Below are 57,671 nucleotides of genomic sequence, written 5' to 3'. Positions count from 1 at the left end.
TTGCTAGAATGGCGTCGTAATCACCGTTTTTGCAGCCACTGCGGCCATCCAACCGAAGCGCATGCCACCGAATATGCCATGGTTTGCCCGGTCTGCCAGTATCGCCAATATCCACGTGTACAACCCTGTGTCATTACCGTCATTACCCGCGGTGAAGATGAAATTCTGCTGGCCAAAAATGCGCGAAACACCACCAATATGTATGGCCTGATTGCCGGTTTTGTTGAGGTGGGAGAAACCTTGGAAGAAGCGGTACGCCGTGAAACCGCGGAAGAAGTCGGTATCCAGCTAAAGAATATTCAGTATCTGGCCAGTCAGCCCTGGCCTTTTCCAAGCAACCTGATGATTGCCTTTAAAGCCGAATATGCCGGTGGTGAACTGCAGTTACAGGAAGAAGAAATCAGCGATGCGCAATTCTTTAAATTTGATCAACTGCCGAATATTCCGTTCAAAGGCAGTATTGCCCATGCCATGATCAAACACGTGACCGAAGGCTCTGCCGTCGCAGACGACAGCAAAGCCTGGCTCTAAAGAGACGCTACTCAGGAACTTAGTGTTTCTTCCAGCGCCTGCATAATCGTGTGCTTGGTCTTAAAATAACGGCTAAACAGACTCGATACCGAGCCCATAATACTGACATGCCCGGTGCGTGGAATGGTGATCAGCTGACTATGATTGCCATGCTTGTTTAGCACATGATCAAAATCAACCGCATTACTCAAATGCACAATCTGGTCATTCTCAGCCACCAGCAAATAGTGACGAATGTGATTACTTTCCACAAAGTAATACGGCATCACATCATGATAAGGAATGGTCTGATCAAATGCATCGGCACAAAGCGGATCATCTTTATAGTCAAAATGATAGGGACCAGCCAAGCCAATCGCAGCCCGAATATTGTCTCGGCAGTTCAGCGCATAAGGCTGCGGATGATACAGCACCGACATGATATTAAACGCACCGGCCGAGTGCCCCATTAGGATAATCTGATCAGTGTTAATCCTTAACTCTGCCTGCTGATCATGCAGATAGTTCAGTGCCAAAGTCAGGTCATCAATATAGACCGGAAAAATATTCTGCGGCGCCAGTTGATAATTAATGACGGCAACATCAAAACCTTGTTGGGCAAAAGCTTCGCCAACAAAGCGATAATCTTTTTTATCACCCCGTGACCAGGCACCACCATGGACAAAAACAATTAACGGCTGCTGGGGACGTGGCTGGGCAGTCCGGTACAAATCCAGCTGATGGCGTTCATTCGCTCCATAAGCCAGATCGTTCTCTACCGTATAGCCCTGTCGTGGAGTCAAACGGTTCAGGGCATAACTGCCAAAATCATACAGGCGGAATTCCTGATATACACTTTTGGCCTGAACCAGACGATATTGCAGCTGCGTTTTAAACTGGAACAACTTAGAGCGCATTCGTTGGCTCGATCTGGTCCGGATCAATGGCGACCGGGGTTTGTACATCCGGCTGTACATTCATCATCGGGCTGGCAAAACCAGAAGATGTGGCCTGTGAGGCTTCAATATTGTCAATTAAGGTCACAATTTTGGTGACATTACCGACCTGCTGTAACACCTGATTTAAATCGGCGATTTCCGCATTATTCAAACGGCCCATCACATACAGCACGCCATCTTCGGTGTGAATTCGCACTTTACTGTCGGAAACCACCGGCGCTTTCATAATCAGGCCACGGGTATTGGCGGTCACGGTGGTGTCCTGCATGATGGTGCTATAACCAATCTGGTTGCCCACGGCAATATAGTTGTGTACGGTTTTAACATCGCTCATGGCGCGGACATTGTCTTCCGCCAACTGCTTCAAATGTGCATCTGGCACCTGACCGGTCAGTAATACATTGCCGTGGAAACTTTCAATATTAACGCGTGACTGTTTAAAACGGGCATCCAGCTTATATAAATTAATTTTTGCTGTACGTTCAATGGAGTTATCAATAAAGACCTGGCCAAGTGAGCGTGCGCCACTTTCCGTTCCTACAGGTGCAGAACCCGTACCACTGGAAATAAAACTTGCACAGCCGGATAAACTTGCCACACACAGCACTGTGATTGCGATACGATTTAACACTCAGCAAGACTCCTCATTACTTATTCATTTCTGTTTTCAAGCATCTTTGCTTCAATTCTCTTCAAAGATTAATGAACTCTGAATCAAAAGTAAAAGCATTTTCAATCCATTGCAGATCATACGTGAAATTGGAAAAATCTTGCTGTACTGTTTTTGCAATTTGTTCAGTAAAATCAAAACAAATCACATCAAATCGACAATAAAAATCCTGTAATTGTGCAGAATTGCTCAAATAGGTCAGCGCAGTTTTAATCAGCTTTTGCTGCTTGGAGATGGAAACCACCTCCACCGCCCGGCCATAATCGCTAAAAGATCGCGCCTTTACCTCCACAAACACCAGCTGCTGATCCTGCCGGGCAATCAGGTCGATTTCACCATAACGGCAATGGTAATTGGCCGCCAGAATCTGATAACCCTGCTGCTCTAATAACATTGCAGCCTGCTGTTCGGCCCACTGGCCTAGACGCGCGCGCTGACTGGCCATTTACAGGATCTGCACCAGCTGTTTCTGCTGCACATAACATTTCGGAATACGCTGAATCTGGTTGTCCTGAATCCGGATTAAACCGGTTCGCCCTTCAAACTCGATGCGGTTTAATTGTGGCTGTTTCAGATAATAATTGGCGATCTGCCAGGCATCTCCACCAAAGGCCACCAGCCGCTGAAAAGAAAAGTGTTCCGCCTTGGCCGCCTGAATCCCGGCCTGTACATCTGCCCATTGGGACTGATATAAAGCCGGCGCATCACAAAACTGCAGGCCTTGCGGTAACTGCTGCTGTGACTCGACGGCATTGGCCAGACTGTATAAGCGCTTTTTGGGCAACCTGTTCTGGCGATTGATCCAGCCATTCGAACCCAGCAATAACACCCCCTGCTGACGTTTCAGCCATCTCGGCGGGCTGTCCACCACCTCCACCGGATAATCCAGCTGCGACACCAGAGACATCAATAACAGCTCATGTTCAGCTTCGGTGCCGGGTTCACGCAGAATATACAGATGATTAATCTGATCTTTCTGGAACAGCTGTTTTAAGGTCTGTGCATCATCTTTTTTTGACAGGCTAAACTGTAGCACCCGTGGATGCTGCTGGATCACCTCGTTTAAGGCCAGTGTACGCACTTTGGGCCGCAGCGCAATTAACTGCTCAACATCGGCACGTGCCAAAGGTCCAATCACCACCCGGGTCTTGGCATTGACATGCTGACGCAGCAAGGGACCAATTTTGCGCTGCTCGGAATTAATCAATTTAACCGGCATCTTCTCACCCGATGCATGATAAGCGTGCATAAAACCCTGCTGAATACTGAAACCGGCTCGCGCCATAGGACCCGATTCAGGTAGAATGACCAGAATCTCGGCCTGGGCGACTGAAAGTCCTGCGCCCAACAGCGCCGTGGTAATGATTGCTTTTTGAAGCTGTCTTTTATTGTTATTAATAATTTGCCTAAACATGGAGAAACCTTATGAGTGCTCAGTTATTTGTTGTAGCCACCCCAATTGGGCACTTAGACGACATGACCTACCGGGCGATTGATGTTCTAAAGTCTGTAAATATTATTGCGGCAGAGGATACTCGGACCTCCGCTCAATTATTAAAGCACTATAATATATCAACTCCGTTAACGGCGTGCCATGAACATAATGAAAGTAACAAAATTGATATATTGGTTCAGCGCCTGCTGAACGGCGAAAATATGGCCCTGATTAGTGATGCCGGTACTCCGCTAATTAGCGACCCCGGTTTTAAACTGGTCCGCGCCGCACAAGAACACAATATCCGGGTGATTCCGGTTCCGGGAGCCTGTGCCGCAATTGCAGCGCTGAGTGCGGTTGGTTTACCGAGTGACCGCTTTAGCTTTGAAGGCTTTTTACCGTCAAAACAGTCACAGCGTATCTTGAGTCTGGAAAAACTTAAAGACCAGACTGCGACCCTGATTTTTTATGAAGCGCCACACCGGATTCTGGACAGCGTTAAAGATATGGCCAATATTTTCGGGGCCGAGCGCCCGGTCGGTTTTGCCCGTGAAATTACCAAAACCTTTGAAACCATCAAGAAGATGACGCTGGGTGAGCTGGTCAGTTTTATTGAAGCCGATCATCATCAGCAAAAAGGTGAAATTGTACTGGTGGTGGGTGGTGCAACCGCGGAAAAAGATCTGGAGCAGGAAAAGCTGGATCAGCTGCTCACCCGACTGCTACAGGATTTATCGGTGAAAGCAGCGTCACAGCTGGCCGCCGATTTAACCGGGATCAAGAAAAAAGTGGCTTATCAGCGTGCGCTGGAACTGAGCCAAAACCGCGATGACTGATTCTGGCTGTTGATTCGCAATAAAAAAGCATCACTCCGGTGATGCTTTTTTCTTATTCGCGTGCAGCCTCATCTGGTGGGACTTCAGTAATTTTTCCCCCACGTGCCAAGAAGGCCGCAATTTCATCTTCTAACGCTTGGCGTTGCTTCTGTTTAGCGGTTACGGTTAAGGTTTCTGCTTCCGCCACATCACCATCGTTTACGGCATCTTCGCTGTCCAGTGCACCTTTTTCAGCCGCTTTTGCCTCATCGTCATCGACGGTGGTATCTTCTACATCATCATAATCGTTCATATCCGTCATTTTAATCTCCCCGCAAATGACCTCAATTGAGTCCTGGTGAACGTTGTCATGCAATTAGGAAGAAATTTATCAATCTCTGCGCCTTTCGCCTAGAGGTAAAGACGAAAAAATCGTGTCTTTTTTAACCAAATTCGTAATCATGTATTAATGAATGTTTAAAAAATAACTATTTCTAGCTAGACCGCATACCGCGTGTCTTTCAGCAGATGCAAACCATTGGCCTGCGCCATAAAAGCATCTTTTAACACCGGCAGCTGTTCAACCTGCTTCAAGCCAAAATTACGTCCCCAGACCAGCGGGAATAACTGGGTGGTTTCCAGCCAGCCTATTGCAGACATGCTGTGCATCATTGCATCATTTTGACCTTTACGACGATGCTCATAACGCTTCAAGGTCTGCTCATGCGCCCAGACCCCACGTGCCCGGTCATGCAGCAGAACATCACACAAGACTGCGGCATCCAGACAGCCAATATTGACGCCCTGCCCGGCCAGTGGATGAATCACATGCGCCGCATCGCCAATCAGTGCCAGTCCCGGCTCAACATAGTGCTGCGCAGCACGGGCTTTTAAAGGGAAACGGGCACGTGGTGTAGCTTCCAGTACTTCACCCAACATATGATGGCTTTCACGGGTCAACAGCTGGGTAAATTCCTGATCGGATAACGCGGCATATTCTTCTGCATAATCCTCTGGTAGCGTCCAGACAATAGATTGCCAATGGCCATCCTGTTCAGGCTTGAGGCTGCTCATTGGCAGGTATGCCAGTGGACCGGTTTCCAGAAAAATCTGACGCGCCACATGCTGATGCGGCTGGACAGTTCGAATAGCACAACTGATGCCTGCCTGCTGATAATCCAGCACATCCAGATCAATAAAGGCCTGTTCGCGGACAAAGGAATTGGCCCCATCTGCGCCAATTAACAGTTTGGTGCTGAGCTTCGTACCATCGGCCAAGAAAATATGCCAGACGCCAATGCCCTGCTCAATCCGGGTGACTTTGACCTGGGTACGATAATCCTGAATCTGCGTCAGCATGGTTTGCTGAATGGCCAGATTTAAAATACTCGGCTCCACCATTGAACCTAGCACCTGATCCACTCCGGGTGTTTTTTCTGCCGGCTGACCAAAATTGATTTCGCCATAGCCATTTTTATTCCAGACCTGCATGCCGGTATAAGGCTGCTGACGCGCCAGTTTATCCCAAACACCCACATTTTTTAGCAAGTGGATAGTGGCCTGACTTAAAGCCAGTACGCGCGGATTGGCCACGCTTAAGGTTTTTTCTGTATCCAGAATTGGCGCGGCATCCAACACTGTGGCCTGTACCCCACCTTGGGCCAGTAATAATGCAGTTAAGCCACCGACCAAACCACCACCCACAATAACGGCATCTAATACGTGTGCTGTCTGGTTCATGCTTTTAGTCCCATGGCATAGTTGGCAACAAGTGGTTTAATTCCCGGAATGGTATCAAAGGCAATCAGACCGGTATTTCTGAGTAGTTTCAGCACCGGATTCTGGTTACTAAAGCCACGCACCACGCTGTCACAGAATTTGATCACGCGCTGCTGATCGGTCAGACGGGATTTTTCATAATCTTGCAGCATGGCGGCATCGCCCAAATCGGCCTGTTGAGCCAGCTGTTCTTTTAAATAACGCACCAACACATAAGCATCGCGCATACACAGGTTAAAGCCCTGTCCGGCCACCGGGTGAATGGTATGTGCCGCATTACCCATCAGTACTACTCGGCCCACTGCCTGTTTTTCTGCCAGCACCTGCGAAAGCGGGAAGCTAAAACGGCGTCCGGTTTTCTGGAATTTTCCAGCCCGATCGCCATAAGTCTGCTGCAAGGCATTAAGGAAATGCTGGTCATTGTCTTCCCCCACCCATTCATGTTCCGTGCCTTTTTTCACCGGCCAGACCACCGAACGACGATATTCACCCGGCAAAGGCAATAACGCCAGCGGACCTAAAGGACTGAAACGCTCAAAACCGACATGATTGTGTGGTTTAGAGGTTTGTACGGTGGTTACAATGGCGACCTGATCATAATCATGTTCATCCACCCCAATGCCTAGGGCTTTACGGCAGAATGAATCGCGGCCATCGGCAGCAATCACCAGTTTGGATTGCAGTTTTAAGACTTCACTTCCACGCTGCGCTTCCAGATAAGCCAGATCTGCATCTTGGTTCAGCGAGGTGACTTTTACCCCATCAATCAGTTCAATTAAAGGCTCTGCGCGCACCTGAGTCAATAACACCCGGCCTAACCAGGCATTTTCAATCACCTGTCCAAAACTTTCGACTTTTTCCTGTTCAGCTTGCAGACGCGCCTTCCCAAAACTGCCCTGCTCGGTAATGTGCACTTCCAGAATCGGGACAGCATGTTCCTGTAAGGCTTCCCATAGGCCCAGTTCCTGATAAATCTGTACGCTACGACGCGACAGCGCACTGTTTCGTGCATCAAAACTGGAGTGATGCGGGGCAAGATTGGCATCATCATAATTCGGGTATTGAATTGCTTCGAGCAGTTTGACCGCAATATTGGATTTGGCCAACATGAGCGCCAAACTCAGCCCCACCATACCGCCGCCCACGATGATGACTTCTTGTTGCATGCTTGAATCCTTATTTGTGGTATCTCAAAAGTTTAGATACATCTTAATCATGATTGATTTTATATTACATCAAGGGATTGGATTTTTATAATGATTCGTGTGGATGGCTGGAATTTCTGAGCTTCAGCGCTTGCGTGTTCTGACCATAAATCCCGTTTAAAAGATGTTATTCCATAAGATGACACTGGAATGGTATGCAATATAACATCTATACAAAGCCCGGAGCGCCAGACTTAAGCTGAGCAAGCGACAGCCCTAACGTAGATAAAATAAATTAAAGAATTCGTATCAGCTGTATGCTATTCATTGTAGAAAATTTAAAACATGAAGAAATTAGAACTTATCTTTTTAGTCGTTTTAATCTTGGTTCTGTTGTGGGGCATACAATGGATGTTTCATGGCTTTCCGGCCGCAAGTTAAGTCTTCTATTATTCAATCTAAAAGCCATACTATAATTTCTTAAAATAATTAGAATGTTAGGATAATAAATGGATCATACTGAACGTTTTATTACAGCATTTTACTACGCTGTCGCCGGGATTTTTTTGGGGCTAGGGTTAGCAATTTTTTCATCCCTCTATCTCAGCCTTACAATAAGCTCAGTTAAAATTGTAATTTTTACAGTCATTTGCTGTTTTGTTTTAGGCTATGTATTTCCTCATAGCGTTGGCAATATTTTTAAATGGGTTTGGCATATTTTCGTGAATTAGTCTGGATGTCTATCTCTATTTAATCCATTAACGCTAATTCAAAATCAAAAAAGCCGATCTTCTGACCGGCTTTTGAGCTGTACGGCTTTTATTTGGTCGCAGCCATCAACGCTTCAATCTCGTCTACAGTTTTCACTACTTTCGCAGTTAAGTTCAGTGGTCCATTTTTGGTCGCGACAATATCATCTTCAATCCTGATGCCAATGCCACGCCATTTTGGATCTACCGTTTCATCATCCGGGGCAATGTATAGACCCGGCTCAACCGTAACCACCATACCGGCTTCATAAGCACGCCATTCGCCATCAACCTTATAAGTTCCGACATCATGCACATCCATGCCCAGCCAGTGGCCTGTACCATGCATATAGAACTGACGATAGCTTTCTGACGCAATAATCTCGTCCAGATCACCCTGCATAATGCCTAAATCAAGCAGGCCCTGCACCAGAATACGTACCGCAACATAATGCGGTTCTTTATAGGAGTTGCCAATCTGTACGGCATTAATTGCTGCAAGCTGAGCATCTAGTACAAGGTTATACAGCGCTTTTTGCTCGGGGCTGAATTTGCCATTCACCGGAAAGGTCCGGGTAATATCTGAAGCATAGAACTGATATTCACAGGCGGCATCAATTAACACCAAATCGCCATCTTTCAGTTCTTTGTCGTTCTCTACATAGTGCAGAATGCAGGCATTTTCACCACCACCGACAATACTGTTATAGGATGGAACACAGCCATTTCGGCCAAATACATAGTTCAGTTCGGCTTCCAGCGCATATTCCATCATACCTGGCTTAACCGTTTGCATGGCCCGGGTATGCGCTTCGGCAGAAATATCTGCCGCAATTTGCATCAGTTCCAGCTCTTTGGTGTCTTTGTGCAAACGCATTTCATCGACCAGACGGTCGAGCTGCACCACCTGCGCTGGTGCCGAGGTACCACGGCGGCTTTCGCCATTGGCAGCTGCAATCCATTTGGCCACCCGCGCATCAAATTCGGCATTCTGTCCAATACGGTAAAAGAGCTGGTCTTTATCCAGCAGTTTTTCCAGAATTTCTTCATCGAGCAGGTCAATGGCATAGGCTTCATCGGCCTCATACTGTTCAATGGCGCCATCAATACCGGCGCGATAGCCATTCCAGATTTCCATCTCCCTGTTACGTTCGCGGCAAAACAGGCTATAGGTATAGCCTTCATCTATAGATTCATAGGTTTCAATGACCGCGACCGCTTCAGGTTCTGCAAAGCCGGTCAAGTAGAAGAAACTGCTGTCCGTTCGATATTTATAGTCAGCATCCCGGTTACGCATGGCCACCGGACTGGTGGCAATAATGGCAATACTGTGTGGGCCCATCAGTTCAGCCAGACGGTCACGACGTTCTTTAAATTCTACCTGGGTCAGTTTCTTCATTAATTTTTCTTCGCAGCCTAAATAAAGGGAGGATGGTATCGCCCGAATCAGCTCGGACGATGTGGGGTAAACATTTCTACAATACTGCCACTTTCTGGCGCAGCCACCTGACGTGACTTGGCATGTACGTTTTGTAACAAAGAACTTTCATCAACCGCTATTTTCTTGCGGCCAACCGACAGGCTCACCGGAATCAGGCGGACAAATTCATATAATTCCTGATAGCTTTCTTCGCCTTCTTCATCATTGTCCGAGTCTTCAAACTCGACTGCTGCCACATCTTGCAGATGTTCAATCAGCTCCAGCTCATCGCTGCGGATATGTCCGGACGCCAGGCCAAAGCCCAGAACTACGCCGGCACACCAGTCGGCCAGCGCCTGTACCCGCTCCTGTAATACGTGTTCGTCATCCGGTAACAGGGGCAGATAATCCAGTTCATCTTCAGATAAAGCATGCGCTACATCTTCCGCTTCGCCGGTTAAAATATCCAGCGCTTCCGGACTAAGTTCGGGCACATTCAGGGTTGCCAGAATCTGTTGCCACTCGGTTTCAGTTGGTGCATTTGTCACACAAACTATACCGGTCAGTAAACCATGTAACTCACTTGGACTTGAAATTTCTTCAATCGTGGAAAAATTGCGGTACCATTCGGACCAACCTGAAATATCGTCTTGCATTCGCTTATCCAATCTCTATACTTCGTATATATTACCTTTGTTTGCAAGACTGTGCGACCACGATATGTTAGAAGAATTACAGCGTCTACAGGCGCATATTGGTGTTTTAAAAACACGACTTGCGCATTATGAGAGTGAAACTCAATCTTTAGCTGAAGCCAAGCAACAGGCTGAAGAGCAGCATCATGCACAAATTGTGCAAAGAAATGGGGTGATTACCCAAAAACAAGAAGAAATTGAGTCTTTAAGTGAACAGCTCAGCACCAGTCAGGCCCAATTTCAGCAGTTGAATCAGGATGCGACCGCATTGGCGGACCGTTATAGCCGTCTGGAAAAAAGCTGCACCGATCTCAAAAACCGCTTTCAGGAATTGCTGGCCGAACGTAACGAGCTACGCGTCATTAAAGAAAAGTTGCAGAATGAACAGCGTCAGACTTTGCAGAATGTGCAATCTTTGCAGCAAGAACGTGAGCGTTTATTGCAGAAGAATGAGCATGCCAAAGCCAAAGTCGAGGCAATTATTCAGCGTCTGGCCATTTTAGGAACTGCACAAGACCAGAATGCCCAGGAAATTCAGCAATTGGCCCATCCAACTGATGTCAGCGAGGAAGCTTAAGCATGAGTGAACAAATTCCTGTAGATTTACGTGTTTTAGGACACAGTTTCAAGCTGGCCACGACTCTTGAAAAACGGGCGGATCTGGAACGTGCAGCAGAATTACTGAATGAAAAATATGATGAATTTCGTCGTAAAGCACCACGTATGGAACCAAGCAAGCTGATTATTATGGTGGCCTTAGAGCTGATGCAGGAAGTGCTGTCGATGAACAAATCCCTGCAGGAATATGCCCATTGTGAACGCTTGCTGGCCACAATTCTGGAAGAAGTCGAAACACTGACCGAATAAGGCTTTGACTTGCATAAAGCCTGTGCAAATGACACTTAAATTTACAGTTCTGTAGGCCGATAGGTTTGCGTCTAAAGCTGAATCCTTTATACTGAGTCTAACTCTGAGGTGTTCGCCAGCAGGTCTATTCCCCTGCCGATACTTAAACTTATGGATTGCGTTCTGTATATTTAGAGTGCATGCCCACCCTGAGTGGGAAGCCCAGCAAGTATACGTCGCGTCCACCTTGAACTCATCGGGTTCAGGGTAACGACACATGCAGCGGCACCGTCGGAGGGTTTAGCTGATTGATCCCCTATTCAGTCCTAAGAACTTCTAAATTTCCTCTTTTTTATAATTATTTATTCTCTCGTTCTAATCTTTTAAAGCTTCAAACTAACCGTTAAGCCCTCTTGTAGATACAACCCATCTTAAAAGAACGCCATCCCGAATTAAATCAGTAAGATCGATTTGATTAACATCTTCACAAGATTGCAGTTCAGCAAAATTTTTAAGCAGACGACTTGACTGTAGAACGGATGCAATTCCGCCCACTATGTTTTGCTTCATAAAGTTTATTATCTGCAATTTTTAGTACTGCAGGGCTTTGTTGCATAAAGATTTTAAAGATAGAGCTTTCCTAAGTTGTTTAAATTTAAGTGACAACTTGGGTATGAGCTCGGCCTAATTCCATAAATTTATTTAATACTGCCACACGTGCATGAATCTCATTCACCTGGCTTTGAAAACTCCGTGCACTGAGTTTATCTCCCAATAATTTGATGCAATGCATCTTGGTTTCTACCAAGCTTCGGCGATGATACCCAGACCACTTTTTCCAAATTGCTCTTCCTAGGCATTTAACCGTTTTCAACAATTCATTTCTTTCTAAAGATCTCAGCTTTTTGTCTTTCCAGGGCTTCGCATTTTTTCTTGGCGGAATCACCGCATGTGCCTGTCGATCTGAAATGACTTTTCTGCAGTGTTTCGTGTCATAAGCACCATCTGTATAGACAGAATCAATCTGCTCATCAAGTGGAATTTGATCAAGTAAATCTTCGAGTACTTGTGAATCACTGACATTGTTTGTCGTGAGCTGAACGGCCCGTATTTGCAGCGTTTCAGCATCTATACCAATGTGAAGTTTACGCCATTGGCGACGATATTCAGGCTGATGTTTCTTACGTTTCCATTCACCTTCACCTAAAAACTTCAAGCCAGTAGAGTCGACGAGTAGGTGGAGACCATCACGACTTTTCTGATAGCTTATCGCAATATCAATATGCTTTTGTCTTCTACAAATAGTCGAATACGAATATCACTGATATTCGGGGCTGCTCAGCCGCAAAGTTTAATGAGGCTCTGAACAAAGCCAGTGACCATGCGTAAAGTGAGTCTAAATAGAGATTTGATCATCAAACAGCATTGAATCGCTATGTCGGAGTAGGTTTGACTTCGACCTTGTTTGCCTTGAGGTTCTGCATACCATTGTGTTTTTGGATCGAACCAAATGGCAATATTCCCACGATTAATGAGAGCTCGGTTATATGCGGGCCAATTGGTTGTGCGGTAGATTTTGTGTGTAGGCTTCTTCATTTGGAAATTATATTGCCGAAGGAGTCCTTAAGAACAGCTTTGTGCAACAAAGCCATGGAAAAATGAAAATGTATAGCTGCAATCAAAATCGTGGGCAGAAATTTAGTTTTATTGCCTTATAAAAAAGAATCACTAATTCCCTCAGCCTAGCCTGCTCTTTTGAAGATGAGGGAATTAGCGAATGATAATTTAAAAAATTATAAAAATTTTACTTTAAATACGATTAATTAAGGATGCTGACTAAACAAATCAAAAATCACTTTTCTTAACCACTGATGACTGGTTTGGTGATGACAAGACGTATGCCAATATTGTCGTACAGGATAAGTTGGAAAATTCAAAGGCGCACTCACTACTTGTAAATTCCCGCGTGCCAATAACACCTCACTTAAATAATAAGGCACTGTCGCAATCATATCGGTTTCTTGCACAATTAAACCGACCCCTAAATAACTTGGGATACTCATTAGAATATTACGTCTTAAACCACGATTGCTTAATTCATTTTCAATATGGTAGTGACCTATACTGGTATCTACATCGACATGCGATTCACGAATATAAGCTTCAACATCTAAACTTTTTTCACAAATACGTGGATGATCTTTACGACTAATCACCACATAATATTGTAAAAATAATTGCTGCTGATAAAAACCCTGCTCTAACTCAGGTAAAAAACCAATCGCAAAATCAATTTCACCATTTGCCATTTGATAACTGGTTTCACGGGTAATAGGACGAATTTTAATCCGCACTGAAGGTGCATATTTTTTTAAAAACTTGGTCAGTTTTGGCAATAAAACCAAATGCGAAACATCGGTCATTGCCAAGGTAAATAATTGATCGGAATGTGTCGGATCAAAATCGACTTTAAAATTATTGACCGTTTCAATTTTATTAATAATTTCACTAATCGGTGAAAAAATCTGTTTCGCCAACTCTGTAGGCAACATTTCATTGCCAACCCTTAAAAATAATGGGTCATTAAAATGCTGACGAATTTTATTTAAACAGTTACTAACCGCAGGCTGACTCATGCCCAATGCATCTGCTGCTGCAGACACATTTTTTAATTTATATACATAGTAAAAAATCTGTAGCAGTTTGCTATCTAACTTAAACATATCCATCTTTCCTTAGAATCAGTTTCACTGCTCAGTTTTCATCCTTATTTAACGCCAAGCTTTTAATTTAGAGCTATGCCCAATGCCCACATTAAAACAATTGGTCGGATCCAATTTTTGATAATGCTGCTTTAAGGCAGGCTTCGCCACATATAAATGCCCAACATTATGCTCTGCAGGATACTCTGCCCCACGTGCATCAAGCAATGACCACATTTGATGTTCCATCGCCAACGGGTCTACGCCTTTTTTAATAATATAGTCCTGATGAAAGACATGACATAAAAAATGACCATAATACAACTTATGTATAATCGCCTGCTCCAACTCTTCGGGCAAGGTTTCAACCCATTGCTGATCATTACGTCTTAACGCAATATCTAAAGCAACAATGTCTTCCACTTCATTTCGATGTGTATCACGATAACGAATTGCAGCACCTGCCACTGCAAAGCGATGCAGAAAAGCCTTGCGGCCTTCATCTTCATTACATAGAAAAAAACCGCCGGAATTGCGCGTGATAAAATAATCCATTAAAAACTGCTGTACTGCCGCAACATCTTGCTGCTCAATGCGCAAAATTAAATGATGTTCATACAAATCACGAAATTGGTTCATGCGTTCTGGTAAATGATTTGGCAGTAGTTTCGTGAACATTTGCAAAACTTTATCCGACAATCCACGCATGCCCCAACGGGTTAGAAAACCATCAACTTTATCTTTCATGGCAAAAGCTGCAGGTACTTTACTGGTGCCAAACTTCTCGATAAACAAGAAGCTGTCTTTGCCATATTCTGCACCAATGTCATAGGCATCTCGATGAATATACTCGCCAGCAATCGGTACACGCGGCAAATCACGTAATAAAAAACGGCGAATCGCGGTTAAATCATCCTGCTGATTGCTGCCGATATAAAACACCTGACTCGGAATTTTCTCAAATGTATCCAAACGCACTGCAAACACACAGACTTTACCTGCCGAACCCGAAGCTTCAAACAAACGGCTCGGGTCGGCATTAAACCGTGCAGGCGTATCGGCATCGACTTGGGCAACATCATGCACGTAACGCTGATCTGAAGCACAACAATGTTCCGAATATTCAATATCTTCAGGGCGATATTGTTGTTGCTCAAGTTTGGTTAAAATTTCTTCTGGCGAGTTCCCTAAATTCACCCCCAAATGATTGATGAGTTGCAACTCGCCCAGTGCATCGACTTGTGCATATAAGGCCAACTCAGTATAGGCAGGGCCACGTCTGACCAACGCACCACCTGAATTATTACATACCCCGCCCAACACTGAAGCGCCAATACAAGATGAACCAATGACTGAGTGTGGCTCACGCTGATGTGGCGCCAATTGTTGTTCCAAAGCATCTAGCGTTGCACCAGGCAAGCAAATCACTTGCTTGGCATCGTTGATGAGCTGAATACCTTTTAAACGTTGGGTGTTGATCAAAATTACAGGACGATCATAGTCATCACCAAAAGGGGTAGAACCACCCGTGAGTCCAGTATTAGCAGCTTGCATAATAATAATGCAATCAGCCGCCACCGCCACTTGTAACACTTGCCACTGCTGCAATAAAGAACCTGGCGTAACCACCGCAAAAACTTGTCCTTCGCCAAAACGTCGCCCTTGACGATATAAACGAGTATCTGATTCATGGGTCAATACATGCGCTTTTCCCACAATATCGACCAAGTTTTTGAGGGTTGCTGCAGCATCAAATTGTGTTGCAGAAGAAATTGTCTGTGGCATAGTGTACAAGTCCTGAAACAAGGTGAAAAATACAATTAAGCGATTCAGCCAAATGCATCGGTTGATGGATTGATCGCTCCTGTTGGCAATTTAGCCTTTCAGTTCACGCTCAAGTTGTACCAAGCAATCTGAGTTAATCGCTTGAATGTTTTTAGCACCCGTTAAGGTCATTGCGACTCGCATTTCTTTATCAATCAATTCGAGTAAATTACTCACACCCGCCCCACCTGCTGCACCTAGTGCATAAATAAAGGCACGTCCGAGCATACAAGTATCCGCACCCATCGCCAACATGCGCACCACATCTAGGCCATTACGAATACCTGAATCCACTAGAATTTTTAGATCTCCTTTTACTGCATCAGCTATTGGCGGTAAAGCACGTGCAGTCGAGAGCACACCATCCAACTGACGACCACCGTGGTTAGACACCACAATTCCATCAGCCCCAAAACGAACAGCATCCTTAGCATCTTCAGGGTCTAAAATGCCTTTAATCACCATCGGGCCATCCCAAAATTCACGAATCCACTCTAGGTCTTTCCATGAAATGGATGGATCAAAGTTATTGCCCAACCAACCAATATAATCTTCCAGTCCAGTCGGCTTGCCCAAGTATTTGGAGATATTGCCCAAATCATGTGGGCGGCCGAGTAAACCCACATCCCACGCCCAGTTTGGATGCATCACTGCTTGCATATAACGGCGCATGGCCGCATTTGGCCCACTCATGCCCGAATGTGCATCACGATAACGTGCACCAGGCACAGGCATATCTACTGTAAAAACCAATGTTGAACAGCCAGCTGCTTTGGCACGTTCCAAAGCATTGCGCATAAAGCCACGGTCACGTAACACATAGAGCTGAAACCACATTGGGCGAGAAATGGCAGGTACCACTTCTTCAATTGGACACACCGACACTGTAGATAATGTAAACGGAATACCCTTTTTGTCTGCTGCTACCGCAGCCTGTACTTCACCACGGCGCGCATACATGCCTGTTAAACCGACTGGCGCCAAAGCCACAGGCATCGACAAAGTTTCATTAAATAACGTGGTTTCTAAACTTAAAGCCGACATGTCATTTAATACACGTTGGCGCAAGGCAATTTGTGAAAGGTCTTCTACATTTCTTTTTAGCGTTTGTTCCGCATACGCACCTCCATCTATATAGTGAAATAAAAATGGCGGTAAACGGCGTTTAGCTGCTTCGCGGTAATCATTCGCAGAAGAAATAATCATGGCGCTATCCTGTTTAATCGACTCGCACGCTGACGACGCGCATCTTCCTCGTCTATCATGCGTACTTGTTGAACTACAAATTCAATATGTCCACACACTGCCGCACGGGCAGCTTCTGGATCCTGACGTTCAATTGCATCCATCACTTGAAAATGCTGATCATGCAACTGATCGAAACGGTGGGCTTCGGTATAAACTTTACGTCGACCCAAAACCACGTTGTATTGCAACAAATCAAATAAGCCGCGCATCATTTGAATAAGCACCAAATTGTGCGATGCCTCGGCAATTGCCAAATGAAACTTGGCATCGGCAATTGCCGCCTGATCATCATCACCCAAAATTTGAAAATGGGCGATTTGCTCATAACAAGCACGGATTTTTTTCAAATCCTCAGCGGTTGCCCGCTGTGCGGCATACCATGCCGTACCACCTTCAAGCACCATTCGTGCTTCCTGCACATCAAAACGATAAGCAGGATCTTCATCAATCAGGTTACTTAAAGGCTGCACAATTTGATATTGCGACCAATTGGTTGGCAGCTGTTGCAAAAAAGTACCCGCTCCAACTTTGCTGACCAGCATGCCCTGACTGGTCAATTGCTGAATAGCCTCACGCAAAGAGGAACGGGAAACCCCGAGTTGTTCACACAACTTTCTTTCGGCAGGCAATCGGTCTCCGACTTGCATCTGATTTTTTTCAACCAGTGTGCGCAGGTCTTGAACAACTTTGTCGGAAACTTTCATGCGGCTATCCTCTTGTGCATGTGGTTATGGAATCATCCATGGGAACACATAAGCTTGTAGAGTGATAATAATACCGATCATTACGGTGAACGTGATACTGTGTTTCACGGTAAAGCGGAATAAATCCGATTCTTTACCGACTAAACCGACTGCGGCACAGGCAATTGCAATCGATTGCGGCGAAATCATTTTTCCTGTAACACCACCACTGGTATTGGCGGCAACAAGTAATACTTCTGGCACACCAATTTGCTGTGCAGTTGTGGCTTGCAAGGCAGCAAATAAGGCATTGGCTGATGTGTCTGAACCAGTCAGGAATACCCCAATCCAGCCTAAAAATGGCGAGAAGAAAGTAAAGGCATTACCTGTATGAGCCAAAGCCAATGCCAAGGTGGCAGACATACCTGAATAATTGGCAATAAAAGCAAAAGCCAGCACCATACCAATGGAATAAATCGGTGTTTTTAATTCATTGATGGTTTCTGCAAAGGTTTTCACCGCTTCACGTGGTTTCATTTTTAAATAAATGATGGTGATGAAAGCCGCAATCATAATTGCAGTACCCGTGGCACTCAGCCAGTCAAACTTGAAGATGGCATCGTAGTCTTTGACGTCTGCCACCACAGGCGGCATTTTTTGTACCAGTTGATGTAAAAATGGCACCTTGATGGAAATGACCCAATCATGCATTGCACCATCTTTAGCAAATAAATCTTTGAACGGTTTGATGCTCCAAATGGTGACCATCACCGTTAAAATTGCAAAGGGTGACCATGCTTTCACAATCTGACCGATGCTGTATTTCTGCTGCTGTTCTGCAACCAAGTTGGCATCTACTTTTGTGTCTGCATCGCTAAAACGGAAAATGTGTTTTGGCTGCCAGAATTTAAACAGTACTGTTAAGCTCACCAACGATGCAATTGCAGCGGTAATATCTGGCAACTCTGGTCCAACAAAGTTAGAGGTCAAGTATTGTGCAATTGCAAAAGCACCACCACCCACCAATACCGCAGGCCAAGTTTCTTTCACACCGCGCCAGCCATCCATAATTGCCATGATCCAGAACAGCACAATAGGCACCATAAATGGCAACTGACGCCCAACCATCTGGCTAATTTCCATGGTTTCTACGCCTGAAACCTGACCCGCCACAATAATTGGAATCCCCATTGCGCCAAACGCAACCGGTGCGGTGTTCACAATCAGACATAAACCCGCAGCGTATAAAGGTTTAAAACCCAAACCTACCAACAAAGCTGCAGTAATTGCCACTGGCGCCCCAAAGCCCGCTGCACCTTCTAAAAATGTCCCAAACGCGAAGCCGACTAATAGCATCTGAAGACGCTGATCTTCTGTAATCGAAAGAATAGATGAGCGAATAATGTTAAATTGCCCTGTTTTTACAGAGATTTTATATAAAAATAATGCGCCAATAATAATCCATGCGATTGGCCACAAACCGTAGAAAAATCCATAGATCAATGAAGCAAAAGCCATTGGTGCAGGCATGCCATAGGCAAATAAAGACACTAATAACGCCAAAATCACCGTAATTGTTCCCGCAACACTTCCCTTTAAGCGAAATACAGCTAGTGCCAAAAAGAAAAAAATAATCGGGATTGATGCAATAAGACTCGAAATCCAAATATTTGCCATTGGATCATAGATCTGTTGCCAATGTTGAAGCATTGTCATCTCCTTGAAATGCTCACTCAAACGTAAACATAGGTCTAAGCGTAGAGGTAAAATTCTAATTTTGGTCTGACCAATATTGAAATGAAAATCAAAATACCCTCAATATTTGCAACAAATAATAGTTTTATACAAATAAATGTCAATATTGGTCTGATTATTTATTTAAATGGTCATACCAATTTAAATTAAGATGATCTATGTTTGCAGCATAAAAAATGCGGTGAAGAAAAATTTAAACTTTGTTTTTTCTGTAGTTTTTAAAAGGAGGGAAAAACCAAATTTATTTCGCACAGCTTTATACAACTTTAGTCCAATACAATGGAATCAGTGTGCTTTCTTCTAAGATGAATTGAACGCTTGATAAAATGAATCGTAGATAAATTCAGCTCAAGTGGCCGCTATTCGGTTTAGAAAACATGTTGGTTAAAGAATATTTTAGACAAAAAAATAACGCCATTGTTGACTGCAACAATGGCATTATCGTGTATTTATAACAGCAGATCATAAGCTTATCTGTGGGCTTAGCCTGTCACCCCACGTTTAGACGTTTTAAACGCGAAATATGCAAATCAATTTGCCCTGCAATTTCAGGTAAAATTTGCTTTAAGAACTGGCTATAGTTCATTGCATCTTCTGCTCTTAATACGCCTGCTTGTACCAATTGTTCCTGCTGTAGCAACATACTTTGTACACGGTTTAAATCAGGTTTTTGCCCTTGGCTTAACCCTGTACTAATTTGCTCAAAGCCTAAATACAACTGATCACGTTGCTGGATTAATTGCTGCATTTCAACTGCAGATACCGCAGCACGCTCTAACATAGCGTTTGTTTCAATTACATTTTCAGATTCATCTGAAAATAGACTTTGCGTTGTTTCTATCTCTGTGGAAGCTGCGTTCGGTTTCACCCATACTGTTTCCGAAACAGTCTTATTCGGCGGTTGAAACATATACACCACGGTAAACAACACCGCGACAGCCAAAACAAAAAAGCCAATACCGAGCCATCGAGTCCCTTTCATGTGCACGCTCCATAGGTAAACCATTCTAAAATGCGCTCATTTCAAATATCGTCTTGAGCGCTTTAGTATGTTTTGCCTGTTATGATCGGCTTAAAAATTACGGCGTCGACCAATCGCTTGGTGCATAACCCAAACGTACTCGCTGTGGGTGATTCCCTACTGGTACACTGCGGACTTTTTCTCCTGTAGCGAAGTCAATCACCGTGACCACATCGGTTTCACTTTCTGAAATCACACAGCTTTTTCCATCTGGACTACGGGTTGCCCAATATGGTTTACCTGCAGGAATCAGTTTGCCAGCTTTTAAACTCTGACGGTCTACAATGGTCGCGTAATCATCCATCGTACCTGCCACACAGAGTTTTTCGCCATCGGCACTAATGGATAAACCATGATGACGTGAATCATTTACCCATTTGCTGCGGTCTTTTGGAATTGTACTGCTGCCCGGTAATTGTCCAATACGGGTGACTTTATCGGTTTTTAAGTCATATTCCACCAAACCATTAAAAAATGAAACCTGTGCATAAAGTTTGCTTTCATCTTTACTTAACACCATAGGACGTACTGAATTGGATAAATCTTTACGTCCAAAGGCATCTAAAGCAGGTCGGAAATCAATTTTTTTCAGAACTTTATAATTGTTGGCATCGGCAATGGTAATAAAGCGCTTACCTTTGGTGAAGTCTTGCCACTGTGCATCCATTGAGGTTTCTACGTTACCAATCGCAGAGTTTAAGATTTTCGTTCCACCTGCAAAGTAAATATTTTCGTGCGGTTTATCCCCTGTTGCAAAACGCCCCAATTCTTTACCTGTATGAATATCTAAGACATGCACCACATTACCTGAAGATGCCGACACAGCAACACGCTGCCCATCTGGTGAAACCGCCATGTGGTCTGCACGGAAACCTTCGACTGGCGTACGCCAATTAATTTTGCCCGTTTTAATGTTGATGGATACCACATCGGCAAAACTTGGACGTGAAGCTACAATGGATTGTCCATCTGGGGTGGAATACATATCATCCACCAACTGGTCATTGCCCTCACCTGCAGTTTGTTGAATGTAGGTATAGGCAATTAGCTTGATTGGATTTAAATGAATTTCCAGCAGCCGCTGTTTGCGGTCCGGAATCATATTCACCACCCCAATCTTGCCAAAATCACCGGAAGGACGAATCACTGTGACCGTTCCATCCCAGTTATTGCCCACAAAGAAAACCTGTTTGGAATTGGCCGGTGCAGGCATTTCTGTAGAGGCTGCCTGAGCAACGCTAGCGCTGAGTGCCGTGACAGCACAAACGGCCGGCAGCAGATATTTACGCAGGGTATTTTTATAGTCCATGTTATTGTTTTCCTAACCATGTGTTCATTTTTAATTTGTTCTTGTCATACTCACGTATCAACACTGCATCAGCATAAAGACAACAGGCCCTAGAAATCTATCCGCTTGCTGTAAAATCCGACGGAAGCCCATTTGATCTTGCAGATCGAGCATCAATAAGCTCCGGTTTTTGCAATACATCTTATTAGTGAAAATCTGTAACGGTCCTGCTCCCTTTGCAAGTTGTGCAGAAAGGATTAAACTGCGGGCACCACTTGTTTTTATGCTCCGCTCTGTGACCCACGACCTGATCCAGCTCCGTAAACAGCTGCGCAAACAACGCCGCCAGTTAAACCGCTTTCAGCAGCGTCAGGCTGAACAGCAGGTATTGCAGCGGTTACGTGCATGGCCAGCGTATCGGCAGGCTCAGAAAATTGGCGTGTATTTGCACGCCTTTGGTGAAATTCATACCACTAAAATCATTGAACTCTGTTTTGCCCAAGGTAAACAGGTGTATTTACCAATGATCTGTAATATGAATGACCGGCTGGTCTGGGTGCGTATTCAGCAGGGTCAATATCGCCATAAACGCTTTGCTCACCATCGTTTGGGTATGCAGGAACCGATGGCCAGTCGTGGCCGGCATGTCTCCGAACTTGATCTGCTCTTGATGCCTTTACTGGCCTGTGACCGACGCGGAACCCGGATTGGAATGGGCGGCGGCTATTATGATAAAACGCTGGCCAGCGCCCCGACCACACCGCTGCGGGTCGGCCTGTGTCATGATTTCCAGATTGTGGATATTCCTTTGGCGCGTGAGGCCTGGGATCAGCCGCTAGATGCCCTGATCAGTCCACATTTCCAGTATTCTTTTCAGCGCAAGTTTGCGATTTATAATCATTAACAATAAATTAAAATCATCAACTTAGCTAAATTTCCAACAATTTATAGACTTCGGCCCTTGTAATTTTTAAATTACCCATCACTATAAAAAACATGGCAACACCGTTGTCACTCATTAGGAGTGCCCATGTCTGAAATTATTATGAATGAACAAACCTTAGAGCCTCAGGTTCCAAGTGTATTACCGCTTTTAGCGCTACGTGACGTGGTGGTTTATCCGCACATGCAAATTGCGCTATTTGTAGGTCGTGAAAAATCGATCAATGCAGTTGATGTGGCTCGTAACAGTGACAATCTAGTATTTGTAGTTGCGCAAAAAGATTCGCTTACAGAAGAAATTGATCACGACAATTTATATCAATACGGTACTGTCGCGAAGATTGTGCAAGTTGTGAATCACGAAAATGATGAGAACTGCATCAAAGTCCTGATTGAAGGTCTACATCGCTCGAAGCTGGTCGAAATTATCGAAGAAGAGGACCATCTAAAAGCAGAACATCAGTTAAGCCCAATGACGGTTGCGGTAGACAGTGAGGTTCAGGCCACACGTGTGCTCGAATTGCGTGCCCTGTTTGCACAATATGCCGAAGCAAAATTACGTAATGCGCGTGAACTGATTGCTGCGGTCAACAAAATTGATGACCTGCTGCAATTGCTGTTTTTTGTGGCGACCCGCGTTCCACTGAATATCGAAGTGAAACAGAAATTCCTGGAACACGACGAGTTTGAAGCACATTTACAGGAACTCATGACCTATTTGCTGCAACAGTCTGAAGAACAGCAGATTGAGCAAACCCTGCATGATTCTGTCAAACGCCAGATGGAAAAAAACCAGCGCGAATACTTCCTGAATGAAAAAATGAAAGTCATTCAGCGCGAACTTTCCGATATGAATGGCGGTGCGGAAGATGACGTTGCGGAAATTGAAAAACGTTTGGCCGAAGCTGATTTACCAGAACACGTGCGTAAAAAAGCCGAATCTGAACTGCGCAAGTTAAAAGCCATGCAACCGGCGTCGAGTGAAGCGGCGGTGGTCCGTAACTATCTTGAAGTAATTCTGGATACGCCGTGGAACAAGGCCAGCAAAGTCAGCATCAACCTGAATAAAGCGCAGGAAATTCTGGATGCCGATCACTATGGTCTGGACGAAGTCAAAGAGCGCATTGTGGAATATCTGGCAGTTCAATCACGCGTGAAAAAACTGCGTGGCCCGATTCTGTGTCTGGTGGGTCCTCCGGGTGTTGGTAAAACCTCTTTAGGTGAATCAATTGCCAAAGCCACTGGCCGTGAATTTGTGCGCATGGCGCTAGGCGGGGTCCGTGATGAAGCGGAAATCCGTGGTCACCGTCGTACCTATATTGGTGCAATGCCGGGTAAAATTGTGCAGTCTTTAACCAAAGTTGGCGTCAAGAACCCGCTGTTCCTGCTCGACGAAATTGACAAGATGGCGCAAGACTACCGTGGCGATCCTGCCTCGGCGATGCTGGAAGTACTCGATCCATCACAAAACAACAAGTTCAATGATCACTATTTAGATCTGGACCTGGACCTGTCTGAAGTGATGTTTATCTGTACCGCCAACAGCATGAATATTCCTGAAGCACTTCTGGATCGTATGGAAGTGATTCGTCTTCCGGGTTATACCGAAGAAGAAAAAGTGAATATCGCCGATCGTTACCTGGTGCCAAAAGCCATCAAGAATAACGGTTTACGTGGCAAAGAACTGACCGTACATGAAGAAGCGATTCGTGACATTGTACGTCGTTATACCCGTGAAGCCGGTGTGCGTAGCCTGGAACGTGAAGTCTCTAAAATTGCACGTAAAGTGGTCAAAGAAGCGGTCAGCAAAAAAGCCAAAAACCTGCAGGTTGAGGTCAACGCGGGCAACTTGCCAGACTACTTGGGTCCACACAAATTCGACTTCGGCATGGCGGAAGAAGAAGCAGAAGTGGGTCGCGTGAATGGCTTGGCCTGGACCTCTGTGGGCGGTGAATTACTGACCATTGAAGTGGCGACCATGAAAGGCAAAGGTACTTTCATTACCACCGGTTCACTCGGTGATGTCATGCAGGAGTCGATTAAAGCAGCCATGACAGTAGTGCGTACCCGTGCCGACTCTTTAGGCATTGAGTCTTCAGTCTTTGCTGAAACCGATGTACACGTGCATTTACCTGAAGGTGCAACACCAAAAGATGGTCCATCGGCAGGTCTGGCGCTGACTACCGCGCTGGTGTCGGCCTTTACCGGTATTCCAATCCGTCCGGATATTGCCATGACCGGTGAAACCAGCTTGCGTGGTCGTGCTATGCGCATTGGTGGCTTGAAAGAGAAACTGTTAGCCGCACACCGTGGTGGTATTAAACTGGTGTTTATTCCACAGGAAAACGTCCGTGACCTGGCGGAAATTCCGGATAACGTCAAAGACGGTCTGGAAATTAAAGCAGTGAAATCCATTGATGAGATTTTACCGCTGGCATTAACCTCAATGCCAAAACCACTGGTGAAAGCGCCGATTGTAAAACCGGTAGAAGAAGGTAAGGCTGCACGTCACTAAGTGGTGCCTTCATATCTTCTCCACAAAAGAGAGCTTCGGCTCTCTTTTGTTGTTTTCGGGTGATGAAATGTTCCACTTGAAAAATTTCCGTTCATCTCCATCTATAATAATACAGAGCATATTGCTGTAAGTTTCTTTCTTTATTCCTGCTCATCGTATGGCCATTCAAACTCCAGATGAATGGCCTGTTTGACCGCAGTCCTACTCTATTTCAGGGCTGCGTTTTTTATGGCCGCTTATGGCGTTGCCCCGAGCAGTTGATGAATCAGCCCATCAATCACCTGGCCCATTTTGGTGACATTTAAAGTATCCAGCGTATCCTTTTCGGTATGATAATTCGGATTACGATAATGTGAAGTATCGGTAATCAGCAGTGCTGGAATATCATGCTGCCAATAACTGCGATGATCCGAAAACCCGGCTGCACTGACAAACGCCGGCATCACCAGCCGTTCACACTGCAATTTATCTAACAGGCGCATCTGCTGACAGTATTGCTCACCCAGCGCATTGGACTGAAAATTACTGATCGCGGCAATATAATTGCCATGACTTGGATAAATCCATTTTAACCCCATCGGATACTGCTGGATTAAACGCGAATCATAGTAGCCAATCATTTCCAGCACATAGACTGCCTGAATATGCTCTTTTTCGGCCAGAATAGATTTGGCATGTACCTGACTGCCCATAAACTCGGTCTGATAATACGGTGCTTCTTGCAGGGTATAAAAAACAAACTCGACATTATGCGGCAGCTTGGTTTTTTCCTGGCTTAAAATACGCGCTATTTCAATTAATCCGGCCACACCGGAAGCATTGTCATCAGCGCCCTTCTGGTTGCCATGCACATCATAATGCGCACCTAAAATCACCCGATCTGAACGGCCCACCTTTAAATGACAGACCACATTGCGATAACTTTTTCCATTCACCGGATAAGTCTGGTACTGGCATGGAATACCGAATAAACGCATCTGCTCTTTAATCCAGGCCGAAACCCGGTTCAATTCTTCAATATTTTTATGATTACGGTACACGCCCGGCGGCCCGATAATCTGCTGCAAATAGACTTTCAAGTTTTGTGGATCGGCCGGTTCATATAATGAAATGGCGGCGGATAGCGGCTGCATCCAGCCCAGCAGCAAAGTACAACCCAATATCCCTAAACCGTTTTTAATCTGTTGAAATAACCACATTTATTATTGTTCCATACAAAAGCAGGTTTTATTGTCCTGTGGCTCATTAAAGCAACAGCAGCATACAGATTACAATTTCAAATTGTGTCTTTTCTCCTGCACAAACGGCTTTCAAGGTTATAATTACTTTTCATTTTCTTGCCTGTTTTATTATGAAAATCCGTATTCTGACCATTGGTCAAAAAATGCCGGCTTGGGTACTGACTGGTTTTGAAGATTATTTCAAACGTATACAGCCTTTTGTACAGACCCAGATTATTGAATTGCCGATGGCCAAACGTGGCAAAAATGATTCAGAAGCCGATATTTTAAAATACCGGCAGATTGAAGGTGATAGCATCTTAAATGCTCTGAAAGCCAATGAAACCCTGATTGCACTGGAAGTGGGTGGGCGTGAATTCAGCACCGAAAAACTGGCTGAAACCATGAAAGGCTGGATGCTGGAAGGCAATGATATTGCCCTGGCCATTGGCGGCCCGGATGGTCATTCGGAAGCAGTGCGTAAAGCTGCAGCATGGCACTGGTCTTTATCTAAACTGACCCTGCCACATCCACTGGTGCGAGTGATGCTGATTGAACAGCTGTACCGGGCCATGAGCATTAACCATAATCATCCTTATCATCGGGCGGGTTAAGAAAACCCTACCCATTGTTTCGTATTTAGAACATTCTGTTGAACCCGACCCGGTTTAATAAAGCATGTCGCTTTGACATGATAGGACCAGAATCGTGACATAGGCTTTCATTATGAATTTACAGACCCTTCCCGGCTTATTTATATCGCATGGTTCGCCTATGCTCGCGCTCAATCCCGAACAGGTCGGGCCGGCACTTGCCCGTTTAAGCACCAATCTGCCGAAACCGCAGGCGATTGTGGTGATGTCTGCGCATTGGGAAAGTCGCAGTCTTGAAGTCAACACCGGTATTCGTCCAGAAACCTGGCATGATTTCCGCGGCTTCCCGGAAGAGCTGTACCAGATTCGCTATCCGGCGCCAGGACAACCTGAGCTGGCCGAAGAGGTATTACAGCTGCTGGCCAATGCCGGTTTTAATGCGCATGCCAACAGCACCCGCCCGCGCGATCATGGGGTATGGATGCCTTTGCTGCATATGTATCCTGAAGCCGATATTCCGGTAATTGAAGTGTCGTTGCCGATGCATCTGCAAGCTGCAGATCTGTACAAGATTGGCCAGACCTTGGCGGTGTTACGTGAACGCCAAATTCTGCTGATTGGTTCAGGTAGTATTACCCACAATTTAAGAGAGCTATCTTGGGACAACCAGCACAGCGCGGTGCCGGAATGGGCTTCGACCTTCCGTAATTATGTGGTCAGCAAACTGGCACATCAGGACTATGATGCGGTACTGGACTGGCCGACCATTCCGTATGTCAATCGCAACCATCCCACTATCGAACATCTGGCACCCCTGTTTTTTAGCATGGGCACCGGTCATCGTTTTAGTATTGTGCATAGCAGTTTTACCATGGGTGCACTGGGTATGGATATTTACCGTTTTGACTAAAATCTAGCGCGACCAAACATAACTTTTTATTATTTATTAACAAAAAATTATTTATGGATACATTTTGCAACCGGAAAGGGGCAAATGTATCCATTTTTTTAAATAGCAAATCGGTTATATTCTGATAAATTTCCGATAAGTGCTTTATTTATAAAATGAAACTCAAATATTTAGCTATTTTACTTTTCCCTTTAAGCTTGGCCGCTTGCCAGAGTAGTGATCTGCAACGTGCGGGAGATATTGCAGTGTCTGTATTACAACAACAAAATGCCGATAAGATTGTCAGCGCTTACCAATGGTCTTTAGATACCGGCACAGCCAAACCCTTGACCCTGAATTTTAATGACAATGGCCGTTTAAGTATTGGCACCAGCTGTAACCAGATGGGCGGTAACTGGCAGATTAACAACAACCAGTTGCAGGTCGGTATGTTAATCAGTACCGAAATGGCCTGTGAAGCCAGCGCCATGCAGCAGGAACGTTTTGCTGCTGCCCTGTTCCAAAAACCTGTCAGCGTGCAGCTGGACATGAAAGATACACAGCAACCGAGCTTGATCTTGACCGCTGCAGATGGCCAGCAACATACTTTTCAGGGAAAAATGACGCCGGAAACCAAATACCAGTCGGCCGGTGAAACCATCTTCCTGGAAATTTCCCCGGAAACCAAAGCCTGTACCGGCGTTGCTCCACAAACCTGCTTGCAGGTACGCGAAGTCAAATACAATGAACAGGGTCTGAAAACCCAAGTTGATCAGGACTGGACTTTATTCTATGACCAAATTGAAGGCTTTCAGCACAATCCGAATGAACGCCAGATTATTCGGGTCAAGCGTTATGAACTGAAAAACCCGGCGGCTGATCAATCCAAATATGCCTATGTACACGATATGACGGTTGAAACTGGCCGGATCAATTAACAGCAGATCTTTAAAAAATAACCCATAAAAAAACCGAGGTCAGTGCCTCGGTTTTTTCAGCTTATACGCAGTTAAAACTTAGTATACGCCTTGAGCCAGCATTGCATCAGCAACTTTTACGAAGCCTGCAATGTTCGCGCCGTCTACGTAGTTAACAGTACCATCTTCCTGAGTACCGTATTTCACGCAGTTGCGGTGAATTTCTTTCATGATTGCGTGTAAACGCTCATCTACTTCTTCAAACGTCCAGCCCAAACGTAATGCGTTTTGAGACATTTCCAGACCAGAAGTCGCTACACCACCAGCATTTGATGCTTTACCTGGTGCATACAGAATTTTCGCCTCAACGAATTTCTCAACTGCGTCTAAAGTAGACGGCATGTTGGCACCTTCAGCCACACAGATTGCACCGTTAGCCAGTAATACCTCAGCATCTTCACCGTTTAACTCGTTTTGAGTTGCACATGGCAGCGCGATGTCACACTTGATACCCCAAGGACGTTTGCCTTCCAAGTATTCAAAACCGTGTTTAGACGCAAATTCAGAGATACGGCCACGTTTGATGTTTTTCAGATCCATCACTTCTTTCAGCAATTCGTCTGTGAAACCATCTTTTACATACACAGTACCGTTAGAGTCAGACAGTGAAACCACTTTCGCGCCCAGGAACATGGCTTTTTCAGCAGCGTATTGCGCGACGTTACCTGAACCAGAGATTGCTACGACTTTGTCTTTGAAGCTGTCGCCACGAGTTTTCAGCATTTCCTCAGCGAAATAAACTGTACCGTAACCTGTTGCTTCTGGACGTGCCAAAGAACCACCAAATGTTAAGCCTTTGCCCGTGAACACACATGAAGTGTCATTGCTCAGCTTTTTCATCATACCGGCCATATAGCCAACTTCACGGCCACCTACACCAATATCACCCGCCGGGATATCTGTGTCTGAACCTAAATGACGATAAAGCTCGATCATTAACGCCTGGCAGAAACGCATGATTTCGCCTTCAGATTTACCTTTAGGGTCAAAGTCTGAACCGCCTTTACCGCCGCCCATTGGCAAAGTAGTTAAGGCATTTTTGAAAGTCTGTTCAAAACCTAAGAATTTCAGGATAGACAAGTTCACTGACGGGTGAAAACGCATACCACCTTTGTATGGACCAATTGCCGAGTTGTATTGAACACGGAACGCACGGTTCACATGAGTTTGACCCTGATCATCTACCCAGGAAACGCGGAACTGGATCGCACGTTCTGGCTCGACTAAACGCTCTAACAGACCATGTGCAGCGTATTGAGGATTCTTTTCAATGAATGGCCACAGGCTGGTCATCACCTCTTCTACTGCTTGTAGAAATTCTGGTTGATAGGCATCACGTGTTTTAACGTAATCTAGGAAATCGTTAAGGCTGTTATATTTCAACGCTTAATCCTCAGCAGAATGTTGGATCAAAATTGGGCAAAATTTCAATCAATGATTTATTTTGGCGCAAAATATTAAATATCTTTTGTTAACAATCTACAATAGTTTTTTTCAAAAAACTTTATTTAATCCATATTTTCAATAAATTAGATTGATCAAAATTGAAAAATTATTCCATTTTTTGTAAGCAAATATGTATTTAAAATTGACCATTTTGCCCAAAAATAAAGCAGATTATGGTCCAACTTTGTACACAAGCTTAATGCTTGAAAACATGCTAGAATCTGCGGCTCAGGTTTATTGTTCGCTTTCTCTGCGCCCTTCGCAGCCGTGGTTTTTACATGAATTCGCAAATTGCTCTCATCCAGAATATTGATGCCCTGCTTCCTCAAACCCAATGCGGTTTATGTGGACATCGGGATGGATGTTTACCCTATGCAAAGTCGATTGCCGAAGGTGAAGCCGCCAATAAATGTGTACCGGGCGGTCAACCGGTTGCCGATGCGCTGGCCAAACTGCTGGGCAGAGAACGCTTAACCGCCGAAGCCAGTGTCTGGCCCATTCAGTCCGATGGCCGTCCGCAGCGTATGAAAGCGGTGATTCGTGAAGATGAATGTATTGGCTGTACCAAATGTATTAATGCCTGCCCGGTCGATGCCATTTTAGGTTCCGGCAAACTGATGCACAGCATTCTGACCGACCTGTGTACCGGCTGTGAACTGTGTATTCCACCCTGCCCGGTGGACTGTATTGATCTGGTCGAAGATGTCAAACCCGTACCCACAGACGCGGAGCGGATGAGCGAGCAGAATGATTTACGCCAGCGTTATTATGCGCACATTCAGCGTGAAGAACTGCGCCGCCTGCACCGCAAAGGGCCGGTAGTGCGTGCTGAAATTGATACCGCGCTGTTTGCCCAGTTCTCGCAGCAGACCGATGTCGTACCGGAAATCCAGATGGTTGAAAAAGCCGATCATCCGGCTGTCACCCACGATGCCAAAACCACCATTGAGCTGGCCAAGCTCAGAACCCAGATCAAAAAATTAGAAAAACAGCTGAGTGTGCGTGAAGATGCCAACAAGCGCGCGCAACTGGTGCAGCTTCAGCAACAATTACAGCACTTACAGGGAGAGGCCTAATTCATGAGCAGCGCAGTCAAACCGGTAAAAAACTTGACCCGAAAGCAAGTCTATACCTTTTTTGAGCGCTTGCGTGAACAGCGGCCGCATCCAACCACCGAACTGAATTTCTCCTCACCGTTTGAATTGCTGGTGGCAGTGACCTTATCGGCGCAGGCCACCGATGTTAGCGTGAACAAAGCCACAGACAAATTATTTCCAGTAGCGAATACTCCGGAAGCGATTTATGCACTGGGGGTTGAGGGGCTAAAGGACTATATCAAGACCATTGGCCTGTATAACTCCAAAGCGGAAAATGTGATTAAGGCCTGTAAAATCCTGATTGAAAAGCACAACAGCCAGGTACCGGAAAATCGGGCCGATCTGGAAGCTTTGCCAGGTGTGGGGCGTAAAACAGCCAATGTGGTGCTGAACACAGCGTTTGGTCAACCGACCATGGCAGTCGACACGCATATTTTCCGTGTCGGCAACCGGACCGGTTTAGCCGTGGGTAAAAATGTGCTGGAAGTGGAGCACCGTCTGGTGAAAGTGATTCCCAAAGAATTTATCGTTGATGCACATCACTGGCTAATTCTGCATGGCCGCTATTGCTGTATTGCCCGCAAGCCTAAATGCTATGAATGTGTAGTGGCCGATGTCTGTAACTGGCCAGACCGGTTTGAGTTTGGAGCTGCGCGCCAGATTGCAGTCAAAAATATTGAAGCTGAATCCTGAATTCAGCTTTTTTTATACTTGAAGATGACCTGCGCTGCATATTCGAGGTAGATCATTCAATAATGCTGACCTAAGCCGGGCGACTAAAAGCCGCTTAGTCTTGTGCGTCTTTATCTTGCGCTTTTTTCTGCTGCTCTAATTGCGCCTGCAATTTAGGATGCAATTGACGCTGCTGTGGCTGGTTGGCATTTGCAGCACGTTCTTCCTGACGCACTTTTAGCAGCATTTTATAGCTGATATAAAACAGACCCACCAACATGGCCAGGAACAGCACCATTAAAATTAACATACCAATTTTCACCGAGGCAGTTTCCTTATACGCACGCAAATAAAAAAGGAGCCCTACTATGACCGAGGACTCCCTTAAAGTCAAAACAATCAGCGGGTGATTATTTTGCCTGATCTAAAATTGCGAACAGATCCGCTTGTACATCTTCAATTGGACGTAGACCGTTAAGTTTGTCATACGTCGGTGCATTTTCACCTGTCGCTGCGCGGCCTTGGTAGAAACCAACCAGTTGCTCAGTTTCAGTGTGGTAAGACGCTAAACGCTTACGAATGGTTTCTTCCTGGTCATCTGGACGTTGTACCAGATCTTCACCCGTTTCATCATCTTTACCTTCCACTTTTGGCGGATTGTAAACGATGTGATAAACACGACCAGAAGCCGGGTGCTGACGGCGACCAGACAGACGCTGTACGATTTCTTCGTCCGGTACATCAATTTCAATCACGTGATCAATGTTGATGCCTTCTTTTTCCAGCGCTTCCGCTTGTGGAATGGTACGCGGGAAACCATCAAAAATGCAGCCATTGGCACAATCAGGTTGAGCAATACGCTCTTTCACTAAACCGATGATCAATTCATCTGAAACCAGACCACCGCTTTCCATTACGTTTTTAGCCTGTAGACCTAATTCAGTACCTTCACGAATCGCAGCACGGAGCATATCACCGGTTGAAATTTGTGGGATATTGTAGCGCTTACAGATCAACTGAGCTTGTGTACCTTTACCTGCTCCAGGTGGTCCGAGTAAGATAATGCGCATAAAAAAACATCCTCATTTTTAACAATGTACATGACACTTTGTTCATGACGAACTCAGGTTCGACATGCTGTCCAGCATCCAATTATAAGAAAGCGACAAACAAATGTATTAAACCAGCAATAAAACCGGTTACCCCTCCCAATACAATCAAGATCCATTCATCTTCCTGAAAGGCAGGACGCAATAAATTTTGAAACTCTCTTGGTGTAAGTTCAAGAATACGTTCTCTAAACATTTGATAGATTTTCTGTGCACGGCTCGCATTAAAGGCTGGGTCGCATACAGGCACCATCGTAATTTCAATTGAGCGATCGATCAAGTCTGTCTTGAGTTTTGCGTATTCTTTTGGCCCTAAAGACAATTGTAAAGAGGTTCTGACCAGTGGGGTTTCCATAATTTCATTAATATGGCGTTTGACAATCCGACGGGTCTTGTCTTTTTTACTGCCATACATCATTTCGGTCATAATGGATTTTAAAGTAATTAAATCTTCGGTGACCACACTGGCAAATACATCAGACACCTCTTCCTGGCGCTTCATAAAGGCACCCTGAACATTATAGGTGCCAATGCGCGGAATAACAGGTTTAATCCACGGAAATTTGCGACTCTGTGTTCGCGTAAAAAATTGTGGATACTTCACATAATGTGGTTCAATCGGGTTGAATACCATCCAGATCGCAATCCAGTTGGTTAAAAAGCCCCAGATGGCGGCCCAGAATGGTACCGTCCAGTGCCATGGCACAATAAACCAGACAATCATCTGGAATATACCAAAGAACATCCCGATTAACGCACTGATATGCCAGATAAAGTTAATTTCTTTCTGGCCCACTTTCAGGAACATGCGCACCATTAAACGGCGGTCACCTTCCATCTGGCGTACCACCATTTCGCGCATATCGACCAGTGACTCGACATTCAAAGTCAGTTCAGTGACCAGTTCACGCAGCACCGCAGGCAGCTGTTTATGTGCCTGGGCATAAATGCGGCGCTTAATTGAATAGGGCAGGTTTTCCCACAGCACAGCATTGCGGTCGATCATCACCTCATCAATTAAATGCTCCAGCTCAAAACCGACCTGCTCGCCAATAATCCGTGCCATATCTTCCGGGTCCATGGCATCCAGAAATTCGCGCAATGAGCCCAGTTTAGACAAGGTATTGTCGGTAATAATGCCTGAAATACGCCCGGCTTTTCTCGGCACAATCCCCTGCCAGCCCACCGGCAATGGCCCCAAATGAAAGCCCCAGAAATTAATGGGATAGAACACCATTTTCAGTGCCATCCACACGTGGGCCCAGGTCACAAAAGCGGTGACAGGGATAATGCTGAGCACAGCCCAAAAATCCGGGCGATTCAAAAAGGTTTGCCACAACTGATTGATGTACTCAAGCATGCATATTTTCCATATTTATTTCTAATTACCGGATTCTAAAAGCATTTAACTCTCTATTCTGGCTATAAACCCACACTTAAAGTATAGGAAAATTGTAGTTTTGGCTCGGTTTCTGCAATCACCCGACCGGCCCGATCTTCCAGTTTTTCACCTGCACCAATCCCCACACTAAAGGTACTGATCCGTTCACGGTTCAGCAAGACATAAGCAAGATCTACACCAGCGCCCAGACGTGCTTTCTCTTTCTGGTCGACCACTTTGGATTCAAGATGACCCGCATAAGCTCCGATATAATAACCATTTTTATCTTTACCGGTGAAATGATATGGCAAGCGAAAGCCAATTTGTCCACCCGGTTCATGATCCCCATTTAAAAATGCCCCGGCTTTGGCATAGGCAATGCCGTAGGGATTGACCCATTCTGCATTTAAATGAAGTAATTTTTGTGTAATTCCTGCCCCGATATTCCAGGTTTTTGTATCTTCCCCGGTCAATTTTGCCTGTGGGAAAAAAGAAGATTCTTCGGCATAGGCCACATTGCACAGCGCAATACATGCCACTAAGGAATATACTTTTTTCATTATTTTCACCAAGTTCCTTAATTCTAATTGTAAAACAATCCTGTTTTATTTTTTTGACTGTAGCAGATTTACCCAGATTCTTATATACAGCAGCCGATCTTTTTATTGTCGCAAAAGTCAAAAACCTAAATCACATTATTTGTGTCGAATCGGTCATGCAGGCATACGCAAAGCGCTGTGTTATCGGCTAGAATAACAGCCCTATTCTCATCTCCTTGATCTGTTTAAGCCGATTGCATATGAAACAGCACTTTCCTTTAAAAAATGTTCAGCAAGAAAAGCGCATTTTTCGCAATCGGGTATTCATCTCTATCGGGCTGGTCAGTTTCTTTTTACTGCTGCTGGTGGTGCGTTATGCCTATCTGCAAATCAGTAGCTTTGATGAGTTTGCCACCGCATCTGACAAAAACCGGATTCGCCTGCAACCCTTAGCGCCTGCGCGCGGTTATATCTATGACCGTAATGGGGTGTTGCTGGCCGATAACTATCCGGTCTTTACCGCGACCTTAAGCCGGGCCGATGTCGAAGATATTGATGCCACCATCGAACGGCTGACCCCGATTCTGGAACTGACTGAAGAAGATATTGAACGCTTCCAGAGCCGGATTAAAACCGCACGTAAAACCGAACGGGTCTCCATTAAACTGAATCTGAATGAAACCGATATTGCCCGTTTCAGTGAAGTGAAATTCCAGTTTCCCGGGGTGAATATTGAAACCCAGATGACCCGTTACTATCCACATGGTGAGCTGTTTGCGCATGTGATTGGTTATGTGGGCCGGATCAATGACAAAGAGCTGAAAGAGATTGATAAAGATGCCTACGCCGGCACCAACCTGATTGGTAAAATTGGCGTAGAAAAATCATATGAGCATTTACTGCACGGCGTACCGGGCAATGAATCGGTCGAGGCCGATGCACACGGTAATGTGCTGCGCCACTTGGGCCGTAAAGACCCAGTTCGCGGTAATGATCTCTACTTGTCCTTAGATTATGGCTTACAAGTGGTGGCCTCTGAACAGCTGGCCGGCCGTCGTGGTGCGATTGTCGCGCTTGATCCACGTACCGGGGAAATTCTGGCGCTGGTGTCAAGCCCCAGCTTTAACCCGAACCTCTTTGTCACCGGCATCAGCCATACCAACTATGCCGCCCTGCGCGACAATATTGACCAGCCGCTATATAACCGTGCCGTACAAGGAGTCTATCCGCCCGGCTCGACCATTAAGCCAATGTTTGGTTTAGGCGGGATTCATTATGGTCTGGTCGACTGGAGTACCGCGATTCAGGATTATGGCTATTTCACTTTACCGGGCGATAGCCACCGTTTCCGTGACCATAAAAAATCGGGGCATGGCATTGTCAATATGCACACTGCTCAGGTGGTGTCCTGTGATACCTATTTCTATGTATTGTCCTACCGGATGGGCATTGAAAAGATGAATGACTGGATGCGCCAGTTTGGTTTTAGTGAGCGCACCGGCGTCGATTTACCAAGTGAAAGCACTGGTTTATACCCGAGTCCGGAATGGAAGATGCGTACCCGCAATGCCAAATGGATGCGCGGCGAAACCATTTCGGTCAGTATTGGTCAGGGTGCTTTTACCGCGACACCATTACAACTGGCCATGGCCACGGCCATTACCGCCAACCAGGGCTTTAAAGTCACGCCACACGTGCTGCGTGAAAGCCGCGGTGCGCGTCCATTTAAGGTGCATAATGGTACCAATGGCCGCATTGAATTTAACGGGACCGACGAAGACTGGATTAAAATGCGCGATGCCATGGTGGATGTCATTCAATCAGGCACCGGTAAAGGCATTAAAGGCGGCCTGCAATATTCAATTGCCGGAAAAACCGGGACCGCGCAGGTCAAAAGTATTGCGCAGGGCAAACGCTATAATGAAGCGCTGCTCACCGACCGTCAGCTTGACCACGGTTTATTTGTCGGCTTCGCTCCGGCAGAAAAACCTGAAATTGCCATTGCGGTGATTCTGGAAAATGGCCGTGGTGGGAGTGCTGCCACGGCCCTGGCCCGTCCAATTCTGGATTACTGGCTACTCAACAAAGACAAGAATCCGATTCGTCCATCTGCGGCCCAAATTAGTGGTGGCCTGATGACCGCCGGTTTAAAGCCAAGTGAACTGCCAAGTGCCGAAGGTGCTCGTAGCACCACCACTCCGGCTCAGGATACTGCTGCATCTGCGCCAGCAACACCGGCCGCTGCCCCATCTGCCACAATAGAGAGTGACTAAACCATGAAAAACCAGCTACGAATTATTGGTGGAGACTGGAAACGTCGCCAGTTGGCCTTTGCCAGTATTGACGGTTTACGCCCGACGCCGGACCGGGTGCGTGAAACCCTGTTTAACTGGCTGATGTGGGATGTGCAAAATGCCAAAGTGCTGGACCTGTGTGCCGGCTCGGGGGCGCTTTCCTTTGAAGCGCTATCACGTGGTGCTGCACAGGTCACCATGATTGAACCGGACCGCACTCAAGCCCAGTTCCTGACCCAGAACCTAGAACTGTTAAAAGTCACCAAAGCCCGGGCCCAGTTAAAAATCAGTACTGCACAGCAGGCGCTGGCCAGCCTGAAAGACAGCTATGATCTGGTGTTTCTTGATCCGCCTTATAACCTGGATTTATGGGAACAGCTGGCACAATTGGCTGATCCATTAATTCAGGATAAAGGCTTGATTTATGTCGAGGCCGACCGTGATCTAAACCAGCTAAAACTGCCGGCCTCCTGGCAGCAAATCAAGGAAACCAAAGCCGGTACAGTCCGCGCTGGACTGTATCAGAAATCACTATAATGCTTGAATGAACGGTTATAAAAAAAGGATTCCAGATGGAATCCTTTTTGATTTATACGCCAGGTCGTAATGGACGCTGCACCCCAGAAGTCGGCGGCAAAGCCGTGACGGGTTTGGCCTTAGCTGGATTACTCGCCTGTGGTTTTTTCGCTGGCGGCTTGTTGGCCACCGGACGATTTGGCTTTACTGGTTTGCTTTGTGCAGGTTTACTCTGTGTCGGTTTATGTGCAGGACGGTTGGCCTGACCCGGTTTTTGCCCATGCGGACGTTGAGCATGTGGACGATTCACTGGCTTAACCGATGGACGCTGCTGAAGATACACCGGACGGCGTTCATGTTCCCAACGCGACACGGTATATGGATAGTTTGAATAGCCTCGATCATAACCGGTATAGACGCTATGTCGTGGACCATTCTCATACGGCGTGACCACACCCGGTAAGTGCCACCGCCACCAGCGACACAAAAGCCAGCTTTTTCATGCAATTTACCCCCTGTTCAGATGGCTGCATTTTCAGCAATTAGCATGAATTTACTGGCAATTTTTTGTTGCGTTCCTGTATGTACAAGTTCACATTTCATGCATATCTTGGCTATTTTTCTGGTGGATAAAAGAAAAGACTGGCCAAGTTTCTGTCCAGTTAAAGTTTTATCTGCCCTGCCCAATCTAATATTTAAATATAGATATAGAAATAACTTAAGATAGATGGGCTTTTGACTCGATATTCAAGCAGTGCAAATGTTAAATGCTCACAAGAAAAAAGACAGCCATAGCCATCTTTTTAGAATCAGGGAAAAATAGAGATATTGCTTAGGCTATTTAGTTTTTAAACAGGCCCTGTTTTTCAATAAACTCAATAATCTGCTCCAAACCATCTTTGGTTTTCATATTGGAAAATAAAAATGGTTTATCACCACGCATGCGCTTGGCATCCTGATCCATTACTTCCAGACTGGCGCCGACCATCGGGGCTAAATCGGTTTTGTTAATAATCAGCAAATCAGATTTGGTAATGCCCGGCCCACCTTTACGTGGAATTTTTTCACCACCGGCCACATCAATCACATATAAAGTCAGATCGGATAATTCCGGACTAAAGGTTGCCGCCAAGTTATCGCCACCACTTTCAATAATGATCAATTCCAAGCCATCGAACTTTTCACACAAGTCGTCAATCGCTGCCAGGTTAATCGAAGCATCTTCACGGATGGCAGTGTGTGGACAGCCACCTGTTTCGACACCGACAATCCGGTCTGGGCTCATGGCTTCGTTGCGGGTAAGAAAGTTGGAGTCTTCCTTGGTATAAATGTCATTGGTGACCACCGCCATGTTATAGCGCTGGCGCAAGGCCTGACATAAATTGAGAGTAAGTGCTGTTTTACCTGAACCGACTGGACCACCGATGCCGACACGTAATGGAGAACGTTCTGTCATGTTGATTTTCCTTTTATTTTCCCTCTCCCAACTCTCTCCCATAGGGAGAGGGGGAATCTTGTGTTCCCTCTCCTCTTAGGAGATGAGCAGCAATACTGCGCTAAGGTGAGGTGATTTCCCTCTCCCAGAGAGAGGAAATATTGATTAAATTTTTACGCCCTCTCAATCCCCCTTTAAAAAGGAAGACGTTAAGAACGGAATAAGCGTGAATACTGGGTTTCATGCGCCATACTCAGCATGGCGTAATTGGGTAAGGCGCTACTGAGCTGCTCATCTTCCAGCATTAATGCTTTTTCGATGGCTGCTGGAACCTGCTCATGTAAATGCCATAAAATCCGTTGTCCACTCATCTGCCCGAGCGGAACGGTTTTCACAGCTGCCAGCACCTGATTTTCCAGCACAGTAAAGGTATAAGCGGTTAATACATCTGCTTCGTTTAAACCCAACTGGCCGCAGAGCTGGGCATAAACCGGCACAAAACCCAGCTGTTTTTTCACCATCACTGGCATTTTCAGCACATCTTTAATCCATGCATTGAGGGAAAATGCCAGCTGTTGTGACTCCGCTAAAAGTTCACGACTTTCCCGACTGGCACGATAAATCTGCGCCCAATAATCAAACTGTGCGTCATCATCATAAAATTGCATCAGCCGTTTTAAGACCGGTAGTTCAAAACGTACCAGTAGCATCTCCAAGACTTCTTCAAAGTAAGCAATGCTACTGTGTTCATCGTGAATTAAGCCTTGCTCAATGGCACTTTCCACACCTTGCGAGTAGCAATATGCTCCGACTGGCAATGCTGTCGATGACAGTGTCAGCAGTTTCAGTAGTTGTGCTGCATTAGTGATGGGCATGCGCGTGAATCGCTTTGATTGGGCTTAAGCGGTGGTCGTGTGCATGTTGTGCGTATGCGCCACTTTCCGGTTCAAACGGATGTTCAACTTCATTCACGGCGAGTCCTAAACCGACCACCATTTCTGCTAAAACGTGGTCAGGCTCAAAATAGAGTGCACTTGGTGTCAGCATCAGTGGTACATGGCGATTGCCTAAGTGGTAAGCCGCTTTGAGTAAATCAAAATCGGTTTCTGCCACCACTTGCATCAGGCGTTCAGGTTTAGCATCGACTCTTAAAATGTCGCCGTGTTCTGTGGCAATAAATGAGCCGCTACGCAAAATTCCTGTGCGTGGTAGGTCTACACCAATATCTGTTCCGTTTTTGAGTGTTGCACGAAATCGGCTCTTTTGGCGGGTGTCGAAGCTGAGTTCAACGGTTTCAAAAGTGCTTCCCTCTGAAATGTGTTCTATTCGCTGAGTGTAGATTTTCATGCTATTCCTTTTGTCACGAAGATGTTTTGCTTTGATTTATGTTTTTCAATTTCAAAGCAAAATATCTGTAAATTTACGCATCAAAAGTAAGCAGTTTTTATGCCAATTATGAGTTTTCTTGGTGCATTTAATTTTTCTTTTCAACATCAAGCTGATGATGATTGGGAACTGTCAATTTATAAGTATTTGAGATTCTTTGAACTCTATAATAAGGAATATTTTCTGCTTCACATATCATTTCCAATTTTTTTTCATCGGCTACCGAGATTTTTAAACCTCCGATAACACTACAAATTAAGTCATCGTATGGGAGCTTCTGAATAGATTCACTTGTATTTGGTCTGATGACTCTAAATTCTTTTTCATAACTCCACTCAGCTGCTTTAGATGTATAAATTTCAATTATTTTACCATTTGGATCTAACCTAGTTTCTCGATCAATTACTAGCATTTCATCCATATAGCTAACAGGAATCGGGAAAAAATTTAAATAGTTCAAACTCGGGTTAAGTAAATCGGTTTTTCTAAACTTAAATTCTGTTAAAAAACCTTTATGAAAGTCTGCATAATGAGACCACATTAGAATATTTAACGGATTATGATTCAAACAACATATCCCCATTAAACTATTAATATCCGCAAAATATGTTAGATCATTAATTGCTTGATTTTCTTTCTCTATACTTTCTTTTTCATAATGCATCGCTTCTTCATTCGAAATTTTTTGTTTGAAAAGCTCTAAAAATTTCTTTTGAATTTCCTCTACAGAATAATGGTAACTTTCATCAACTGCGTAAACACAATCAAAAGGGTCATTAAATTTATCGGGCTTAGTAAAGCTGATTGTTCCTTTCGTTAAAAGCTCTAATCGACTATCTGTTATAGGCTGGTGTTTATATAAATAAATATAGTCTTCATCTTGATATACAAAAGGATATTCAGAAATATTCAGCAAATTAACTCTCTCTTCTTTTTAAGTCCTAGATAAATTCGCTTGTATACCTTTTATACAGTTAATTCAAGAGTTAGCACCCTCATCCTCTTGCGGAATTATATTCCTCATCCCAAAGGGAGAAAGAACATAGCAGCAATTAAATTAATAACTTCTTTCCCTCTCCTTTTAGGAGAGGGTCAGGGAGAGGTCAATTAAAATAAAAAATACCGCTGTGCCATCGGCAACACTTCCGCAGGTTCACACGTCAGTAATTTCCCATCCGCCCGAACCTCATAAATTTCAGGATCAACTTCCATCACAGGGCAGTAAGTATTCAGCTTCATATCTTTCTTCTGAATATCCCGTGTGCCTTTACATGGGCTAATCAACTTTTTCAGCCCTAGCTTTTCATGCACACTCGCATCAATCGCCACTTGCGACAAAAACGTAATACAGGTGTTATGCACACCACGGGCATTGGCACCAAACATCGGACGATAATGCACTGGCTGCGGTGTTGGAATTGACGCATTAATATCGCCCATTGGCGCTGCCGCAATCATCCCGCCTTTAATAATCATCGATGGTTTTACACCAAAAAATGCGGGCTTCCACAACACTAAATCGGCCAGTTTACCGACTTCCACCGAGCCAATTTCATGACTTAAACCATGGGTAATCGCAGGGTTAATCGTATATTTGGCGATATAACGCTTCACACGATGATTGTCATGCGTGGCATTGTCACCCTCTAAAGGTCCACGCTGCACTTTCATTTTATGTGCGGTTTGCCATGTGCGTATCACCACTTCTCCAACACGCCCCATCGCTTGCGAATCCGATGACATCATGGCAATTGCGCCTAAGTCTTGCAAAATATCTTCCGCAGCAATGGTTTCACGGCGAATACGACTTTCCGCAAACGCCACATCTTCCGAAATTGCAGGATCTAAATGGTGACAGACCATCAACATATCCAGATGTTCATCAATGGTGTTGATGGTATAAGGACGGGTTGGATTGGTCGACGATGGCAACACATTTGGCTGACCAATGGCTCTTAAAATATCAGGCGCATGTCCACCACCGGCACCTTCGGTATGATAAGTGTGAATGGTACGGTTTTTAAATGCCGCCAACGTTTCTTCCAAGAAACCACTTTCATTTAAAGTGTCGGTATGAATTGCGACTTGCACGTCAAATTCATCTGCCACAGTCAAACAGTTATCAATCGCTGCAGGTGTCGAGCCCCAATCTTCATGCAGTTTTAAACCCACTACACCTGCACGAATTTGCTCGGCAATCGGTTCAGGCTGACTGAGGTTACCTTTACCCAATAAACCAATATTCATGGGTAAATCGTCAATGGCTTGCAGCATGGTGGAAATATGCCAAGGACCCGGAGTCACCGTCGTTGCCGATGTGCCTGCTGCAGGACCTGTACCGCCACCAATCATGGTGGTGACGCCTGACATGAGTGCAGTTTCCACTTGTTGTGGGCAAATCCAATGAATATGGGTATCCACACCACCTGCTGTTAAAATTTGTCCTTCACCTGCAATCACTTCAGTAGCAGCACCAAGTGGAATGGTAATATCCGGCTGAATATCAGGGTTGCCGGCTTTACCAATTTTCCAGATACGGCCGTTCTTTAAACCGACATCAGCTTTAACAATGCCCCACCAATCTACAATTAAAGCATTGGTAATGACGGTATCGGCAACGTCATCAGCCAAAAGTTGTGACTGCCCCATTCCATCACGAATGACTTTACCACCACCAAATTTAACTTCTTCACCATAAGTGGTGAGGTCTTGTTCCACTTCAATAAACAGTTCGGTATCGGCCAAACGAACCCGATCGCCTACCGTTGGACCAAACATTTCCGCATAGGCACGGCGTGACATTTTCATTTTAATTTTTCCTTAATCCAATGGACCCATGACACGACCGGCAAAGCCATAGACTTCGCGTTTACCGGCTAAAGCCACCAGTTCAATATCCCGGCTTTGACCCGGCTCAAAACGTACCGCTGTGCCTGCGGCAATATTTAAACGAAAACCTCGTGCCGCTTCACGGTCAAACTGCAAGGCATCATTGGCCTCATAAAAATGAAAATGTGAACCGACCTGAATCGGACGGTCACCGGCATTTGCCACGGTCATTTTTAAGGTCTGACGCCCCACATTCATTTCAATATCTAAATCAGGGGTAATCACTTCTCCAGGTATCATGTTTGACTCCTAGACAATCGGTTGATGCACAGTGACGAGTTTTGAGCCATCTGGAAAAGTCGCTTCAACCTGAACTTCGGCAATCATTTCCGGTATACCTTCCATCACATCTTCACGTTTTAATAACGTGGTACCGTAATGCATCAGCTCACTCACGCTCATACCATCACGCGCGCCTTCTAACAACGCGGCAGAAATATAAGCAATCGCCTCGGGATAGTTCAGTTTTAGCCCACGTGCTTTACGACGTTCGGCCACCAAGCCCGCAGTAAAAATCAGCATTTTGTCTTTTTCAGTGGGATTGAGTTCCATATCTCGTTCCTAAATTTGTTCTAAAGGATGTAATGCAAAATGTGTGCTCAAAAAATTAAATTCCCTCTCCTTTCAGGAGAGGGTTAGGGAGAGGTAATAAACCCAATGTATTAGCCCTCCCTCTAACTCCCTCCCATAGGGAGGGAGAATGGTCTTTATGTCCGCCAAATCCTCGGAAACTCTTCATCTAAATCAAACCAGTCACGGCGCAGCTTGGCACGTATCGCAGCAAAGGCATCATGACACTGGCGTACGTCATCACCCAGATAACGTGCTGTCACCACATCATCCAGCAGGGTTAACGTCACCTTAATATCCATGCGCATAATCAGCTCACGGATTTGATCAATCTGCTGATCTAAATAGAATTTTGAGCGGAATTTTTCTGGCGGCACTGCCCAGAAGCTAGCCATGACTGCATGACCGTTCACTCCCAAACAGGAGCTGAGCCAGCGGTCATTGCCACTAAAACTCAAACGGTCAGTGACCAGTAATTTATTGTTCCGGTACAGCTGAAATCGATTTTGATAACTGCCCTCGATAAATGTTTCATGGCGCGCCTGACGGCCCAGTACCAACATATCCCAACCAATAAAACTGGCGGCATCCTCCAAAATAACTCTGGTTTCAGAATTGGCATGTGCACCATTAAAGAGCATGGTTTCTTGTGGTAGCCATTCAAAAATAGAGGCATCTTTAACTGTAATATCAATATGTTGGAAAGCCTGTTTTTGATTGGTCTTGTACCATTTTCCTGCACCCGGCGTGGTCACCAAGGCATGTGCGGCCTGCTCTGCCGACATCTGAAAGGTTAAATGATCACCCCCGGCAATGCCTGCCGGTGGATGCACAATAATGGCGTGGCACACTCCGGTTTTTTCTGGCCACAGCATTTTTTGCACCCGAACAGGACCATGATGTTTACGATGCTCCAATACGGTGCGATTTTCTGCGCCTTTAAAGCCAAGTTCGAGCTGTGCAAACCAATATTGCACCGCAGGCTTCACTTCTGTTGCCACCAGCTGATTCATTTTGCTCAATTCGTATCTTTGTTAAGTCTATGCCCTGGCATTAAGCAATAACTGCACCAATTTCTATCGGCGCAGATTTCGCTTTGGCTGGCTGCCATTTCTTGCTATGGTGCATCTGCATAGGGAATGAGGATGTGAGCAATATGCAAATTCGTGATCAAATTGTTTTAGTGACTGGCGGCGCACGCGGTTTAGGCCTGGCCATTACCCGAACCTTATTGGCGGAAGGGGCGCGTGTAGTGGTAAATTATTTAAACAGTGCCGCTGCTGCCGAGCAGCTGGTGCAACAGTATCCAGAGCAGGTCTTTGCCTATCAGGCCGATGTCACTGACAAAGCCCAGGTGCAGGCTCTCTTTGCCGCAGCCAAGGCGCGTTTTGGTCAGGCCATTCATAGTGTCATCAACAATGCCTTAATCAACTTTGAGTTTAATGGTGATGCCCGTCCCAAAGTTGAAGACCTGACGCCGGCCATCATGCAGCAACAGTTTGATGGTGCAGTTGTGGCTGCCCTCAATACCACCCAAGCAGCGCTTGAGGATATGAAAACTGCCGGATTTGGCCGTATTGTGAATATTGGTACCAACCTCGTGCAGAATCCGGTGGTGCCTTATCATGACTACACCACCGCCAAAGCCGCACTGTTGGCCTTTACCCGTACTGCAGCGCATGATCTGGGCCAATATGGTATTAACGTGAATATGTTGTCTGGCGGTCTGCTCCAAACCACCGATGCCAGCAAAGCCACGCCAGATGCGGTATTTGATTTAATTGCTGCCTCGACGCCACTACGCCGCGTTACCACCCCAGAAGAATTTGCCGCAGCTATTATGATGTTCCTGTCACCGTATTCGCGTGCAGTCACCGGGCAAAACCTGATTGTTGATGGCGGTCTGGTCAAAGGTTAACTGCAGTTTTGTGTGACTTTTATCACAATAAACTAATTTTTAAGCAGTTAAACCGGTTTGTCATGCTAGAGGTGGGCTGAATTCGCTAGACTATGGTCCATCCTCTCTTCACTATTTTGCTAACATGAAACCCCTGTTTGCTTTGGCCTGCTGTACCCTGCTGAGCGCCTGTATGTTCGGTAACTCCCAAGAATTAAAACGCGCTGAACAATTGCTGGCGCAATTTGAATGCCACAATATTGAAACAACGCTGATGACCCATAGTGCTATTAACAGCTATCACGAACATGCACTGGTTGCCGCCCGGCAAAAAGCCAGTCGTTATGTCGAGCAATATCGGGAAGGTGAACAGCAATCCAGCCTGGCGGTGGATGAAATTGTGCAGCAGCAATATCATCTTTATACTGCTGCCTGCCAATCATTGGGCGGAATTTTTCCCAAAGCAGAACAGCCTTAAATCAAAATCAGATATTTAGAAGTTTGATCACACAAAACAGCCGATCAATCAGAGAGAAGCTTCAACCTCTCGCATCTTGATGTACTGCTAATTTCGATATTGAAAGCATATAAATAAAAAGACAGGGTCGATGCCCTGTCTTCTGTTTTTTTAACAATGAGTGACTATTCAGCCGGTTCTGCATAGTAACGAGTATCGACACTAAACTGTTCCGGGAATTTGGCGGCAATGCTGGCATAAAACGCCATGATTTCTGCCATGTCTTTTTCCATATCTCCCGATGGATAGACAATTTTACCTACCCCACATTTTTTCTGGGCGTAGTCCATATAGGCCAGTGCAATCGGCACGCCAGCCGTTACCGCCACATGATAAAAACCGGTTTTCCACTGTTCCTGTTTGGCGCGTGTACCTTCTGGCGTAACCAGCATCACCAGCTTGGGATGCTGCTTGAACAAATCGCTCATCAGCTGCACCATGCTTGGACGCTGCTCACCGGCTGCCTTCGGACGACGGTCAATGCCAATTCCTCCCATCGCACGGACAAAGGGCCCGAACGGGAATTTCATATAACTGTCTTTAATGGTCAGGCGAACATTCACACCCAAGGCTTTAAGCGCCAAACGCGCATATAGTGCATCCCAGTTACTGGTATGCGGCGCGGCAATCATTACACACTGGTCCAAATCCAGCGGCCAGTGATTGTCAATTTCCCAGCCCATCAACCCCAAGCTCTGTTCTGCCAACTTCTCAAACACAAGCACAATCCACACAATAAAAATTGCGCGAAGTTTAACAACTCAACAGATTTAAAAAAGAGCAAATTGCTGAATATTTAAGCAATTAATATATAAATGTATAAAATTAGCCAAACCGTCAATCGCCATTCCTGCCAATCTTTCATTTTTTTCGTGGATAAACCGGATGCGAAGAACTGAAAATAAATACTCACAGAAACCCAACAGGGCAATTTTTACAATCAGGCTATGCTGACCCTATCTGTCCTGTCAGGAGATTGATCGGTGAAAATAAAAATTCTGAGCCTTGCCTTCACGGCGCTGTTACTGGCCGCCTGTGATAACAATAAAACCCCTGAAACCGCCCGCGATGCAGAAACCACCTCGCCTGCCGCAGCCACTGACATGAGCGCCAATGATACAGCCGCCACCGCACTGGACTGGCCGGGAGAATATAAAGGGGTCTTGCCGTGTAGCGACTGCCAGGGCATTGAAACCGAGCTTGAGCTAAAAATGGATAAAACCTATGAGCTGAGTGAAGAATTCCTGGGCCGTGCCAATGGTCAGGAGTCCAAAATTACCGGTACGTTTGAATTTGACCCGAATGATCCTGCCGTTATTATTCTGGATCAGGCTGCCAATAACCGTAAATTCTTTGTCGGTGAAAACTTTATTGAAGCGCGTGATGTCAATAATGGCGACAATATTGGTGCCAGCCAGAATTATCGTCTGCAAAAAGATCTGCAATAAAGCACAAGATCTAGCACTGCTAAAAGTCACCGCTTTGGTGACTTTTCTTGTTTCAAAACGGTTTTTTGCCCGCGATAAAATTTGCTACAAAACAGCGGCTCAATTTAGCCCTCTGCTCTAGGCGAATATGCCCGAAAAGTTTATGTTTAATACCTTATCCAAAGATTGATCTGTTGCCATGTTATCTCGTCCTCTTCTTGCAATTAGCACCTTGTCTTTGTGTTTAAGTGGTTGCGGTGGGCAAGCTGAAAAAAGCAGTACCATGAGCAATGCCCAGGCCCAAACTGAAACCCAACCGCAAGACAGCCTAATGCCTGCTGCTGAAACAGCAGCACCACAGCCGGAGCCGCTGGCCGGTCACTACAAAACCATCCTTGACTGTGATGATTGCCAGCAGCGTATTCTTGAGTTAAAGATTCATCCGGATCAGAGCTACAGCCTGCAAGATACCCGTATCTATGCTCGCCGTCAGCGTAGCCAGAATACACAAGGTCAGGTCAGCTATACCAATGAACAGACTGCCCAATTAATCAGTACTGATCAACAGATTCAACAATTGCAGCCCACAGCAAACGGGCTGGAACTTGTAGATGCCTCATCCAAACAGCCAGCACTAAAACTGGAACGTGTTGCGACCATTGAAGTCAGCAATGCGCTGAAACATGCCGACATTCAGGCCGAACATATTGATAGCTTAAGCTTTCGCGATATTACCGATACCGTCAAAGCGCATGACTACTATATGCGTATTCATAACCAGTCAGATCAGCCGCTAAAACTGAAAGTCAGCGATATTATTCTGGTCGATCAAAACTATCAGGAATATAACGCGCTGGTTGATGAAAGCTTTTTAGAACCTATTCCGGCCCAGCAAACCCGCTACAATAAAATCAGCTTTAATTATCCGGACAATGCGGTGGCGGACTATATTAAGGTGAAATAGCTTTTCTTTTTTCTTTCATTTTCTATTCTGCCGTTTCTTTTTATCTTGCTGTACTGATCTTCTTTTTTCTTTCTTATTTATTCTTTTTATTCAAGCATAAAAAACCCTGCAGATGCAGGGTTTTTTGTAAACCGTCTAACGATTAGCCGTTGAACTGGTTCATTGTGTTTTTCGCATCATCACCCGCTTTAAGCGCGTTGTCACCAGCGAAGATTTCTTTGTGGTCGTCACCGATGTCAGAACCCGCCATTGCTTGGTGTTTCACGCAAGCGATACCGCCACGGATTTCTTTACGTTGAACGCCAGCAACATAAGCCAACATACCTTCATCACCGAAGTAACCTTGTGCAAGTTCATGTGTAGAAAGTGCAGCAGTGTGGTAAGTCGGAAGCGTGATCAAGTGGTGGAATACACCTGCTTCACGTGCAGCGTCAGCTTGGAATGTACGGATTTTTTCGTCAGCATCAGCAGCTAATTCAGTGTTGTCGTACTCAGCGCTCATCAATTTAGCACGGTCGTATGCAGACACGTCTTTGCCTTCAGCAACCCAACGGTCGTACGCTTGTTGACGGAAGTTTAAAGTCCAGTTGAACGAAGGCGAGTTGTTGTAAACAAGTTTCGCATTTGGAATCACTTCACGTACACGGTTTACCATGTGAGCGATTTCTTTTACGTTTGGAGTCGGAGTTTCGATCCAAAGTAAGTCAGCACCGTTTTGAAGGCTTGTGATACAGTCAAGTACAACGCGGTCAATTTGAGTGCCTTCGCGGAATTGGTATAAACCAGATGGAAGACGTGTTGGACGGTGAAGTTTACCATCACGTTTGATTAGGATTTCGTCTTCTTGCGCGTCAGCGATATCAATTTCTTGAGTGTCTAAGTAGCTGATGTATTGAGAAGCAATGTCGCCTGGCTCTTTAGATACAGGGATCTTTTGAGTCAAGTCAGCGCCTTCAGAGTCAGTACGTGCAACGATAATACCATCGTCAACACCCATTTCTAAGAATGCATAGCGAAGTGCGTGGATTTTCGCGATGAAGTCTTCGTGTGGAACTGTTACTTTACCCGCTTGGTGACCACATTGTTTCGCATCAGATACTTGGTTTTCAATTTGAAGCGCACAAGCACCCGCTTCGATCATTTTTTTCGCAAGTAAGTAAGTTGCTTCTTCGTTACCGAAACCAGCATCGATGTCCGCAATAATTGGCACAACGTGAGTTTCAAAGTTGTCGATTTGAGATGTAATTTCTGCAACTTTTTCAGCGTCGCCCGCTTCTTTCGCTTTGTTTAACGCACGGAATAAGTCGTTAAGCTCTTTCGCGTCAGCTTGACGTAAGAATGTGTAGATTTCTTCGATCAATGCAGGAACAGATGTTTTTTCGTGCATAGATTGGTCAGGAAGTGGACCGAACTCTGAACGAAGTGCTGCAACCATCCAACCAGAAAGGTAGATATAGCGACGTTCAGTTGTACCGAAGTATTTTTTGTTCGCAATCATTTTTTGTTGTGCGATGAAACCGTGCCAGCAACCCAATGATTGAGTATATTTGCTAGAATCAGCATCATAAGCAGCCATATCACGACGCATAATCGCAGCTGTGTATTTCGCGATGTCTAAACCAGTTTTGAAACGGTTTTGAAGTTGCATACGCGCAGCATCTTCAGGAGAGATGTCTGCCCAAGTGTTGCCGAATTTTGCTTTCAATTCGCGGATTGCATCAATCGCTGTTTGATATGTAGTCATGATATTTTCCTGTATTAATTTTAGGATTTTCTCCAACGAAATGACTAAAATCATACCTCTGGATGTGTTCAGATTTAGAGCACTTCGTCGTGTTGAGTACAGATTAGAGTGAGTTAGAAAATTAATCCAATATCCTCAAAGAATCTTCACTATTTATTTAAAAAATATGTAGATCAAAGTCGTATCCGAAAATTTATATTACAAAACAAATATTTGATTTTTATTAAATAAATTTTATTTTACAATTCAAATAACCGATTAAAAAACACACCATTTGCTTTTTTTATATTCATTATACTTAAGTCGGGTACGGCTTTTTCCGTACAAAATCAAGGCAATATCCGGCTTATTTTTAGCCTGGTAGAGCCAACCTGACAGTGAATAGAAGAAGACCATGTTTGTGTTGAGTCGCTCAACTCAAGCATTTCTGCAGGTGGATGCGATGAGGTTTGAATCAACCCGACACGCGCTGATTTAAGCCGCTTAAACCCCGCGCGAATTGGGCCGAAAAACCCGGTAAATATGCAGGAATTGATCCGATCAGGGAACAGGCTTTTTCGGTAATTGTTCTACCCAAGCCTTCAGGCTTATGGCATAATCCAAATAATTTCTTGGGTTTATTTTCGGTATTTTTTTTATGAATCTGGAGCGGGTCGATCTCAACCTACTAATTTACCTGGACGTATTACTTCGCGAAAAAAATGTCACTCGAGCAGCTGAACAATTGGGCGTTACCCAACCCGCCATGAGTAACATTTTACGTCGTCTACGTAACTTATTTAATGATCCCCTGCTCATCCGTTCATCTGAAGGGATGACCCCGACCGAACGCGCACTTGAATTACAACCGCGTATTCGTGATGCCCTGTCCGATTTATCCATGATTCTGGAACCCCGTACCGAGTTCCGCCCGTATACCTCTAATCGCGTATTCCGGATTATGACTTCAGACTATGCCGAAGCCACTCTGGTGCCGCGTCTGGTCAAAGCCTTGCGTTCTGAAGCGCCAAATGTGGTGCTCGACTTTCTGACCCCAAGTGATGTCTCCTATCGTGACATGGAACAAGGCAAGGTAGACCTAGCCATCAACCGCTTTAATGAAATTCCGCAAAGTTTCCACCAGGTACTGGTCTGGCGTGACAGTTTTTCCTGTCTACTCAATCAGAAACACCCGGCGGCCAGTAACCTGAACCTCAAAAGCTATTTAGATGCACAGCATATCTGGGTCTCTAAAACCGGTATGGGCGTTGGCTTTGGCGTTAATCCGGAAAAACAGGCCGGATTAGGCTGGATTGATCAGGCACTGGAGCGGATTGGTCAAAAACGCAAGATTTCAGTCTTTACCCGTCATTATCAGATGCCGGCACTCTTGGCATCCAATGTGGATCTGGTGGCCACCTTACCGACCCGAATTGCCCGTTTACAGGCCAAAAGCCAGAATCTGCTGATTAAAGACCCGCCGTTTTATATTCCGGAATTTGAATTGAAAATGGCCTGGTGTCCGTTACTGCATCATCATCCGGCGCATCGCTGGTTACGTCAGCTGATTCTGTATGTAGCCCGTCAAATGATTGAAGAAGAAAACCGTGAGTTTTTAATGAATAACTCACAATTTTCTCAATTTTGACAAAAAACGCTCATAAATCTCTCTTTTTAAAGCTTATACTAAGATGAACATGAGTAGTGCCCGGTGCACTACTCGATGTTTTTGACGTTAAAAATATTCAGAATAAAAATCCGCAGGTGGATTCGTGAGCCTCTTCCAGAACATTGTTATTATTTTCATACTGATTGCAGGAGCAGGTTTTTTATCACTGACCGAGATCGCCCTGGCCGGTGCGCGTAAGGTCAAATTAAAAATTCTGGCTGAAGCCGGAGATGAACGTGCGCAAAAAGTGCTGGATTTACAGGAAAACTCGGCAGACTTTTTTGCCGCCTCGCAAATTGGCTTGAATGCGATTGCCATTTTAGGCGGTATTTTAGGTGAAGGTGCTTTTCGCCCGTATTTCTACGATTTTGTCACCCGCTTCTATACCGGACCGTGGGCCGAAACCCTCAGCTTCGCGCTGTCTTTTACCTTAGTCACCTCTTTATTTATTCTGTTCGCCGACCTGATGCCGAAACGCCTGGCCATGATTGCACCAGAGAAAATTTCTATTTCCGTGATCAATCCAGTACAGGTATTTATTACCGTCTGCAAACCGCTGGCCTGGTTTATTAATGCCATCGCCAATATGCTGTTCCGGCTATTTAAGGTCAATACCATCCGCGATGACAATATTACCTTTGATGATATTTCCGCAGTGATGGATGCCGGCGCCCAAGCGGGTGTGTTGCAAAAACAGGAACACCACTTTATTGAAAACGTGTTTGAACTTGAAGAACGTAATGTCCCTTCCAGTATGACCACACGTGAAAATGTGGTGTTCTTTACCCTGACTGAAGCTGAAGACAGTATTCGTCAAAAACTGGCGCAATATCCTTATTCCAAATTTCTGGTCTGCAATGAAAATATCGACCAGGTAATTGGCTATGTCGATGCCAAAGACATTCTGGTCCGTATTCTCAACAACCAGAAAATCAATCAGCTAAATGAATCCACAATTCGTAATGTGTTGATGATTCCCGACACCCTGACGTTATCTGAACTTCTGGACCGCTTCCGTTCGAGCAAAGAAAAGTTTGCAGTGGTCATTAACGAATATGCACTTGTCGTGGGTGTGATTACCCTGTCTGACATCATGATTACCGTAATGGGTGACTGGGTAACCCCTATTGAAGAAGAACAGCAGATTATTAAACGTGATAATAATTCATGGCTGATTGATGGCAGTACTCCAATTGAAGACATGAAACATGCGCTTGAAATTGAAGAGATGCCCGATGAAGAAAACTATGAAACCTTAGCCGGTTTTATGATGTATCAACTGCGCAAGATTCCGCGTCCAGCCGATACCGTGTTATATGGCGGTTATAAATTTGAAGTGGTCGATGTCGATCATTTTAAAATTGACCAGCTGTTGGTGACACGTTTACTGGAAAATAACCAACCGCCGGAACAGGAATAATCTATCTTTCTCTAATCAAGAGCGATAAAAAAACCTTCTAGACTCTAGAAGGTTTTTTTCATGCAGCAATTCACTTAAAACTGACGCAGCAATTCATCCAGCACCGCCTGATAGTGAATGGCAATATCATCTTCCAGAATTTTATAGGCGCTGTCGAACTGCACCATTGGCCAGCCTTCTTTCCAGAACGGGAAAATATTGTGCAGGTCATGAGTCACAATCGCATCTTCACGGACAATGGCTTGTGCAATTTGTGCCAGCACCTGGGCGGTTTCTGCGCCATCAATGGCCAGATAATCAATCTGACGGGCTTTTAAAATACGAATCCGGTCTTTTTTATAGCGGATTTTTTTGGCTTGTGCTTCATTCAAGCTCAATACCAGCGTCACCGCTTCAACAAATTTTTCCTCAAAAGATTGATGCAATGCCACCAAGGCCTGTTTATGCGCTTCCTGACGTCCCACTTTTCCGCCTTTGCGGATAATCTCTTTGGCTTCGCTATTGAGCACATCATTCTTCATACTCTGAAGGATGTCTATAATTTCAATATCGCTTAAAGATTCAGGAGACTGGTCAATCATGAAATAGCCTTGGGCAAAAAGTAAAACGCTATTTTCGCATAATTTCGCTTAAAGCTCGACAGATTCCGTAGCAATTATGACAGGAATAAGGGGGCCAATTTTAATGGTCATCAAAACTCAAATGTACACCCACAACACGAATTAATGCAGATAATGGCTAAGGCTCTGCTCCAGCTCGGTTTGTAAATGCAGCGGCGCTACAATTTTGACATAGGGAATCCAGTAGCGCACCAGCGGATAAAGCTGAATATGATGGCGAATCTGGCAGGAAATCAGCAGGCTGCCACACGGCTTTTCTTCCAGGATCTGCTGCTTTGGAAACAGCCGGCGCTGTTTAAAATACAGCGCGGCATCTGCCGCAACCGATAAATGTACTTCCTGCTGTTCATGACCAAACCAGATACCTTCTTCATCTTCCAGCTGTTGCAGAATAGCCGGATCATGCTCAAACGGGTCCAGTTCATAGCTGAGTTCAATCTGCTCAATCAGGCTCAGGCGATACACTTTTAAGGTATCCGAATGCACCGCAGCCAGATACCAGTTACCATGATGATGAATCAGGCGATAAGGCTGCACCCGACGGGACTTGTTTTTATAGACAAAGCCAATGTACTGACGCTGCTGAATGGCTTGGGTCAGGGTTTTAAAATGTTCGGCATATTGGCTACTGTCTTCATAATCATAACCTTTGGCGGAAAACACCAGATTGGCACGATGATCCATCAGCTCACGTAGGAACGAAATATCCAGCGAGGGATAAAGATCGCTAATGCCCGACAACTGGGCAAAGTTCTGGATATCCTGAAGTTTAAACCGTCCCAAATAGGAAGCATCAAGATAGTATTTTTTGCTGCTTTTGTCCTGCAATAAAGGTAGATAGGCATTCAGCCGATCAAAGTCACGTTCAATGGTGCGGGTGCTGACTTTAAATTCCTGGGCCAGTTCCGGAATACTCAGCTGATGCCCTACATTGAGTTTGGTTAAAATACTGACCAGCCGTTCAGCCAGTCGTTCATGTGTTGAAGTAACACACTTCATGATACCCTCATGGTGCTGTTTTAAGGCACTGTTTTTTCTATCAATTAAACAACCGTAAATTAAAATTTATTAAATAAAAATCATATAAATAATTAGACCAAAACTTTAAATACATTTACGTTAAAAGTAAATCAAAATACGTATCACAAGGCTGCATTCAGCTTAGACTTAAGGCTTATTCTGATCCAGGCGATCCACATAACGCTCTAAATGCAGCATGGCACTATACACCCGGTGGATATCTGCCAGACCTATTTTTTGACGGATAATAGCCCGATGAATGCGCCTTAAAGCACGTATATTCTGGGTGGTGGTATATGCTGTAGATGAAATTCTCATGATTCTGCCCTCTGTCTCTTCATTGAAATATCCAGTTTATTTTTATGATGTCTGTTTCGGATGTGGGCTAATGTACAACACAGTTTCGACAGGTTGTGTCAAATACATCACATATATTTTAATTTTTAGTAAAGCTTGTACAGTTTAAGTAATAAACATCAATGTACTAACTTGAGATGAGCATAAAAAAGACCGGCAATAGCCGGTCTTTTTTAGGTGCAGAATTAAATAATTTCTACCACAACCTTGCCAATATGATCACCGGTATCCATGGCCGCATGCGCTTCCTGGATCTGATCAAATTTAAAGGTTTTAAAAATCATCGGCAGACATTCACCTTTGCTCAATAATGGCCACACTGTGTCTTGCAAGCCTTGGGCAATTTCGGCTTTTTCTGCGGTGTTACGCGCACGCATGGTTGAACCGGTAATGGTCAGGCGCTTCATCATAATCGGGCCAAGTTTCACATCTTTGGCTTTGGCACCGCCCAAGAACGCGATATAAACCAGACGACCATCACGGCGTAACAGGTTCAGGTTACGTTCCAGATAAGGTGCACCAACGATATCTAAAATAACATCGACGCCGCCGTTGTCGGTCTGTTCATTAATCACCTGCTCAAAATCTTGCGTCTTGTAGTTAATGGCGGTGGTCAGGTGTGAAATAGCTGCAACTTTTTCATCTGAACCCACAGTGGCAAAGGTTTTCATGCCCAGCGCATTGCATAACATTAGCGCTGTGGTACCAATACCGCTGCTGCCTCCATGTACCAGTACTGTTTCGCCAGCCTTGGCTTGTCCCATCTGGAACACATTGGCCCATACGGTAAAGAAGGTTTCTGGAATAGCCGCAGCTTGTACAAAACTCAAGCCTTCAGGAATGGTCAGGGTCTGGCTTTCCGGAACCACGCAGTATTCTGCATAGCCACCGCCATTGGTCAGGCCACAAACTTTATCGCCGACTTTAAATTTACTGACCTCTTCGCCTACCGCTACCACTTCACCTGCCACTTCCAGCCCCGGCACAGGCGTCACCCCTTTCGGCATTGGATAAAGGCCTTGGCGCTGCAAGATATCCGGGCGGTTTAAACCAAAGGCATGAACCTTAACCAGCACATCATTGGCTGCCGGTGTCGGAATAACCACACTTTCATAGGCCAGTTTTTCCGGGCCGCCTGGTTCTGTAATAATGACCTGCTGCATCGTCGCTTGTGACATGGATTTTCCTTAATTGTTCAGTGCAAGTTTTCTGTGCTCTATTTGAACATAGATAAATGACGGAATGAAGCCAAGCCGGACTTATGTATAATGAGATGTATATTTCGCAGATTGATAACTCAGGTGAGCCATGACCCAAGTCATCGACTATAACGAAAATAATTACAGTGAATTTGAATGGTTTGATGGCTTTGCCGTGATCCGCTTTTATGCAGACTGGTGTGCACCCTGCGTACAGAATTTTCCGGTGTTTGCCGAACTGGCCGGCTATTATGCCCACCATCAGCCAGAGATTAAATTTGGCACGATCAATGTCGATCAATCCCCCATTCTCACCCTGCGTTATCATGTTTATGGATTACCTTCGACCCTGATTTTCAAGCAGGGACAGATCATCCACAGAATTGCTGGCGTCAAAAGTCTGACAGAGATGAAATCTATTCTGGCCTTAATCCTCAATGATTCTTATGAATGATTATCCATATAAAACTAAATCCAACAAAATATTTCCTTTAGCTCGCTATCTAAAATAACCTGAATCGCGGATAAGAAATTGACTTGAAAAATAAGAGGACTAGAGCCATCAGTTGAGTTATCACACCAAACTCACAACTCTAGTCCTGATGTTCAATAGTACCGAATTATTCTGCGTAATTGATGATTTTTTTCTTAAATTTGAATCAACTTATTGGGAGTTTCTCAAACAAAACTGTGGTTCCTTAAGAATCAGAACTGCTCAACTCACAATTTCAGAAATCTGCTTTATTGCCATTTGGTACAAATGCTCTCATTTCAATAATTTCAAAGCCTTTTTCACCTGGTTAAAAGAAGATAAAAGCCATTTATTTAAGTACTTGCCTTGCTA

Annotated in this window: 57 protein-coding genes, 1 other RNA gene and 2 pseudogenes (1 of these 60 running past the window's edge); 22 read left to right on the top strand and 38 right to left on the bottom strand. The window is 45.1% G+C overall.

The window, feature by feature from the left end:
- Nucleotides 1-531, top strand: the 3' portion of a protein-coding gene (gene nudC / locus FTU50_RS07875; RefSeq protein WP_075167710.1) for an NAD(+) diphosphatase. 237 nt of this gene lie to the left of the window's left edge; 531 of the gene's 768 nt are visible here — the last part of the coding sequence; the start codon falls outside the window, past its left edge; its stop codon occupies nucleotides 529-531.
- A gap of 11 nt (nucleotides 532-542) precedes the next feature.
- Here the strand turns inward: nudC and FTU50_RS07870 are convergent, their stop codons facing one another.
- From FTU50_RS07870 to FTU50_RS07855, 4 genes are all read right to left on the bottom strand, one after another.
- Nucleotides 543-1,427: an alpha/beta hydrolase gene (locus FTU50_RS07870; protein WP_180046516.1), complete on the bottom strand. Its 885-nt coding sequence runs from the start codon at nucleotides 1,425-1,427 to the stop codon at nucleotides 543-545.
- Entirely contained in the window at nucleotides 1,417-2,100 is a 684-nt protein-coding gene (locus tag FTU50_RS07865; protein ID WP_163141546.1) for a BON domain-containing protein, read from the bottom strand. Before FTU50_RS07865 ends, FTU50_RS07870 begins: the two co-directional genes overlap by 11 nt.
- Nucleotides 2,101-2,161: 61 nt before the next feature.
- Entirely contained in the window at nucleotides 2,162-2,584 is a 423-nt protein-coding gene (locus tag FTU50_RS07860) for a YraN family protein (RefSeq protein WP_075167708.1), read from the bottom strand.
- On the bottom strand, nucleotides 2,585-3,553 hold the full coding sequence (locus FTU50_RS07855) for a penicillin-binding protein activator (protein ID WP_180046517.1): 969 nt from the start codon (nucleotides 3,551-3,553) through the stop codon (nucleotides 2,585-2,587). It abuts the gene before it with no gap.
- Nucleotides 3,554-3,564: 11 nt separating this feature from the next.
- Here FTU50_RS07855 and rsmI point away from each other — a divergent pair, with 11 nt between their 5' ends.
- A complete protein-coding gene (gene rsmI, locus FTU50_RS07850; protein WP_168384607.1) occupies nucleotides 3,565-4,410 on the top strand; it encodes a 16S rRNA (cytidine(1402)-2'-O)-methyltransferase in 846 nt (281 codons plus the stop codon).
- A gap of 52 nt (nucleotides 4,411-4,462) precedes the next feature.
- Here rsmI and FTU50_RS07845 read toward each other — a convergent pair whose 3' ends face one another.
- The 5 genes from FTU50_RS07845 to FTU50_RS07825 form a co-directional block, all read right to left on the bottom strand.
- Nucleotides 4,463-4,711 (bottom strand): hypothetical protein, encoded by a 249-nt coding sequence (locus FTU50_RS07845; RefSeq protein ID WP_016659239.1) that lies wholly within the window; start codon nucleotides 4,709-4,711, stop codon nucleotides 4,463-4,465.
- A gap of 176 nt (nucleotides 4,712-4,887) precedes the next feature.
- Nucleotides 4,888-6,129, bottom strand: a complete 1,242-nt coding sequence (locus tag FTU50_RS07840; RefSeq protein ID WP_180046519.1) for an FAD-dependent monooxygenase — start codon at nucleotides 6,127-6,129, stop codon at nucleotides 4,888-4,890.
- The gene (ubiH, locus tag FTU50_RS07835) at nucleotides 6,126-7,334 is read right to left on the bottom strand and encodes a 2-octaprenyl-6-methoxyphenyl hydroxylase (RefSeq protein WP_180046521.1); all 1,209 of its coding nucleotides are present in this window, start codon (nucleotides 7,332-7,334) and stop codon (nucleotides 6,126-6,128) included. The genes FTU50_RS07840 and ubiH overlap by 4 nt, the downstream gene beginning before the upstream one ends.
- A 798-nt stretch (nucleotides 7,335-8,132) precedes the next feature.
- Nucleotides 8,133-9,461: a Xaa-Pro aminopeptidase gene (gene pepP, locus FTU50_RS07830; protein WP_177155879.1), complete on the bottom strand. Its 1,329-nt coding sequence runs from the start codon at nucleotides 9,459-9,461 to the stop codon at nucleotides 8,133-8,135.
- A gap of 47 nt (nucleotides 9,462-9,508) precedes the next feature.
- Nucleotides 9,509-10,138, bottom strand: a complete 630-nt coding sequence (locus tag FTU50_RS07825) for a UPF0149 family protein (RefSeq protein WP_168390703.1) — start codon at nucleotides 10,136-10,138, stop codon at nucleotides 9,509-9,511.
- Nucleotides 10,139-10,202: 64 nt separating this feature from the next.
- On the opposite strand from FTU50_RS07825, the gene FTU50_RS07820 reads away from it, so the two are divergent.
- From FTU50_RS07820 to ssrS, 3 genes are all read left to right on the top strand, one after another.
- Nucleotides 10,203-10,754, top strand: coding sequence for a hypothetical protein (locus FTU50_RS07820; RefSeq protein WP_005179239.1), 552 nt, complete (start codon nucleotides 10,203-10,205; stop codon nucleotides 10,752-10,754).
- Between the two features lie 2 nt (nucleotides 10,755-10,756).
- Complete coding sequence (locus FTU50_RS07815; protein WP_005179243.1) at nucleotides 10,757-11,044, top strand: cell division protein ZapA; 288 nt, start codon at nucleotides 10,757-10,759, stop codon at nucleotides 11,042-11,044.
- 97 nt (nucleotides 11,045-11,141) lie between these two features.
- Nucleotides 11,142-11,325: non-coding RNA, 6S RNA (ssrS, locus tag FTU50_RS07810), on the top strand.
- Nucleotides 11,326-11,678: 353 nt separating this feature from the next.
- On the opposite strand, the pseudogene FTU50_RS07805 reads toward ssrS, so the two are convergent.
- From FTU50_RS07805 to FTU50_RS07770, 8 genes and pseudogenes are all read right to left on the bottom strand, one after another.
- A pseudogene (locus tag FTU50_RS07805) lies at nucleotides 11,679-12,619 on the bottom strand (IS5 family transposase).
- A 227-nt stretch (nucleotides 12,620-12,846) separates the two neighbouring features.
- The gene (locus FTU50_RS07800; RefSeq protein WP_004970549.1) at nucleotides 12,847-13,746 is read right to left on the bottom strand and encodes a LysR family transcriptional regulator; all 900 of its coding nucleotides are present in this window, start codon (nucleotides 13,744-13,746) and stop codon (nucleotides 12,847-12,849) included.
- 48 nt (nucleotides 13,747-13,794) lie between these two features.
- Nucleotides 13,795-15,510, bottom strand: a complete 1,716-nt coding sequence (gene dld / locus FTU50_RS07795; protein WP_179996991.1) for a D-lactate dehydrogenase — start codon at nucleotides 15,508-15,510, stop codon at nucleotides 13,795-13,797.
- Nucleotides 15,511-15,600: 90 nt separating this feature from the next.
- Entirely contained in the window at nucleotides 15,601-16,755 is a 1,155-nt protein-coding gene (lldD, locus tag FTU50_RS07790) for an FMN-dependent L-lactate dehydrogenase LldD (RefSeq protein ID WP_016659249.1), read from the bottom strand.
- Nucleotides 16,752-17,501 (bottom strand): transcriptional regulator LldR, encoded by a 750-nt coding sequence (gene lldR / locus FTU50_RS07785; protein WP_005179260.1) that lies wholly within the window; start codon nucleotides 17,499-17,501, stop codon nucleotides 16,752-16,754. Before lldR ends, lldD begins: the two co-directional genes overlap by 4 nt.
- 24 nt (nucleotides 17,502-17,525) lie before the next feature.
- A complete protein-coding gene (gene lldP, locus FTU50_RS07780; RefSeq protein WP_171499828.1) occupies nucleotides 17,526-19,196 on the bottom strand; it encodes an L-lactate permease in 1,671 nt (556 codons plus the stop codon).
- Nucleotides 19,197-19,725: 529 nt separating this feature from the next.
- Nucleotides 19,726-20,217 (bottom strand): hypothetical protein, encoded by a 492-nt coding sequence (locus tag FTU50_RS07775; RefSeq protein WP_228278776.1) that lies wholly within the window; start codon nucleotides 20,215-20,217, stop codon nucleotides 19,726-19,728.
- A 97-nt stretch (nucleotides 20,218-20,314) separates the two neighbouring features.
- On the bottom strand, nucleotides 20,315-21,565 hold the full coding sequence (locus FTU50_RS07770; RefSeq protein WP_180046523.1) for a YncE family protein: 1,251 nt from the start codon (nucleotides 21,563-21,565) through the stop codon (nucleotides 20,315-20,317).
- Between the two features lie 274 nt (nucleotides 21,566-21,839).
- Here FTU50_RS07770 and FTU50_RS07765 point away from each other — a divergent pair, with 274 nt between their 5' ends.
- The gene (locus FTU50_RS07765) at nucleotides 21,840-22,448 is read left to right on the top strand and encodes a 5-formyltetrahydrofolate cyclo-ligase (RefSeq protein ID WP_168397566.1); all 609 of its coding nucleotides are present in this window, start codon (nucleotides 21,840-21,842) and stop codon (nucleotides 22,446-22,448) included.
- 126 nt (nucleotides 22,449-22,574) lie between these two features.
- The gene (lon, locus tag FTU50_RS07760) at nucleotides 22,575-25,001 is read left to right on the top strand and encodes an endopeptidase La (protein WP_016659256.1); all 2,427 of its coding nucleotides are present in this window, start codon (nucleotides 22,575-22,577) and stop codon (nucleotides 24,999-25,001) included.
- 236 nt (nucleotides 25,002-25,237) lie between these two features.
- On the opposite strand, the gene FTU50_RS07755 is transcribed toward lon, so the two are convergent.
- Nucleotides 25,238-26,200: a M28 family peptidase gene (locus FTU50_RS07755; RefSeq protein ID WP_005179272.1), complete on the bottom strand. Its 963-nt coding sequence runs from the start codon at nucleotides 26,198-26,200 to the stop codon at nucleotides 25,238-25,240.
- 152 nt (nucleotides 26,201-26,352) lie between these two features.
- Between FTU50_RS07755 and rlmH the strand changes: the two genes are divergently transcribed.
- The 3 genes from rlmH to FTU50_RS07740 all read left to right on the top strand — a co-directional run bounded on the left by rlmH (nucleotide 26,353) and on the right by FTU50_RS07740 (nucleotide 28,641).
- Nucleotides 26,353-26,835, top strand: coding sequence for a 23S rRNA (pseudouridine(1915)-N(3))-methyltransferase RlmH (gene rlmH, locus FTU50_RS07750; protein ID WP_005179274.1), 483 nt, complete (start codon nucleotides 26,353-26,355; stop codon nucleotides 26,833-26,835).
- Between the two features lie 112 nt (nucleotides 26,836-26,947).
- Nucleotides 26,948-27,724, top strand: coding sequence for a dioxygenase (locus FTU50_RS07745; RefSeq protein WP_168395342.1), 777 nt, complete (start codon nucleotides 26,948-26,950; stop codon nucleotides 27,722-27,724).
- Between the two features lie 155 nt (nucleotides 27,725-27,879).
- Nucleotides 27,880-28,641 (top strand): META and DUF4377 domain-containing protein, encoded by a 762-nt coding sequence (locus FTU50_RS07740; protein WP_087662516.1) that lies wholly within the window; start codon nucleotides 27,880-27,882, stop codon nucleotides 28,639-28,641.
- A 78-nt stretch (nucleotides 28,642-28,719) separates the two neighbouring features.
- Here FTU50_RS07740 and gdhA read toward each other — a convergent pair whose 3' ends face one another.
- Nucleotides 28,720-30,063, bottom strand: a complete 1,344-nt coding sequence (gdhA, locus tag FTU50_RS07735) for an NADP-specific glutamate dehydrogenase (protein ID WP_016659259.1) — start codon at nucleotides 30,061-30,063, stop codon at nucleotides 28,720-28,722.
- Nucleotides 30,064-30,404: 341 nt separating this feature from the next.
- Between gdhA and FTU50_RS07730 the strand changes: the two genes are divergently transcribed.
- Entirely contained in the window at nucleotides 30,405-31,202 is a 798-nt protein-coding gene (locus tag FTU50_RS07730; RefSeq protein WP_168406697.1) for an RnfABCDGE type electron transport complex subunit B, read from the top strand.
- Between the two features lie 3 nt (nucleotides 31,203-31,205).
- Nucleotides 31,206-31,916 carry an endonuclease III gene (nth, locus tag FTU50_RS07725; RefSeq protein ID WP_180046527.1) on the top strand — a complete coding sequence of 237 codons (711 nt, stop codon included), beginning with the start codon at nucleotides 31,206-31,208 and terminating at the stop codon, nucleotides 31,914-31,916.
- A gap of 94 nt (nucleotides 31,917-32,010) precedes the next feature.
- Here the strand turns inward: nth and FTU50_RS07720 are convergent, their stop codons facing one another.
- From FTU50_RS07720 to FTU50_RS07705, 4 genes are all read right to left on the bottom strand, one after another.
- The gene (locus FTU50_RS07720) at nucleotides 32,011-32,217 is read right to left on the bottom strand and encodes a hypothetical protein (RefSeq protein ID WP_005179286.1); all 207 of its coding nucleotides are present in this window, start codon (nucleotides 32,215-32,217) and stop codon (nucleotides 32,011-32,013) included.
- An 88-nt stretch (nucleotides 32,218-32,305) separates the two neighbouring features.
- Nucleotides 32,306-32,965 (bottom strand): adenylate kinase, encoded by a 660-nt coding sequence (gene adk / locus FTU50_RS07715; RefSeq protein ID WP_005179287.1) that lies wholly within the window; start codon nucleotides 32,963-32,965, stop codon nucleotides 32,306-32,308.
- Between the two features lie 82 nt (nucleotides 32,966-33,047).
- Nucleotides 33,048-34,364: a hypothetical protein gene (locus tag FTU50_RS07710; protein WP_005179289.1), complete on the bottom strand. Its 1,317-nt coding sequence runs from the start codon at nucleotides 34,362-34,364 to the stop codon at nucleotides 33,048-33,050.
- A 62-nt stretch (nucleotides 34,365-34,426) separates the two neighbouring features.
- Nucleotides 34,427-34,945 (bottom strand): hypothetical protein, encoded by a 519-nt coding sequence (locus FTU50_RS07705; protein ID WP_171432164.1) that lies wholly within the window; start codon nucleotides 34,943-34,945, stop codon nucleotides 34,427-34,429.
- A gap of 239 nt (nucleotides 34,946-35,184) precedes the next feature.
- Here FTU50_RS07705 and mrdA point away from each other — a divergent pair, with 239 nt between their 5' ends.
- Both mrdA and rsmD read left to right on the top strand, forming a co-directional pair.
- Nucleotides 35,185-37,197 carry a penicillin-binding protein 2 gene (gene mrdA / locus FTU50_RS07700; RefSeq protein ID WP_104470010.1) on the top strand — a complete coding sequence of 671 codons (2,013 nt, stop codon included), beginning with the start codon at nucleotides 35,185-35,187 and terminating at the stop codon, nucleotides 37,195-37,197.
- A 3-nt stretch (nucleotides 37,198-37,200) separates the two neighbouring features.
- The gene (rsmD, locus tag FTU50_RS07695) at nucleotides 37,201-37,755 is read left to right on the top strand and encodes a 16S rRNA (guanine(966)-N(2))-methyltransferase RsmD (protein WP_160241127.1); all 555 of its coding nucleotides are present in this window, start codon (nucleotides 37,201-37,203) and stop codon (nucleotides 37,753-37,755) included.
- A 52-nt stretch (nucleotides 37,756-37,807) separates the two neighbouring features.
- On the opposite strand, the gene FTU50_RS07690 is transcribed toward rsmD, so the two are convergent.
- The 9 genes from FTU50_RS07690 to FTU50_RS07650 form a co-directional block, all read right to left on the bottom strand.
- Nucleotides 37,808-38,221, bottom strand: a complete 414-nt coding sequence (locus FTU50_RS07690; protein WP_257222820.1) for a hypothetical protein — start codon at nucleotides 38,219-38,221, stop codon at nucleotides 37,808-37,810.
- A 354-nt stretch (nucleotides 38,222-38,575) separates the two neighbouring features.
- Complete coding sequence (gene ureG / locus FTU50_RS07685; protein ID WP_005179298.1) at nucleotides 38,576-39,190, bottom strand: urease accessory protein UreG; 615 nt, start codon at nucleotides 39,188-39,190, stop codon at nucleotides 38,576-38,578.
- Nucleotides 39,191-39,378: 188 nt separating this feature from the next.
- Nucleotides 39,379-40,044: an urease accessory protein UreF gene (locus tag FTU50_RS07680; protein WP_180046529.1), complete on the bottom strand. Its 666-nt coding sequence runs from the start codon at nucleotides 40,042-40,044 to the stop codon at nucleotides 39,379-39,381.
- Nucleotides 40,031-40,516 (bottom strand): urease accessory protein UreE, encoded by a 486-nt coding sequence (ureE, locus tag FTU50_RS07675; protein WP_180046531.1) that lies wholly within the window; start codon nucleotides 40,514-40,516, stop codon nucleotides 40,031-40,033. The genes FTU50_RS07680 and ureE overlap by 14 nt, the downstream gene beginning before the upstream one ends.
- A gap of 127 nt (nucleotides 40,517-40,643) precedes the next feature.
- Entirely contained in the window at nucleotides 40,644-41,471 is an 828-nt protein-coding gene (locus FTU50_RS07670; protein WP_168370108.1) for a DUF2971 domain-containing protein, read from the bottom strand.
- Between the two features lie 191 nt (nucleotides 41,472-41,662).
- The gene (gene ureC, locus FTU50_RS07665; protein WP_168384311.1) at nucleotides 41,663-43,363 is read right to left on the bottom strand and encodes an urease subunit alpha; all 1,701 of its coding nucleotides are present in this window, start codon (nucleotides 43,361-43,363) and stop codon (nucleotides 41,663-41,665) included.
- Nucleotides 43,364-43,375: 12 nt separating this feature from the next.
- Nucleotides 43,376-43,684, bottom strand: coding sequence for an urease subunit beta (locus FTU50_RS07660; protein WP_127800928.1), 309 nt, complete (start codon nucleotides 43,682-43,684; stop codon nucleotides 43,376-43,378).
- 9 nt (nucleotides 43,685-43,693) lie between these two features.
- Entirely contained in the window at nucleotides 43,694-43,996 is a 303-nt protein-coding gene (ureA, locus tag FTU50_RS07655) for an urease subunit gamma (protein WP_005179314.1), read from the bottom strand.
- A 155-nt stretch (nucleotides 43,997-44,151) separates the two neighbouring features.
- Nucleotides 44,152-45,027, bottom strand: coding sequence for an urease accessory protein UreD (locus FTU50_RS07650; RefSeq protein ID WP_168407401.1), 876 nt, complete (start codon nucleotides 45,025-45,027; stop codon nucleotides 44,152-44,154).
- Between the two features lie 143 nt (nucleotides 45,028-45,170).
- On the opposite strand from FTU50_RS07650, the gene FTU50_RS07645 reads away from it, so the two are divergent.
- Together FTU50_RS07645 and FTU50_RS07640 are read left to right on the top strand one after the other, a co-directional pair.
- A complete protein-coding gene (locus FTU50_RS07645) occupies nucleotides 45,171-45,932 on the top strand; it encodes a 3-oxoacyl-ACP reductase (protein ID WP_016659275.1) in 762 nt (253 codons plus the stop codon).
- A gap of 124 nt (nucleotides 45,933-46,056) precedes the next feature.
- On the top strand, nucleotides 46,057-46,389 hold the full coding sequence (locus FTU50_RS07640; RefSeq protein WP_127800581.1) for a hypothetical protein: 333 nt from the start codon (nucleotides 46,057-46,059) through the stop codon (nucleotides 46,387-46,389).
- 164 nt (nucleotides 46,390-46,553) lie between these two features.
- On the opposite strand, the gene FTU50_RS07635 is transcribed toward FTU50_RS07640, so the two are convergent.
- On the bottom strand, nucleotides 46,554-47,147 hold the full coding sequence (locus FTU50_RS07635) for a 1-acyl-sn-glycerol-3-phosphate acyltransferase (protein ID WP_127800579.1): 594 nt from the start codon (nucleotides 47,145-47,147) through the stop codon (nucleotides 46,554-46,556).
- A gap of 264 nt (nucleotides 47,148-47,411) precedes the next feature.
- On the opposite strand from FTU50_RS07635, the gene FTU50_RS07630 reads away from it, so the two are divergent.
- Together FTU50_RS07630 and FTU50_RS07625 are read left to right on the top strand one after the other, a co-directional pair.
- On the top strand, nucleotides 47,412-47,876 hold the full coding sequence (locus tag FTU50_RS07630; RefSeq protein WP_168384308.1) for a copper resistance protein NlpE: 465 nt from the start codon (nucleotides 47,412-47,414) through the stop codon (nucleotides 47,874-47,876).
- Nucleotides 47,877-48,054: 178 nt separating this feature from the next.
- The gene (locus FTU50_RS07625; RefSeq protein ID WP_005179324.1) at nucleotides 48,055-48,819 is read left to right on the top strand and encodes a copper resistance protein NlpE N-terminal domain-containing protein; all 765 of its coding nucleotides are present in this window, start codon (nucleotides 48,055-48,057) and stop codon (nucleotides 48,817-48,819) included.
- Between the two features lie 142 nt (nucleotides 48,820-48,961).
- Here FTU50_RS07625 and FTU50_RS07620 read toward each other — a convergent pair whose 3' ends face one another.
- Nucleotides 48,962-50,563, bottom strand: coding sequence for an isocitrate lyase (locus tag FTU50_RS07620; protein WP_180054772.1), 1,602 nt, complete (start codon nucleotides 50,561-50,563; stop codon nucleotides 48,962-48,964).
- Nucleotides 50,564-51,200: 637 nt separating this feature from the next.
- Between FTU50_RS07620 and FTU50_RS07615 the strand changes: the two genes are divergently transcribed.
- Together FTU50_RS07615 and FTU50_RS07610 are read left to right on the top strand one after the other, a co-directional pair.
- Nucleotides 51,201-52,190 carry a LysR family transcriptional regulator gene (locus FTU50_RS07615; protein ID WP_075167072.1) on the top strand — a complete coding sequence of 330 codons (990 nt, stop codon included), beginning with the start codon at nucleotides 51,201-51,203 and terminating at the stop codon, nucleotides 52,188-52,190.
- 124 nt (nucleotides 52,191-52,314) lie between these two features.
- Complete coding sequence (locus tag FTU50_RS07610) at nucleotides 52,315-53,631, top strand: hemolysin family protein (RefSeq protein WP_180062656.1); 1,317 nt, start codon at nucleotides 52,315-52,317, stop codon at nucleotides 53,629-53,631.
- 74 nt (nucleotides 53,632-53,705) lie between these two features.
- Here FTU50_RS07610 and FTU50_RS07605 read toward each other — a convergent pair whose 3' ends face one another.
- The 4 genes from FTU50_RS07605 to FTU50_RS07590 all read right to left on the bottom strand — a co-directional run bounded on the left by FTU50_RS07605 (nucleotide 53,706) and on the right by FTU50_RS07590 (nucleotide 56,806).
- Entirely contained in the window at nucleotides 53,706-54,212 is a 507-nt protein-coding gene (locus FTU50_RS07605; RefSeq protein WP_180046537.1) for a hypothetical protein, read from the bottom strand.
- A 141-nt stretch (nucleotides 54,213-54,353) separates the two neighbouring features.
- Entirely contained in the window at nucleotides 54,354-55,250 is an 897-nt protein-coding gene (locus FTU50_RS07600; RefSeq protein WP_163145582.1) for a YafY family protein, read from the bottom strand.
- A 168-nt stretch (nucleotides 55,251-55,418) separates the two neighbouring features.
- Nucleotides 55,419-55,589, bottom strand: a complete 171-nt coding sequence (locus FTU50_RS07595) for a hypothetical protein (protein ID WP_005179332.1) — start codon at nucleotides 55,587-55,589, stop codon at nucleotides 55,419-55,421.
- Between the two features lie 224 nt (nucleotides 55,590-55,813).
- Nucleotides 55,814-56,806, bottom strand: a complete 993-nt coding sequence (locus FTU50_RS07590) for an NAD(P)H-quinone oxidoreductase (protein ID WP_180046539.1) — start codon at nucleotides 56,804-56,806, stop codon at nucleotides 55,814-55,816.
- A 130-nt stretch (nucleotides 56,807-56,936) separates the two neighbouring features.
- Here FTU50_RS07590 and FTU50_RS07585 point away from each other — a divergent pair, with 130 nt between their 5' ends.
- Nucleotides 56,937-57,281 (top strand): co-chaperone YbbN, encoded by a 345-nt coding sequence (locus FTU50_RS07585; protein ID WP_180046540.1) that lies wholly within the window; start codon nucleotides 56,937-56,939, stop codon nucleotides 57,279-57,281.
- Nucleotides 57,282-57,429: 148 nt separating this feature from the next.
- Nucleotides 57,430-57,671 (top strand): annotated as a pseudogene (locus FTU50_RS07580) (IS982 family transposase); the annotation flags it as partial.

It is taken from the genome of Acinetobacter sp. YH12112 (assembly GCF_013418945.1).
Lineage (GTDB): Bacteria > Pseudomonadota > Gammaproteobacteria > Pseudomonadales > Moraxellaceae > Acinetobacter > Acinetobacter indicus.
The sequence above is the reverse complement of the archived record's forward strand: the minus strand, read 5'-3'. Positions and strand labels throughout refer to the sequence as shown.

Bases quoted from the DNA above. Each gene is read 5' to 3' on its own strand.
- FTU50_RS07775 (WP_228278776.1), bottom strand. From the start codon at position 20,217: ATGAAAGGGACTCGATGGCTCGGTATTGGCTTTTTTGTTTTGGCTGTC.
- FTU50_RS07770 (WP_180046523.1), bottom strand. From the start codon at position 21,565: ATGGACTATAAAAATACCCTGCGTAAATATCTGCTGCCGGCCGTTTGT.
- FTU50_RS07730 (WP_168406697.1), top strand. From the start codon at position 30,405: ATGAATTCGCAAATTGCTCTCATCCAGAATATTGATGCCCTGCTTCCT.
- FTU50_RS07755 (WP_005179272.1), bottom strand. From the start codon at position 26,200: ATGTGGTTATTTCAACAGATTAAAAACGGTTTAGGGATATTGGGTTGT.
- lldP (WP_171499828.1), bottom strand. From the start codon at position 19,196: ATGACAATGCTTCAACATTGGCAACAGATCTATGATCCAATGGCAAAT.
- FTU50_RS07710 (WP_005179289.1), bottom strand. From the start codon at position 34,364: ATGCTTGAGTACATCAATCAGTTGTGGCAAACCTTTTTGAATCGCCCG.
- FTU50_RS07745 (WP_168395342.1), top strand. From the start codon at position 26,948: ATGAATTTACAGACCCTTCCCGGCTTATTTATATCGCATGGTTCGCCT.
- FTU50_RS07600 (WP_163145582.1), bottom strand. From the start codon at position 55,250: ATGAAGTGTGTTACTTCAACACATGAACGACTGGCTGAACGGCTGGTC.
- FTU50_RS07585 (WP_180046540.1), top strand. From the start codon at position 56,937: ATGACCCAAGTCATCGACTATAACGAAAATAATTACAGTGAATTTGAA.
- FTU50_RS07680 (WP_180046529.1), bottom strand. From the start codon at position 40,044: ATGCCCATCACTAATGCAGCACAACTACTGAAACTGCTGACACTGTCA.
- adk (WP_005179287.1), bottom strand. From the start codon at position 32,965: ATGCGCATTATCTTACTCGGACCACCTGGAGCAGGTAAAGGTACACAA.
- FTU50_RS07620 (WP_180054772.1), bottom strand. From the start codon at position 50,563: ATGACTACATATCAAACAGCGATTGATGCAATCCGCGAATTGAAAGCA.
- FTU50_RS07605 (WP_180046537.1), bottom strand. From the start codon at position 54,212: ATGATTGACCAGTCTCCTGAATCTTTAAGCGATATTGAAATTATAGAC.
- FTU50_RS07820 (WP_005179239.1), top strand. From the start codon at position 10,203: ATGTTAGAAGAATTACAGCGTCTACAGGCGCATATTGGTGTTTTAAAA.
- rsmD (WP_160241127.1), top strand. From the start codon at position 37,201: ATGAAAAACCAGCTACGAATTATTGGTGGAGACTGGAAACGTCGCCAG.
- FTU50_RS07625 (WP_005179324.1), top strand. From the start codon at position 48,055: ATGTTATCTCGTCCTCTTCTTGCAATTAGCACCTTGTCTTTGTGTTTA.
- ureE (WP_180046531.1), bottom strand. From the start codon at position 40,516: ATGAAAATCTACACTCAGCGAATAGAACACATTTCAGAGGGAAGCACT.
- lldD (WP_016659249.1), bottom strand. From the start codon at position 16,755: ATGATTATTTCTTCTGCGAATGATTACCGCGAAGCAGCTAAACGCCGT.
- FTU50_RS07595 (WP_005179332.1), bottom strand. From the start codon at position 55,589: ATGAGAATTTCATCTACAGCATATACCACCACCCAGAATATACGTGCT.
- FTU50_RS07705 (WP_171432164.1), bottom strand. From the start codon at position 34,945: ATGAAAAAAGTATATTCCTTAGTGGCATGTATTGCGCTGTGCAATGTG.
- FTU50_RS07860 (WP_075167708.1), bottom strand. From the start codon at position 2,584: ATGGCCAGTCAGCGCGCGCGTCTAGGCCAGTGGGCCGAACAGCAGGCT.
- FTU50_RS07870 (WP_180046516.1), bottom strand. From the start codon at position 1,427: ATGCGCTCTAAGTTGTTCCAGTTTAAAACGCAGCTGCAATATCGTCTG.
- FTU50_RS07855 (WP_180046517.1), bottom strand. From the start codon at position 3,553: ATGTTTAGGCAAATTATTAATAACAATAAAAGACAGCTTCAAAAAGCA.
- rsmI (WP_168384607.1), top strand. From the start codon at position 3,565: ATGAGTGCTCAGTTATTTGTTGTAGCCACCCCAATTGGGCACTTAGAC.
- lon (WP_016659256.1), top strand. From the start codon at position 22,575: ATGTCTGAAATTATTATGAATGAACAAACCTTAGAGCCTCAGGTTCCA.
- FTU50_RS07650 (WP_168407401.1), bottom strand. From the start codon at position 45,027: ATGAATCAGCTGGTGGCAACAGAAGTGAAGCCTGCGGTGCAATATTGG.
- FTU50_RS07815 (WP_005179243.1), top strand. From the start codon at position 10,757: ATGAGTGAACAAATTCCTGTAGATTTACGTGTTTTAGGACACAGTTTC.
- FTU50_RS07845 (WP_016659239.1), bottom strand. From the start codon at position 4,711: ATGACGGATATGAACGATTATGATGATGTAGAAGATACCACCGTCGAT.
- dld (WP_179996991.1), bottom strand. From the start codon at position 15,510: ATGCCACAGACAATTTCTTCTGCAACACAATTTGATGCTGCAGCAACC.
- pepP (WP_177155879.1), bottom strand. From the start codon at position 9,461: ATGAAGAAACTGACCCAGGTAGAATTTAAAGAACGTCGTGACCGTCTG.
- FTU50_RS07590 (WP_180046539.1), bottom strand. From the start codon at position 56,806: ATGTCACAAGCGACGATGCAGCAGGTCATTATTACAGAACCAGGCGGC.
- ureG (WP_005179298.1), bottom strand. From the start codon at position 39,190: ATGACAGAACGTTCTCCATTACGTGTCGGCATCGGTGGTCCAGTCGGT.
- FTU50_RS07645 (WP_016659275.1), top strand. From the start codon at position 45,171: ATGCAAATTCGTGATCAAATTGTTTTAGTGACTGGCGGCGCACGCGGT.
- ureC (WP_168384311.1), bottom strand. From the start codon at position 43,363: ATGAAAATGTCACGCCGTGCCTATGCGGAAATGTTTGGTCCAACGGTA.
- mrdA (WP_104470010.1), top strand. From the start codon at position 35,185: ATGAAACAGCACTTTCCTTTAAAAAATGTTCAGCAAGAAAAGCGCATT.
- nth (WP_180046527.1), top strand. From the start codon at position 31,206: ATGAGCAGCGCAGTCAAACCGGTAAAAAACTTGACCCGAAAGCAAGTC.
- FTU50_RS07660 (WP_127800928.1), bottom strand. From the start codon at position 43,684: ATGATACCTGGAGAAGTGATTACCCCTGATTTAGATATTGAAATGAAT.
- ubiH (WP_180046521.1), bottom strand. From the start codon at position 7,334: ATGCAACAAGAAGTCATCATCGTGGGCGGCGGTATGGTGGGGCTGAGT.
- FTU50_RS07825 (WP_168390703.1), bottom strand. From the start codon at position 10,138: ATGCAAGACGATATTTCAGGTTGGTCCGAATGGTACCGCAATTTTTCC.
- FTU50_RS07800 (WP_004970549.1), bottom strand. From the start codon at position 13,746: ATGTTTAAGTTAGATAGCAAACTGCTACAGATTTTTTACTATGTATAT.
- FTU50_RS07615 (WP_075167072.1), top strand. From the start codon at position 51,201: ATGAATCTGGAGCGGGTCGATCTCAACCTACTAATTTACCTGGACGTA.
- FTU50_RS07840 (WP_180046519.1), bottom strand. From the start codon at position 6,129: ATGAACCAGACAGCACACGTATTAGATGCCGTTATTGTGGGTGGTGGT.
- rlmH (WP_005179274.1), top strand. From the start codon at position 26,353: ATGAAAATCCGTATTCTGACCATTGGTCAAAAAATGCCGGCTTGGGTA.
- FTU50_RS07640 (WP_127800581.1), top strand. From the start codon at position 46,057: ATGAAACCCCTGTTTGCTTTGGCCTGCTGTACCCTGCTGAGCGCCTGT.
- ureA (WP_005179314.1), bottom strand. From the start codon at position 43,996: ATGGAACTCAATCCCACTGAAAAAGACAAAATGCTGATTTTTACTGCG.
- lldR (WP_005179260.1), bottom strand. From the start codon at position 17,501: ATGAAAGTTTCCGACAAAGTTGTTCAAGACCTGCGCACACTGGTTGAA.
- FTU50_RS07740 (WP_087662516.1), top strand. From the start codon at position 27,880: ATGAAACTCAAATATTTAGCTATTTTACTTTTCCCTTTAAGCTTGGCC.